General features: G+C 61.7%; 46 protein-coding genes and 2 tRNA genes (1 of these 48 running past the window's edge). 24 read left to right on the top strand and 24 right to left on the bottom strand.

The features are described 5' to 3' along the window. Window positions 1–219 precede the first annotated feature (219 nt). Entirely contained in the window at window positions 220–435 is a 216-nt protein-coding gene (locus IC608_RS11400) for a hypothetical protein (protein WP_191775373.1), read from the bottom strand. 228 nt (window positions 436–663) lie between these two features. Next, window positions 664–1,152, bottom strand: a complete 489-nt coding sequence (locus IC608_RS11395; protein ID WP_191775371.1) for a hypothetical protein — start codon at window positions 1,150–1,152, stop codon at window positions 664–666. An 821-nt stretch (window positions 1,153–1,973) separates the two neighbouring features. On the opposite strand from IC608_RS11395, the gene IC608_RS17950 reads away from it, so the two are divergent. Continuing rightward, window positions 1,974–2,792: a hypothetical protein gene (locus tag IC608_RS17950; RefSeq protein WP_210316300.1), complete on the top strand. Its 819-nt coding sequence runs from the start codon at window positions 1,974–1,976 to the stop codon at window positions 2,790–2,792. Window positions 2,793–3,082: 290 nt separating this feature from the next. Here the strand turns inward: IC608_RS17950 and IC608_RS11385 are convergent. Then, window positions 3,083–3,172, bottom strand: a tRNA-Ser gene (locus IC608_RS11385). A gap of 241 nt (window positions 3,173–3,413) precedes the next feature. On the opposite strand from IC608_RS11385, the gene IC608_RS11380 reads away from it, so the two are divergent. The 3 genes from IC608_RS11380 (at window position 3,414) to IC608_RS11370 (ending at window position 4,918) form a co-directional block, all read left to right on the top strand. Further along, a complete protein-coding gene (locus IC608_RS11380) occupies window positions 3,414–3,737 on the top strand; it encodes a hypothetical protein (RefSeq protein ID WP_191775370.1) in 324 nt (107 codons plus the stop codon). Window positions 3,738–3,794: 57 nt separating this feature from the next. Then, complete coding sequence (msrA, locus tag IC608_RS11375) at window positions 3,795–4,451, top strand: peptide-methionine (S)-S-oxide reductase MsrA (protein WP_191775369.1); 657 nt, start codon at window positions 3,795–3,797, stop codon at window positions 4,449–4,451. A gap of 71 nt (window positions 4,452–4,522) precedes the next feature. Continuing rightward, window positions 4,523–4,918 (top strand): MmcQ/YjbR family DNA-binding protein, encoded by a 396-nt coding sequence (locus tag IC608_RS11370; RefSeq protein ID WP_191775368.1) that lies wholly within the window; start codon window positions 4,523–4,525, stop codon window positions 4,916–4,918. Here the strand turns inward: IC608_RS11370 and IC608_RS11365 are convergent. Further along, on the bottom strand, window positions 4,893–6,683 hold the full coding sequence (locus IC608_RS11365) for a hypothetical protein (RefSeq protein ID WP_191775367.1): 1,791 nt from the start codon (window positions 6,681–6,683) through the stop codon (window positions 4,893–4,895). The genes IC608_RS11370 and IC608_RS11365 overlap by 26 nt on opposite strands. Before the next feature lie 154 nt (window positions 6,684–6,837). Further along, window positions 6,838–7,275, bottom strand: coding sequence for an FKBP-type peptidyl-prolyl cis-trans isomerase (locus IC608_RS11360; RefSeq protein ID WP_191775366.1), 438 nt, complete (start codon window positions 7,273–7,275; stop codon window positions 6,838–6,840). 330 nt (window positions 7,276–7,605) lie between these two features. Between IC608_RS11360 and IC608_RS18595 the strand changes: the two genes are divergently transcribed. Continuing rightward, the gene (locus IC608_RS18595) at window positions 7,606–8,169 is read left to right on the top strand and encodes a transglycosylase SLT domain-containing protein (protein ID WP_191775365.1); all 564 of its coding nucleotides are present in this window, start codon (window positions 7,606–7,608) and stop codon (window positions 8,167–8,169) included. A gap of 3 nt (window positions 8,170–8,172) precedes the next feature. Here IC608_RS18595 and IC608_RS11350 read toward each other — a convergent pair whose 3' ends face one another. Beyond that, entirely contained in the window at window positions 8,173–8,562 is a 390-nt protein-coding gene (locus IC608_RS11350) for a response regulator (RefSeq protein ID WP_210316299.1), read from the bottom strand. A 188-nt stretch (window positions 8,563–8,750) separates the two neighbouring features. Here IC608_RS11350 and polA point away from each other — a divergent pair, with 188 nt between their 5' ends. Further along, a complete protein-coding gene (gene polA / locus IC608_RS11345) occupies window positions 8,751–11,669 on the top strand; it encodes a DNA polymerase I (RefSeq protein WP_191775364.1) in 2,919 nt (972 codons plus the stop codon). Window positions 11,670–11,756: 87 nt separating this feature from the next. Here the strand turns inward: polA and IC608_RS11340 are convergent, their stop codons facing one another. Then, on the bottom strand, window positions 11,757–12,083 hold the full coding sequence (locus IC608_RS11340; protein WP_191775363.1) for a hypothetical protein: 327 nt from the start codon (window positions 12,081–12,083) through the stop codon (window positions 11,757–11,759). A 58-nt stretch (window positions 12,084–12,141) separates the two neighbouring features. After that, the gene (locus tag IC608_RS11335) at window positions 12,142–12,735 is read right to left on the bottom strand and encodes a hypothetical protein (RefSeq protein WP_191775362.1); all 594 of its coding nucleotides are present in this window, start codon (window positions 12,733–12,735) and stop codon (window positions 12,142–12,144) included. 138 nt (window positions 12,736–12,873) lie between these two features. Between IC608_RS11335 and IC608_RS11330 the strand changes: the two genes are divergently transcribed. Next, entirely contained in the window at window positions 12,874–13,119 is a 246-nt protein-coding gene (locus IC608_RS11330) for a hypothetical protein (RefSeq protein ID WP_191775360.1), read from the top strand. A 15-nt stretch (window positions 13,120–13,134) separates the two neighbouring features. Here IC608_RS11330 and IC608_RS11325 read toward each other — a convergent pair whose 3' ends face one another. Further along, complete coding sequence (locus tag IC608_RS11325; protein WP_191775359.1) at window positions 13,135–14,331, bottom strand: ROK family transcriptional regulator; 1,197 nt, start codon at window positions 14,329–14,331, stop codon at window positions 13,135–13,137. A 186-nt stretch (window positions 14,332–14,517) separates the two neighbouring features. Between IC608_RS11325 and IC608_RS11320 the strand changes: the two genes are divergently transcribed. The 3 genes from IC608_RS11320 to IC608_RS11310 all read left to right on the top strand — a co-directional run bounded on the left by IC608_RS11320 (window position 14,518) and on the right by IC608_RS11310 (window position 17,444). After that, window positions 14,518–15,534, top strand: coding sequence for a sugar ABC transporter substrate-binding protein (locus IC608_RS11320; protein WP_428055113.1), 1,017 nt, complete (start codon window positions 14,518–14,520; stop codon window positions 15,532–15,534). Window positions 15,535–15,609: 75 nt separating this feature from the next. Next, window positions 15,610–16,668: an ABC transporter permease gene (locus IC608_RS11315; RefSeq protein WP_191775357.1), complete on the top strand. Its 1,059-nt coding sequence runs from the start codon at window positions 15,610–15,612 to the stop codon at window positions 16,666–16,668. Further along, on the top strand, window positions 16,668–17,444 hold the full coding sequence (locus IC608_RS11310) for an ATP-binding cassette domain-containing protein (RefSeq protein ID WP_191775356.1): 777 nt from the start codon (window positions 16,668–16,670) through the stop codon (window positions 17,442–17,444). The genes IC608_RS11315 and IC608_RS11310 overlap by 1 nt, the downstream gene beginning before the upstream one ends. A gap of 2 nt (window positions 17,445–17,446) precedes the next feature. Here IC608_RS11310 and IC608_RS11305 read toward each other — a convergent pair whose 3' ends face one another. Then, entirely contained in the window at window positions 17,447–18,049 is a 603-nt protein-coding gene (locus tag IC608_RS11305) for a DNA-3-methyladenine glycosylase I (RefSeq protein ID WP_191775355.1), read from the bottom strand. Window positions 18,050–18,329: 280 nt separating this feature from the next. Here IC608_RS11305 and IC608_RS11300 point away from each other — a divergent pair. Continuing rightward, a tRNA-Arg gene (locus tag IC608_RS11300) sits at window positions 18,330–18,406 on the top strand. A 539-nt stretch (window positions 18,407–18,945) separates the two neighbouring features. On the opposite strand, the gene IC608_RS11295 is transcribed toward IC608_RS11300, so the two are convergent. Beyond that, a complete protein-coding gene (locus IC608_RS11295; RefSeq protein ID WP_191775354.1) occupies window positions 18,946–20,067 on the bottom strand; it encodes a winged helix-turn-helix domain-containing protein in 1,122 nt (373 codons plus the stop codon). A gap of 95 nt (window positions 20,068–20,162) precedes the next feature. Between IC608_RS11295 and IC608_RS11290 the strand changes: the two genes are divergently transcribed. After that, window positions 20,163–20,765 carry a hypothetical protein gene (locus IC608_RS11290; RefSeq protein ID WP_191775353.1) on the top strand — a complete coding sequence of 201 codons (603 nt, stop codon included), beginning with the start codon at window positions 20,163–20,165 and terminating at the stop codon, window positions 20,763–20,765. 764 nt (window positions 20,766–21,529) lie between these two features. Beyond that, window positions 21,530–22,813, top strand: a complete 1,284-nt coding sequence (locus tag IC608_RS11285; RefSeq protein WP_191775351.1) for a hypothetical protein — start codon at window positions 21,530–21,532, stop codon at window positions 22,811–22,813. A 10-nt stretch (window positions 22,814–22,823) separates the two neighbouring features. Here the strand turns inward: IC608_RS11285 and IC608_RS11280 are convergent, their stop codons facing one another. The 6 genes from IC608_RS11280 to IC608_RS11255 form a co-directional block, all read right to left on the bottom strand. Then, window positions 22,824–23,348, bottom strand: a complete 525-nt coding sequence (locus tag IC608_RS11280) for a hypothetical protein (protein WP_191775349.1) — start codon at window positions 23,346–23,348, stop codon at window positions 22,824–22,826. A gap of 15 nt (window positions 23,349–23,363) precedes the next feature. Beyond that, window positions 23,364–24,101 carry an HNH endonuclease gene (locus tag IC608_RS11275; protein ID WP_191775347.1) on the bottom strand — a complete coding sequence of 246 codons (738 nt, stop codon included), beginning with the start codon at window positions 24,099–24,101 and terminating at the stop codon, window positions 23,364–23,366. 13 nt (window positions 24,102–24,114) lie between these two features. Next, the gene (locus IC608_RS11270) at window positions 24,115–28,020 is read right to left on the bottom strand and encodes an Eco57I restriction-modification methylase domain-containing protein (protein WP_191775345.1); all 3,906 of its coding nucleotides are present in this window, start codon (window positions 28,018–28,020) and stop codon (window positions 24,115–24,117) included. Beyond that, entirely contained in the window at window positions 28,020–30,803 is a 2,784-nt protein-coding gene (locus tag IC608_RS11265) for a DEAD/DEAH box helicase (protein ID WP_191775343.1), read from the bottom strand. The genes IC608_RS11270 and IC608_RS11265 overlap by 1 nt, the downstream gene beginning before the upstream one ends. Beyond that, complete coding sequence (locus IC608_RS11260) at window positions 30,800–36,013, bottom strand: DEAD/DEAH box helicase (protein ID WP_191775341.1); 5,214 nt, start codon at window positions 36,011–36,013, stop codon at window positions 30,800–30,802. Before IC608_RS11260 ends, IC608_RS11265 begins: the two co-directional genes overlap by 4 nt. 80 nt (window positions 36,014–36,093) lie before the next feature. Then, window positions 36,094–36,276, bottom strand: a complete 183-nt coding sequence (locus tag IC608_RS11255; protein ID WP_191775339.1) for a hypothetical protein — start codon at window positions 36,274–36,276, stop codon at window positions 36,094–36,096. A 563-nt stretch (window positions 36,277–36,839) separates the two neighbouring features. On the opposite strand from IC608_RS11255, the gene IC608_RS11250 reads away from it, so the two are divergent. The 6 genes from IC608_RS11250 to IC608_RS11225 all read left to right on the top strand — a co-directional run bounded on the left by IC608_RS11250 (window position 36,840) and on the right by IC608_RS11225 (window position 45,410). After that, window positions 36,840–38,804 carry an AAA family ATPase gene (locus IC608_RS11250; RefSeq protein ID WP_191775337.1) on the top strand — a complete coding sequence of 655 codons (1,965 nt, stop codon included), beginning with the start codon at window positions 36,840–36,842 and terminating at the stop codon, window positions 38,802–38,804. Next, window positions 38,797–39,036, top strand: a complete 240-nt coding sequence (locus IC608_RS11245) for a hypothetical protein (protein WP_191775335.1) — start codon at window positions 38,797–38,799, stop codon at window positions 39,034–39,036. The genes IC608_RS11250 and IC608_RS11245 overlap by 8 nt, the downstream gene beginning before the upstream one ends. Window positions 39,037–39,221: 185 nt before the next feature. Beyond that, window positions 39,222–40,073, top strand: a complete 852-nt coding sequence (locus tag IC608_RS11240; protein ID WP_191775333.1) for a hypothetical protein — start codon at window positions 39,222–39,224, stop codon at window positions 40,071–40,073. Beyond that, window positions 40,067–42,460, top strand: a complete 2,394-nt coding sequence (locus IC608_RS11235; RefSeq protein ID WP_191775331.1) for an integrase catalytic domain-containing protein — start codon at window positions 40,067–40,069, stop codon at window positions 42,458–42,460. The genes IC608_RS11240 and IC608_RS11235 overlap by 7 nt, the downstream gene beginning before the upstream one ends. Then, window positions 42,457–43,500, top strand: coding sequence for an AAA family ATPase (locus IC608_RS11230; RefSeq protein WP_191775329.1), 1,044 nt, complete (start codon window positions 42,457–42,459; stop codon window positions 43,498–43,500). Before IC608_RS11235 ends, IC608_RS11230 begins: the two co-directional genes overlap by 4 nt. 23 nt (window positions 43,501–43,523) lie before the next feature. Further along, on the top strand, window positions 43,524–45,410 hold the full coding sequence (locus IC608_RS11225) for a hypothetical protein (RefSeq protein WP_191775327.1): 1,887 nt from the start codon (window positions 43,524–43,526) through the stop codon (window positions 45,408–45,410). Window positions 45,411–45,437: 27 nt separating this feature from the next. Here the strand turns inward: IC608_RS11225 and IC608_RS18670 are convergent, their stop codons facing one another. From IC608_RS18670 to IC608_RS11215, 3 genes are read right to left on the bottom strand one after another with little or no spacing between them, the layout of a single operon-like run. Next, window positions 45,438–45,782: a ubiquitination-like system serine protease family protein gene (locus IC608_RS18670; RefSeq protein ID WP_282567966.1), complete on the bottom strand. Its 345-nt coding sequence runs from the start codon at window positions 45,780–45,782 to the stop codon at window positions 45,438–45,440. Next, window positions 45,779–47,176, bottom strand: coding sequence for a ThiF family adenylyltransferase (locus IC608_RS11220; RefSeq protein ID WP_191775325.1), 1,398 nt, complete (start codon window positions 47,174–47,176; stop codon window positions 45,779–45,781). The genes IC608_RS18670 and IC608_RS11220 overlap by 4 nt, the downstream gene beginning before the upstream one ends. Beyond that, entirely contained in the window at window positions 47,173–48,279 is a 1,107-nt protein-coding gene (locus tag IC608_RS11215) for a multiubiquitin domain-containing protein (RefSeq protein WP_191775323.1), read from the bottom strand. The genes IC608_RS11220 and IC608_RS11215 overlap by 4 nt, the downstream gene beginning before the upstream one ends. 197 nt (window positions 48,280–48,476) lie before the next feature. Here IC608_RS11215 and IC608_RS11210 point away from each other — a divergent pair, with 197 nt between their 5' ends. Genes IC608_RS11210 through IC608_RS11200 form a run of 3 tightly spaced genes read left to right on the top strand, consistent with a single transcriptional unit; the run spans window position 48,477 to window position 50,221 of the window. Next, complete coding sequence (locus IC608_RS11210) at window positions 48,477–49,079, top strand: transposase (RefSeq protein ID WP_191775321.1); 603 nt, start codon at window positions 48,477–48,479, stop codon at window positions 49,077–49,079. After that, window positions 49,072–49,443 (top strand): hypothetical protein, encoded by a 372-nt coding sequence (locus tag IC608_RS11205; RefSeq protein WP_191775319.1) that lies wholly within the window; start codon window positions 49,072–49,074, stop codon window positions 49,441–49,443. Before IC608_RS11210 ends, IC608_RS11205 begins: the two co-directional genes overlap by 8 nt. Further along, window positions 49,430–50,221 carry an ImmA/IrrE family metallo-endopeptidase gene (locus IC608_RS11200; RefSeq protein WP_191775317.1) on the top strand — a complete coding sequence of 264 codons (792 nt, stop codon included), beginning with the start codon at window positions 49,430–49,432 and terminating at the stop codon, window positions 50,219–50,221. The genes IC608_RS11205 and IC608_RS11200 overlap by 14 nt, the downstream gene beginning before the upstream one ends. A gap of 40 nt (window positions 50,222–50,261) precedes the next feature. Here the strand turns inward: IC608_RS11200 and IC608_RS11195 are convergent, their stop codons facing one another. The 4 genes from IC608_RS11195 to IC608_RS11180 form a co-directional block, all read right to left on the bottom strand. After that, window positions 50,262–51,083 (bottom strand): hypothetical protein, encoded by an 822-nt coding sequence (locus IC608_RS11195; RefSeq protein WP_191775315.1) that lies wholly within the window; start codon window positions 51,081–51,083, stop codon window positions 50,262–50,264. Then, entirely contained in the window at window positions 51,064–52,629 is a 1,566-nt protein-coding gene (gene dgt, locus IC608_RS11190; protein WP_248306290.1) for a dGTP triphosphohydrolase, read from the bottom strand. The genes IC608_RS11195 and dgt overlap by 20 nt, the downstream gene beginning before the upstream one ends. Before the next feature lie 369 nt (window positions 52,630–52,998). After that, window positions 52,999–53,421, bottom strand: coding sequence for an HD domain-containing protein (locus IC608_RS11185; protein ID WP_191775312.1), 423 nt, complete (start codon window positions 53,419–53,421; stop codon window positions 52,999–53,001). Window positions 53,422–53,431: 10 nt separating this feature from the next. Continuing rightward, window positions 53,432–54,532, bottom strand: a complete 1,101-nt coding sequence (locus IC608_RS11180; protein ID WP_191775310.1) for a substrate-binding domain-containing protein — start codon at window positions 54,530–54,532, stop codon at window positions 53,432–53,434. 214 nt (window positions 54,533–54,746) lie between these two features. Here IC608_RS11180 and IC608_RS11175 point away from each other — a divergent pair, with 214 nt between their 5' ends. Together IC608_RS11175 and IC608_RS11170 are read left to right on the top strand one after the other, a co-directional pair. Beyond that, complete coding sequence (locus tag IC608_RS11175; protein ID WP_191775308.1) at window positions 54,747–56,198, top strand: ABC transporter substrate-binding protein; 1,452 nt, start codon at window positions 54,747–54,749, stop codon at window positions 56,196–56,198. Between the two features lie 32 nt (window positions 56,199–56,230). Further along, a protein-coding gene (locus IC608_RS11170) for a carbohydrate ABC transporter permease (protein WP_210316297.1) crosses the window boundary here: on the top strand, window positions 56,231–56,935 show its 5' portion. Its footprint extends 216 nt past the window's final position; 705 of the gene's 921 nt are visible here — the first part of the coding sequence; its start codon is at window positions 56,231–56,233; the stop codon falls past the right edge of the window.

Raw genomic sequence — 56,935 nt, 5'->3', positions numbered from 1 at the left:
AAAGCGCCTGATCCTGGCGCAGCAGCCCGCAGCAGAAGCGCCAAACTTGCCGAAAGCACTGATCCCACACTGGCATCATGCCGCCGCCGCTCTCATTGACCCAGTTTTTGCGGGTGTCCAGCTGCCCAATTGCCGAGGATGAGGCGCCGCATCTTTGATACGTATCGGCCCTTCCTGGAGACTTGATGCGGGGCTTTCGGTCGGCACCATCACGCCTCATCACCGCAGTTGCCCGCAGGCCGGCAGGAGGATCGCCGCAATGGAGAAGTAGATCATCGCGAGCACAGAGATTACCGCGAGCAGCCGCGTGATGCTCAGCAAGAAGGGCCACTGTTCCGGCCCCGGCGACGCGCCCGTCATGCCGCGGAAGACCGGGCGCGGTTTGACCAGTTCCAGAAGGACGAGCCCCATCAGGATCACGCAGGGGGCAAGCACCGGCCATCCGACTCAGCGCGATGTGCTGCAGCATATGGCCGGCCAAAGGTCCAAAGCTGTTCAGGATAGCGCCTCTCCGTTCCCCCGTTATGGGCTAACACAAGGAGCGCTGCGCAACTTTGCACATGAAATAATATGAGCGGGTGCTCTGGAGCCAAGGGCGACACACTCTCAGCCTTGATCAGGCAGCAGCGGCCGCCATGCTGCAGCGGCCGCCGTTGTGGGTGATTACTTCGAAAGCCAGTCCGGAATAACGAACAGGTCCAGCACGCCGCCTTGGCTCAATTGTGCTCCCACGACATCGGCGGGCAACACACCAGCCTCGTCCAGCTTTTCCTTCACGTCTGGTTGGAGCTCAAGGTTGTCCTGCAAAGACTGGATGTTGGCCTTGTTCGACTCTGCAGCCTGTTCGATTTGGCTGACATCCTCCGGTGTCAGTGCCTCAGTGACCACAACGATGTTGATTTCCTGCACAGACGAACCGCCAGAATTAGTCGTCTCTCCGGCTTTCAGCATCTGGTCGTATACCGACTGGCCCACAAGCACTGAGTATGCCCTGATCCGCTCGCTCTCGTCCTGGATGTCGGCAATACGCTCGGGGTTTTGCCAAGTCATCGTCTGGCCGTTCTGCTCTGTCGTTGCTTCCTGAGCAAGCAAGGGACCGGCGGGAATGGCCAAAGCTCCGGCCACGAGTGCTGCAAGTGCGATGGACTTCATTGGTACTCCTTTCTGTGTCGGTTGCTATGCCAGCGCGCCGACGTTTCGGGGCACGGTGACCAAGAGGCAATCGACCGCTTCCACCATGGTTCCTGCCACCTCAGCGACTTGTGACTGGGCGAATGCGTTTCGTCCTGACGAAGAACGCAGTATGTCAGCACAATTTGCCGTCCACTCTTTGGCGGAAAATCGAGCTTCTTAGCAGCGGCAAGGGGCCGGCTGCAGCGCTCCTGCTCAGGTTGCCGGTGCCGCACGGGGGGCAAAAGCAAAGTCGAAACCTGCGTACAGCCCTCCCGACCCAGCCGTTGGCCTCTGAAGGCGGCCTCGCCCGCGGGTGCCAGGTCACGAAAAACGTGCGGTCAAAGCAGAAAAAAGAATAACCCACTCCTAACCCATAATAAAAAGCGACGCACTATCGGAGACAGAAGGATAAAGAGAAATAGTAAATTGTGAATAAAGCACTCGTACCTTCATCAAACTACTAGAGAAATGGTCGCATTGTGGACGCAAATGCGACATGATCGCACCAGCAATCGGGGAAATTCAACTCGGGTAGGATCCTTACCGCCAAGTCCGGCCATGCCTTCACGGGCTTTCAGGAAAGGCTTGCCGCCGTCTGGGAAAGCTATAAGCCGCGCCTGCGCGACCATGCGCTCGGCCTGCTTCGCGCCAGCGAATGGTCGGAAGACCATATCGGCTCGGGCACGATCCTGAACGGCACGATCGAAGCAATCGAGATTCAGGACAGCCGGACCAACCTGACGAACAACCTAGTCTTCTGGCAGAACCGCTACGGGCACGCCAACCGCGATCATCGCACCTTGCTGGAGGCGACATCGGACCCAAAGCTGCGTCGCGAACTTGAGGCCCTGCTGTTCGGCCTTTTCAGCGGTGGGGCCGATGAGGGTGCGACGTTTGGCCGGCTCGGCGAGTTGACAGGCGGCAAGTACCCGCTCCTGGCGTACCTTTATTTTCTGAAGGACATGGATCGGTTTATGCCGATCCAGCCGACCGGCTTCGACCTTGCCTTCCGGGCGCTTGGCATCGACTTCTCAACTCTGCGCCAATGCAACTGGGAGAACTATTCGACCTACAACCAAACGCTTGTCGCGTTGCGCCCGATGATCGAGGCGACGACTGGCCTTAAGAATGTCCGTCTGGTCGATGCGCATTCGTTCTGCTGGATTTTCGCGACGCTGCTGAAGCTGGAGGCGGAAGGCTCAATCAGGAGGGCGCCGGGTAGCAAGGACGAAGGCCGCATCCTTAGCGGGCGTGAGAAATCCATCATCGCCATGCGCCTCTCGGTCGAGAACACCGTCAAGAACGCAAACGGGCAGATCGTTCAACGCGTTCTGAAGAACAAAGAATTGCGTATGACGTCGGGTGAGTTGGAAAAGCTGATCGCTTCCCTGCTCGATCTTCAGGACAACCGTTGCGCCCTGACCGGCATCCCCTTCCAGTTTCTCGGCCCCGAGGCCGATAAGAACCTCTTGCCCTCGCTCGATCGCATCGACAGTGCAGGGCACTACGAGGTCGGCAATCTTCAAGTGGTCTGCCAATTCATCAACTTCTGGAAAGGCGATAGCGACAACGCCGACTTCCAAAGGCTGTTGATGCTGGTTCGCGGAGTCGATCAATAGGTGATCCCCGCCTATGCTGAACGATCAAATGTAGCCTCCGGGAACTGACAGTGCCTTCTTGCACATCCAGAGTGGGACGCAACGCTGTCTCAAAATGGCGATGATACAATGTGCCTATTTCTCGCATTGAAGTGACCGCATCCACTTCAGAGCCCTAGAGAACACGCCCGCGCTTGAGAAAAGGACCGTTTACAGACGTAGGGCACTTCAAAGTTAACTAGCAAAACTCCAGCATTCCGCGGGCCTGAGCAGGGTGCGGACCGGCTCCAAGAACTGTTCTACTGGGGTGCTGGCGGAGAGAGAGGGATTCGAACCCTCGAGACGGTTCCCCGCCTACACACTTTCCAGGCGTGCGCCTTCGACCACTCGGCCATCTCTCCGCATCGCCGTACCTGGTGGAAGCCAGTGTGACCAGCCGCGAAGGGCCGGAGCGAGCGAGGCGCAATATACCCATGAACTTTTGTGGCGCAAGTGCGCGTCGGCAGGTTTGCGCGATTGTTTTCCGTCTCGTCCGTCGCCCTTGAGGAGGAGGGGCAGGGCGTGCGAAAATGCGTCAAGATCGCGAGGATGGGGAACGGATCGGGCGATGCCGCTTTTCCCCGTGCGACACAGGAACGATTGATGCGGCTTGTCTTGAGAATTGTCGGCACTTGGCTGATCGCGATGGCCGTCATCATGCTGGTCGTCGACGGCACCAAGTCCTTGGCCGCCAATATGGTGGAGTTTACCAGCCTGGCGGACGTCTGGATGCAGGTGAACGCTGCCAGCCTCGATACGGTGCGCGGATTTTTGAGCAGCCGCTTCTTTGCGGCGCTTCTGGACCAGGCTCTGAATGCGATCCTGACCTATCCGGCTTTCGCCGTCCTCGGCCTGCCCGGGATCATCCTGGCGCTGGCCGGGCGGCGGCCGCGGCGCATACGCTTCCTGCGGCAAGAGCAGATCTAGTCTGCTAGTGTAACCATCCGGCGCGGCCCCGCGAATTGAGGATGAAAGGAGAAGATCATGTTCTTCAGCTCCAAACCCACCACCATTCCCACTGCGGCCGAAGCACTCCCCGGGCGGCAGGAGGAAATGCCGGTGGCCGAGAACCACTTCGTCGGCGGCCAACCGCTGAAAGGACCATATCCGGAAGGGTCAGAAACCATCTATTTCGGGCTTGGCTGCTTCTGGGGCGCCGAGCGCCTGTTCTGGAAGATCCCGGGCGTTGTCGTGACGTCCGTGGGGTATCAGGGCGGGCATACACCGAACCCGACCTACGAGGAGGTCTGCTCCGGCCGCACCGGACACACCGAAATCGTCAAGGTGGTCTATGATCCTGCGAAGGTGAGCCTCGAGACGCTGCTCAAGACGTTCTGGGAGGAGCACGACCCGACGCAAGGCATGCGGCAGGGCAACGACGTCGGCACGCAGTACCGGTCCGCAATCTATACGACGACGCAGCAACAGGCCGAGATTGCAGAGAACAGCCGTGATGCCTATGAGGCGGCGCTAAAGGCGCGCGGGCTCGGACCGATCACCACGGAGATTACCGCGGCGGGCCCCTACTACTACGCCGAGACCTACCACCAGCAGTATCTGGCCAAGAACCCCAATGGCTATTGCGGTCTCAACGGGACCGGCGTGAGTTGCCCAGTCGGCGTTGGCGTTGCCGCCGAATAATCTGCGCAAGGGACCGTCATCAAGGCGCTGCGGTGAGCCCGCAGCGCCGTTGCTTGAGCGGACGAGCCCTATTGGCTGACACCTTCTTGGCCTTGAGGCACAGGCCGGCATTTGAAGCGTTCGTCCTCTCACTGCCGGGGGCCACCCTCGTCCGGCAGTGGCGCGACGACTCCGTGGCCAAAGTGGGAGGAAAGATTTTCTGCCTGCTCGATCGCGATCCGGGCGAGGTCTGGTTCAAGGCCTCGGACCTGTCATTCGACCTTCTGACTGAGCTCCCGGGCATCCGCCCGGCCCCCTATTTCGCCCGCGCCCGCTGGGTCGCGGTTTCAGCGCAAAGCCCGCTGCGTGAGGAAGAACTCGAGGCCTATCTGCGCGAAGCGCATCGTCTGGTGGCGAGCCGTCTGTCGCGGCGGCTTAAGCTCGAACTCGGACTGGCCGAGGTCACGGCGCGATCGCGTAGACCTTAAGGGGGCCGGGAGCGGTAACCGGTTGGAGCCAGCTTGGCGGGCGGTCTTGAGCGAGCAGCGTCACGATCGCGTCCGGGGGCGGGCCGCCGACGCCGCGCATTTCCGGCATGGCCGGGCAGGTGACAAGGAGGCTGAGCCCACGCTCGCGGGCAACCTTGTGGGCTGCGGCCTCCGGGCCGTTGAAGAACCTGAACGCGTCGAGCACGCCCTGCTGGTTCCGATGATAAGGCGCCGCCACCACCTCATGGTGTGTTTCAAGCAGCATGTGCGATCCCAAGTCGATGGGGGTCATGATACGGGCGGGCGGGAGGCCCTTGAGATCCGCGAACGCAGCGGGGGTCAGACAACTCTCTTTGGTCAGCCCTGTGTCCGCAGCGGTCAGGGTGCTGTGTTGTTGTCCGGGAAGCAGATTGACCACCAGTGTGGCGATGACCGCCAGCACCACGCCGGAAAACGCCAGCCAGCTCCCCACAAGGCCGAGGGCATCAAGGACGCGGCCCCGGCGGAGGTAATGGGTGCGCACGGTCACAATCAGCCAGCAGGCGGCGGGGACAGCTGGCATGAAGGCCAGCCGCGCGCCGCGCACTTGCGCCAGCATGACAGCCGTGGCGCAGAGGAGAAAAACCAAGAGTACCATCCACCCCAATCGCTTTTCCGGCTCGCGCCGAAACGCTAGGGCCCCCACGGCAAGAGCAAGCATGACCGGCAGGCTGACGGCGATCGTGTAGGGCGGCAGATCGACCAGCGACCGGTGCCAGGGTTTCGCTTCCACAATGGCTCCGAGCCAATAGGTCTGCAGCCACGGGTCCACGGCCGCGTAAGGCCCGCCGAGACATTGGGGGTAGACAATGACGACGAGTCCCGCAGCGAGGCCGCCGAAGACGGCAAGAAGGCTAAAGCGCTGCCAGGGGCGTGGCGCGGGCAGCCATGAGACGATGGTAAAGGCCGCTGCCACCAGAAGCCCCGCCAGCACATAAACCGGCGAGATCATATCGCAAGCCGCCTCCAGCCAGCGCGCTGGCGGGCGGATGAGTGCTAGATGCAGAGCGAGACCTCCGCCGAAGGCCAGGCCGAACCTCCGCATGGCCCCGGCACGGTTTCGATCCGCGACATAGGCGAGGCCAAAGGCGAGAATGGCGGCCAGAGCCATGGGGATGGCCTCGACGGCGATAGCGAGAGTGGTCGCACAGATCAATCCGGCGGCCCAACCCAGCTTCGGGCGCCGCAGGGCGACCAGGCTCAGCCAGAGCGCCATGACCGTGAGAAGGATCACCACGCTATGGTGATCGACCCTGCCGGGCGTGAATTCGGTGAGGATCGCCGGGCTCAAAACCGGCAGCACCAGGGCCGGAAGCAGGCCCTCAGACCCGACGAGCTCAAGGGCGATCTTTGCGCTTAGCCAGAGCAGCACGCCGAGGAGCACAAGAGGCCACACCGTTCCTGCAGCGACCATGGCGCTAGTCGGATCGAGCACAAGGCCGAAGCCACCGACCAGAACCGCAAGTGGCACGTCGACCAGTCGCGACCAGTGAATTTCGGCGCCGAACGGCGTGTTGAGCCGATGCTGCACCAGATCATACCAGGGCTGTCCGGCAAGAAAGTCGCGTACCACCACCATGCGCATGGCGTCATCGGTATCGCCGAAAAAGGGTGCATCGCCGCGTCCGACCATGCTGCGCACGACAAGGGTCGCGATGGCAATGGCCCAGATGGCGATGAACCAGCGCCAGTCAAGACGCGGGGGACGGGCAGGCGACAAGGACACGCAGCGGCTCCGAACGAACGTGCCGCCACCATGACGCCTTGCGGTTAAGGAGCGGTAGAGGGCGCCTTCTACTGGTTCGCGCTGAGACGCTGACAAAGAAAAGGCCCACCCGCGGCGCGGATGGGCCGAACTTGAGAGTGTTGGGCCTGGGGGTTCAGGCTGCCTTGACGACGTCGACCACTTCAACGTCAAAGACCAGATCCTGCCCGGCCAGCGGATGGTTGGCGTCGACGGTCACTGTCTGGTCATCCATGTCCACCACGGTGATGGGCAGCATCCCCCCATCGGCCGTGCGCGCCTGGAGTTGCGTGCCGACCTTGAGGTCGATACCCGCAGGGACCTTTTCGCGATCGAGGCGCTGGATGGCCTCATCGCGGCGCGGGCCGTAGGCAGAGGCGGCGGGAATGGTGACGGTGCTCTTCTCGCCGGTTTCCATGCCTTCGACATGCTCCTCGAGACCCTTGATCACCTGACCCTGACCGAGGGTAAACTCGAGCGGGGCGCGGCCCTCGGAGCTGTCGAACTGGGTGCCGTCGGTGAGACGGCCGGAATAGTTGATGCGGACGATATCGCCGGTGGTGGCCTTGGTCATGGCAGGTCCTTTCAGGGGATGTATCTGCGGCCCCAAGGCGGGGCCTTTGCAATTCGCCATGAGAGCTCGAGCCGGTGGCTCGACGGGCGCAGGAGCGAAGCCGGGATGCACGCTGGCATGCCGGCGACCCATGGCGGCGAGAGAGCTATAGTGTAGGGGAGGGATCCGGAATGTAAACCCGACCGGCTCAAACCCTTGAGTTTCCGGAAGTTATTGCCGATCACAATGCTCGCTCCTTGCGAGCCTGTCGCATTTTTGCCATCAAGAGGCCGCGATTGACAAGTATTCGGCCGCTCAGGGGCACAGGAGCACTCGGTCAAGGAGAAGCGCATGCGCGCCCGGGCTTTTGCCATTGTCACTGCTGCCGCGGGGCTCGCCGTTGCAGTTTCGGGCTGTTCCATGTCCGGGATCAAGCCGCTGTCCGGCGGGACCGCCTCGGCTGCCCTGGCGTCCTTCGCGCCCGTTACAGCCACTCCCGGCGCCATGCCGGACGCGCGAGCCATTCCCTCGGCCCCCACGCAGCTGGCCTATGCCAACAGCGCGCATGGTTCGATCGATGGTCTGGTGGCGCATTACGCGGCGGCCTACAAAGTTCCCGAGCACCTCGTGCACCGCGTGATCGTGCGCGAAAGCAAGTACAACTCTGCAGCCCGCAACGGCCCCTATTATGGCCTGATGCAGATCAGCGCCGCCACCGCCCGCGGGCAGGGTTACACCGGTGCGCCCTCGGGGTTGCTGGATCCCGAAACCAATCTCCGCTACGCCGTGCGCTACCTTGCCGGCGCCTATGTGACTGCAGGCGGTAATGACGACCGCGCAGTGCAGTTCTACGCGCGCGGATATTATTACGATGCCAAGCGGCAGGGGCTTCTCGACAAGAGCGGGTTGCGCTGAGGCTCAGCGCGCCGGAAGGCCCAGGATTTCATCAATCCGCTGCGCCAGATCTTCCTGGCGATAAGGCTTTTCCAGCCTCGGCAGGTCGATCTCGCCGCTATTGTCGGGCAGATCGGCATAGCCTGTCGCGAGAAGCACCGGCAGGCCAGGGCGCTGTTGCCTGGCCGCTTTGGCCAGGTCCGCGCCGCTCATGCCGGGCATGCCGTAATCGGTGATGATGAGCGATACCTCCGGGTGCGCGGCCAGGACATCCAGCGCCTCGCGGGCGGAAAAGGCCTCGAGCGCCACATGACCGAGATCGGTGACGATATCGACGGTGTTGAGCGTGATGAGCGCGTCGTCGTCCACCACCAGAATGGTGGCAGCGCCCGCCGCGGACGCTTGTGAACTCACGGTCCTGACCTTTCGGCCGCACCCGGCCGGTTCGTGATTTGCCCCGCCACGTATTTCCTAGCTTAGGAAAGTCGCGGACTTGGGTCTAGCCCTAATCGGCCCTGCTGACACCATGGGGCAAAAGGGAGTGCCACAACGGCGATTGAGGCGATAAGGTCGCCGCAACGCCAAGAATGGGAATCGTCTTCATGCATCTCTTGCTCGTCGATGGCTCGGGCTACATCTTCCGCGCCTTCCACGCCCTGCCGCCCCTCAACCGCAAGTCCGACGGGCTGCCGGTGGGCTGTGTGCAGGGGTTCTGCAACATGCTCTACAAACTCACCACCGACATGGACGAGGGGGAACCGCCCACGCATATGGCGGTGATCTTCGACCATTCGGGCAAGACGTTTCGCGACACCATCTACTCCGAATACAAGGCGCACCGGCCACCGGCGCCCGAAGAGCTGGTGCCGCAGTTTCCGCTGACCCGCTCGGCCACCCGCGCCTTTTCCATCCCCGCCATCGAAATGGAGGGCTGGGAAGCCGATGACATCATGGCGACCTACGCCTGCATGGCGCGCGACGCCGGCTGGAAAGTCACCATCGCCTCCTCTGACAAGGACCTGATGCAACTCGTCGAGCCCGATGGCTCCATCCGCCTGCTCGACACCATTCCGCGCCCCGGTCAACCGCCGCTGCGCTGGATCGGCCCGAACGAGGTGCTGACCAAGTTCGGCGTGACGCCAGACAAGGTGATCGACGTGCAAGCCCTTTGTGGCGACAGCGTCGACAACGTTCCTGGGGTGCCGGGCATCGGGGTGAAGACCGCGGCGGAACTGATCAACACCTATGGCGATCTTGAGACGCTGCTGTCGCGCGCCGAGGAGATCAAGCAGCCGGCCCGACGGCAGAAGCTGATCGACAATGCCGAACTGGCGCGCATTTCCAAGCAATTGGTGACGCTGGAGCGCAAGGTGCCGGTCGACATCGACCTCGACGGGCTCCTGCGCCAGCCGATCGATCCCTCGACGCTGTTCCCGTTCCTCAAGGCGATGGAATTTGCCACCATTACCAAGCGCCTGGGCAATCTGCTCGAGGCCGACCCGGACCTGTTCGAGCCCGATCCGGAATTGAGGGCCGGCGGCACCAGGGATATCGGCGCGCCCAAGAAATCAGCCGATCTTTCCGTGGCCAAGGCCAAGCTCGCCGCCAATGTGGTGCCGGGCACCGGTCCGGCGCGCTTTGCTGCCGAGGAGCACGCGCGCATCAAGGCCATCCCGGTCAATTATGATGCCTACGAGATCATCTCCACGCCCGAGCAACTTGCGGCGTGCATCGCCAGGATCGTCGATCGCGGTCATTTCGCCATCGACACCGAAACCACGAGTCTGGACGCGCAGCAGGCCGAACTGGTGGGCGTCTGCCTCTCCACCGCCATCGGCGAGGGTTGCTACATCCCTATCGGACACAGCAAGGCGGGCGACCTGCTCGAAGGCGGCGGGCTGGTGGACGGCCAGTTGCCGGCGCGCGACGTACTGGCGGCGCTAAAGCCTGTGCTTGAGGACCCGTCCATCCTCAAGATCGGGCAGAACGTCAAATACGACATGGAAGTGTTCGTGCGCCACGGCATCACCATGGCGCCGATCGATGACACCATGCTGATTTCCTACGCGCTGGACGGCCCGCAATATAACGGGCTCGATATCCTCGCCAACCACTGGCTGGACCACAAGACCATCACCTTCGGTGAGCTGGCGGGGACCGGCAAGGCGCGCAAGACTTTTGACCAGCTCGAGATTGCCCCGGCCGCGCGCTATGCCGCCGAGGACGTCGATGTGACGCTGCGGCTCTGGCATGTGCTGAAACCGCGACTGGCGGCCGAGAACGCCACGGCGCTCTACGAGACACTGGAGCGGCCACTGGCCCCGGTGCTGGCGCGCATGGAAACGCGTGGCATCACCGTAGACCGGCAGATCCTGGCGCGGCTATCGGGCGATTTCGCGCAGCGCGCCGCGGCCTTCGAGGCGGAGGCGCACGAGCTGGCGGGGGAAAAGTTCAACCTGGGCTCGCCCAAGCAGCTGGGTGAAATCCTCTTCGGCAAGATGGGCCTGGAGGGCGGCACGAAGACCAAGACCGGCGCCTGGGCGACCGGTGCCGATGTGCTGGAGGATCTGGCGGCCAAGGGCGTGCCGCTGGCGCGCACCATCGTCGACTGGCGGCAGCTCACCAAGCTCATGGGCACCTATACCGATGCGCTGCCCGGCTATATCCACCCCGAAACCGGGCGCGTGCACACCTCCTATTCGCAGGCCAGCGTGCTTACAGGGCGGCTCTCCTCCAACGATCCTAATCTGCAGAACATTCCGGTGCGCACAGAGGACGGGCGCAAGATCCGCTCCGCTTTCGTGGCGCCGCAGGGAAAGGTGCTTGTCTCGGCGGACTATTCCCAGATCGAGCTGCGGGTGCTCGCACATATCGCCGACATCCAGGCACTCAAGGATGCGTTCGAGGAGGGGCTCGACATTCACGCCATGACGGCCTCGGAAATGTTTGGTGTGCCGGTGGAGGGCATGCCGTCCGAGGTGCGCCGGCGCGCCAAGGCCATCAATTTCGGCATCATCTACGGCATTTCCGCGTTCGGCCTCTCTAACCAGCTCGGCATCGAGCGCTCGGTGGCGGGCGAATACATCAAGACCTATTTCGAACGCTTCCCGGGCATCAAGGACTACATGGACAGCCAGCGCGCGCGGGTGAAGGTGGACGGGTTCGTCACGACCTTGTTCGGGCGGAAAATCCAGTTCCCCAACGCCAATTCGGGCAACCCGTCCGAACGCGCCTTCGTGGAACGAGCGTCCATCAACGCCCCCATCCAGGGCACCGCCGCCGACATCATCCGGCGCGCCATGATCCGCATGGAGGGCGAACTCAAGAAGGCCGGCGTCGAAGCCGACATGCTGCTCCAGGTGCACGACGAACTGATCTTTGAAGTGCCCGAGGGCACGGAGGATCAGGCGATCCCGGTGATCAAGCGGGTTATGGAAACCGCGGCGGAGCCGGCGGTGCGGTTGTCAGTGCCGATCCAGGTGGACGCGCATGCGGCGCGGAATTGGGATGAGGCGCATTAGGAACTGTGGCCGCAAAGACAGTAGAGCCGACCGCTCCGGGGCGTCTGGGGTGGGTATCCACCGAAACGAAGAGTATCCCTCTGCGTCTTACTCACCCAGCTTCACCCACTTCCACGTCTGCACCTGCTTCACCGCGCCCGGCCTTCGGATGACCATGACGCCAAAATCCCACGACGTGGGGTAGGTCAGCGTCACGCGGACCCAGTTGGCGTTTCCGCAGCGGGAGCAGGCGAAGGGCGGCTCGAGGGCGTCGCGGTCGGGGTGGAGGAAGGGCAGGAGATCGGCGGCGAGGTAGCGGACCTCGCGCTTGCAGAGATTGCATTTGCAGATGACGATCTGCCCGTCCTCGGCCGCGTGCCGCAGCGTCCATTCTTTGCCCGGATAGGGCATCTCTCCACGATAGGGTGAGGGCATGAATCAGTCTCCGTCGCGGAGACTGTACAAGAACAAAGAAGGAACAAAACGCTTTCCGTCAGCCCCAGAGACGCAACGCGAAGGGCAGCGCGAGGAAGATCACCCAGGTGATGAGGAAGATGAGCGGCGCACGCTGGGAAAAGAGCCCGCCCGCGTGCTGGCGCAACTCCATGCGGCGCCGGCTCTCCTCGTCGGTGGCGAGGGTGAAGGGCCGGAGGGCCGGGCAGTGCTCGATGAGGGCATTTTCCCGCCGCCGCCAGTGGCCGATGGCTTCATGGGTCGCCAGAATGCCTGGCCGCGCCTCGAGTGCCAGCACGAAACCAAGCACGGCCAGGAGCGGCGGGAAGAGCAGCGTGAAGAGGCCGCCCCAATCCCCATAGCCGGCGCTGAGGGAGGTGCCGTAGGCAATCACCAGAAAAGCCTGCGAGGAAATCAGTGCGTTGAGCCTGTTGTTGAGGAGGTTGATCTCGGCCCGGATTTCCTGCCGCAGGTGATCGAGCTCACTGGTCTCGGCCGCGCAGGAGGTGTCGTTGTCCTGGCTCTGCCGGTTGCCCACGGCCTGGCAGGCCTGAGGTGCTTCCGGGCTGGCGGACGCACCGCTGAAGTTCGAATCAACAGAAGCCAGCCGGCTGGGCGAGTGGGCCTGGGTCATGGACCTTTTCCTTTCCAGTACCCCCCGGCCCGCTAATGGCGCAACTGCTCTGCGGTTGCGCTTCTGCATCCCGATCACAATCGGGAACTGAGCGATCGCGAGATCGTTCATTGAAGTTCACCAGACATGGAGAGATCGATGGCCCAGCACCGTCAGGGTCCGCGTACCCACGAACAGCAGCAGGCGATCTTGCAGAAGCGCGTCGAGACCAAAGGCGCGCCGGTCGATCCGCACGAGGAGTCGATCACCGAAGCGCGGGAACACACCACACCACCGCGCAAGATGTACGACAACTCCACCGGCGACCGCTCGATCAAGCGCGGCGCTCATCAGGAGGGCGAACATCATAAGCGCCGGGTCGACGAAGATCAGATCGACCACTAGGGCGCCTAGCGGGCGTTAGCTCGCCAGCCGCAGATTGCCGTTGAGGAAATAGCGATCGAACAGCGGACTGGCCGCGGCGCCGATGGCGCGCGCATTGCCACCCACCGCACCCGCTTCCACCTGGGGGGCGATGAGCCCGCGCATGTCCTGGTTGGAGAGGTAGCGTCGGGTCCGCTCCACCAGCGCGTGCTTGACCGGCGCCGGGAAGGCGCCGTCGATGACGATCGCCTCGAAATCGATGACGGCGCAGACCGAGAGGCTGGCCTTGGCTAGTTCCTGCGCCGTCTGGCCGATCCAGGGATCGACGAACCGCCCCAGATTCGACCAATCCTGCGGCTGCTGCCAGAGTACCTGCGGATCAAGCCCGGCATTGATAAGCCGGGTTTCGAGCAGGTGAATGGAGGCGGTGTCGATGAGCTGCTGGCTTTCTCCCTGCGGACCGACGCTGCGAAGGGACCCAAGCGCACCCGCATTCCCGCGATGGCCCGGATAGACAGAGTGGTTGAGCACGATGCCGCCACCGACAAAGGCGCCGATGAAGAAATAGGCGTAATCGCGGAATTCCTTGCCCCGGCCGTAGATGTGCTCGGCCTGGCAGCCGGCCGTGGCATCGTTGACGACGCTGACGGGCAGGTCGGAGAAGGCCCCGATAGTGGCCGCAAAGTCCACGTCGCGCCACGCTACGAACTGCTCCGCCGGGGCGCCGACGAGGTCGCTCCATTTCCACAGCTCGAACGGGGTGGCGATGCCCAGCCCGCAGATGCGCCCCCGCTCCTCGGCGCTACACTGCGCCAGCATCTCGTTGAGCCCCTTGCGGAGAAACGCGAAAATCGGGCCGGGCAGGGGGTAGGCATAGGTCATCTGCCGCTGCTGGCGCACCGTGCCGCAAAAATCGGTCAGCACGAGAACGACGCTGCGCCGCCCGATCTTGGCGCCGAGCGAAAGGACGCCACCGGGCGCCAGGTGCATGGGCACGGAGGGCTTGCCCACCTTGCCCTTGACCGGTGCCCCGCGCGCCAGAAGGCCTTCCGCCTCCATCTCGCGCAGAATGATCGACACCGTCTGTGGGGACAGGTTCGCCAGGCGCGCCAGATCGCTCCCTGCTGTGGGGCCGTTGCGTTGCAGCAAGGTCAAGAGCAGACGCTCGTTGTGGTCGCGAACCCCGGACTGGTTCACGCCCCCACTGAGCGATCGGATGATCGGTGTACCCATGGCGCGCACCATAGTCAGACACGATGAGCGGCGGAAGCCGTCAGGACAGGAATAAATAAATAAAATAGATTTATATATTGACGCCGCAACCGTAAGCCGCCACCATACCCTCGTCGAACACGACCAGTCGGTCCGGCTGCGGGGGAGGAGCCCCGTCCGGATCGGGCCACATCAGGGAGAGAGATGTTGAACAAGCTGCTTCTGGGCACAGCCTTTTGCCTTGCCGCCATGTCCACGGGGACTTTTGCGCAAGATGCCGTGACTGCCTGCCTCATCACCAAGACCGACACGAATCCCTTCTTCGTCAAAATGAAGGAAGGCGCCGAGGCCAAGGCCAAGGAACTGGGCGTCAATCTCAAGTCCTACGCCGGCAAGATCGACGGCGACCACGAAACCCAGGTTGCCGCCATCGAGACCTGCATTGCCGACGGCGCCAAGGGTATCCTGATCACCGCCTCAGATACTTCGGCCATCGTCCAGTCGGTACAGAAGGCGCGCGATGCAGGCCTGCTCGTCATCGCGCTCGATACGCCGCTCAACCCGATCGATGCTGCCGATGCCACCTTCGCGACCGACAATTTCCTTGCCGGTGAGCTGATCGGCAAATGGGCCGCCGGCAAGCTGGGCGCCGAGGCCGAGAATGCCAAGATCGCCATGCTCGATCTTGCTGTCAGCCAGCCCAGCGTGGACGTGTTGCGCGACCAGGGGTTCCTGACCGGCTTCGGCATTGACGTGGCCGACCCGAACAAGTGGGGGGATGAGACCGATCCGCGCATCGTCGGCCACGACGTCACCGCCGGCAACGAGGAAGGCGGGCGCAAGGCGATGGAAAACCTGCTCGCCAAGGATCCGTCCATCAACGTCGTCTATACCATCAACGAACCCTCGGCGGCCGGAGCCTATCAAGCTCTCAAGTCCATCGGGCGCGAAAATGACGTGACCATCGTCTCGATCGATGGCGGTTGCCCGGGTGTCGCGAACGTCAAGGACGGCGTCATCGGTGCAACTTCGCAGCAATATCCGCTGCAGATGGCGGCGCTCGGGGTGGAGGCGATCAAGCAATGGGCCGATGACGGCACCAAGCCCACGCCCACCGAAGGCAAGGACTTCTTCGACACCGGGGTGAAGCTGGTGACCGACGAGCCGGTGGACGGCGTCGAGAGCATCGACACGACCGAAGGCGCCGACCTCTGCTGGGGCTGATCGGCTCCTATTGATCCGGTGCGGAGCGGCGCGTTCGCTCCGCACCGAACGTGCATTGAGGGGCAGGAGGAACCCATGACCAATTCGTCGGAGGCCGAACCGGGTCTGGCCGGGCGCGCCGAGACCGTCGCCAGTTTCGCCCATGAGGTGACGCTGCTCTCGCGCCTGCAGCACGCCCTGCACAGCAACCCCGCGCTCGTGCCGCTGATCGTGCTGGTGATCTCCATTCTCGTCTTCGGAGCGCTGCTGGGCGGCAAGTTCTTTTCCTCCTTCGCCCTCACGCTTATCCTGCAGCAGGTGGCGATCGTCGGTATCGTCGGCGCCGCGCAATCGCTGGTGATCCTCACGGCCGGTATCGACCTCTCGGTCGGCGCCATCATGGTGCTCAGCTCCGTGGTGATGGGCCAGTTCACCTTCCGTCTCGGCTTGCCGCCCTTTGTCGCGATCGCCTGCGGGCTGGCGCTGGGCACCTTCATCGGCTTCGTCAACGGCTGGCTCGTGGCGCGCGTCAAGCTGCCGCCCTTCATCGTGACGCTCGGCACCTGGCAAATCGCGCTCGCCGCCAACTTCCTCTATTCGGGCAATGAAACCATCCGCGCACAGGAAATCGAGACGCAGGCGCCGATCCTGCAACTCTTCGGCCAGTCCTTCTCGGTCGGTGGCGCCGTCTTTACCTATGGCGTCATCGCCTTCATCGGCATCGTGCTGATCCTTGCCTACGTGCTGCGCCACACGGCCTGGGGACGACATGTGTATGCCGTGGGTGACGACGCGGAGGCGGCTCAACTCGCCGGGGTCAACACCCGTAAGGTGCTGATCTCGGTCTACATGCTCTCGGGCCTGATCTGCGCCTTTGCCGGCTGGGTTCTCATCGGCCGTATCGGCTCGGTCTCCCCCACGTCAGGCCAGACCGCGAACATCGAATCCATCACCGCTGTGGTGATCGGTGGCATCTCCCTCTTTGGCGGACGCGGCTCGGTATTGGGCATGCTCTTCGGCGCCCTGATCGTCGGCGTCTTCTCGCTTGGCCTGAGGCTGCTCGGCGCCGACGCGCAGTGGACCTACCTCCTCATCGGCGTTCTCATCATCGCCGCTGTCGCGGTCGACCAGTGGATCAGAAAGGTCTCTGCCTGATGGAACCGGTTCTTTACGCACGCAATCTCAACAAGCGCTATGGCCGCGTCACGGCCCTCGACAATTGCGACTTCGACCTGATGCCCGGCGAAATCCTCGCCGTGATCGGCGACAACGGTGCCGGCAAGTCTTCGCTGATCAAGGCTCTTTCCGGGGCCATCCAGCCCGACAGCGGGGACATCTACCTTGAAGGGCAGAAGATCCACTTCGCTTCGCCTATCGAGGCGCGCCACGCCGGGGTGGAAACTGTCTACCAGACGCTCGCCATGTCTCCGGCGCTCTCCATCGCCGACAACATGTTCATGGGCCGCGAAATCCGGAAAACCGGCTTCATGGGCAAGGTGCTGCGGCAGCTCGACCGGCCGGCCATGGAGCGCATTGCGCGCCAGAAGCTGTCCGACCTCGGGCTGATGACCATCCAGAACATCAACCAGGCGGTGGAGACGCTCTCCGGTGGGCAGCGTCAGGGCGTGGCGGTGGCGCGTGCCGCTGCCTTCGGCTCCAAGGTCATCATCCTCGATGAGCCGACGGCCGCCCTCGGCGTCAAGGAATCGCGTCGCGTGCTCGATCTTATCCAGGACGTACGGGCGCGCGGCATCCCAATCATTCTCATCAGTCACAACATGCCGCACGTCTTCGAAGTGGCAGACCGTATCCATGTGCACCGCCTGGGACGACGCCTCTGCGTCATCGACCCCAAGGACTTTACCATGAGCGACGCCGTCGCCTTCATGACAGGAGCCAAGGCACCACCCGCACCGCCGATCGCGGCCTAGGCTTACCGCCCGGGCACTGCAAAACGCGCCCGGGCTTCGACGGCCGCGCTGCGGCTTATGCAGCCCTCGACGTGATCATTGACGAGGCCCATGGCCTGCATGAAGGCAAAGCAGGTGGTGGGCCCGACGAACCTCCACCCCCGCTTCTTGAGTGCCTTGGAGAGCGCGACAGATTCCGGCGACGTGGTCTGGCTTTGTGGCGGCGCCGGGGCTTTGGCCTCATAGCGCCAGACGAAGGCGGCAATGGAGCCGGCCTCCTCGATCAACTCCAGGGCCCGCCCCGCATTGTTGATCGCCGCTTCGATCTTGCCCCGGTGCCGCACAATGCCGGCGTTGCCCATAAGCCGCTCCACGTCGCCGCCGGTGAACGCCGCAACGGCGGGGATATCGAAACCCACAAACGCCTCGCGAAAGGCGGGGCGCTTATTGAGAATGGTCCGCCAGCTGAGACCCGACTGAAAACCTTCGAGGCAAATCTTTTCGAAAAGACGTGTGTCGTCGCCGACCGGGAAACCCCACTCCCGGTCATGGTATGGCACGAACTCCGGGGCGCCGGCGCACCAACGGCACCGGGGCCGTCCGTCCGGTCCGTCTATCGTCTCCATGCGATTTTCTCCAACTCCCTCAATCTCCCCACGCCGCATCTTGATCTGCGCCAAGGTCATGCAGTGGCAGCAGCTGTGAGTGGCGCACCGGCTGATGCCGAGGGTTGACCTGCCACGGGCAAGAAAGCAACGGAGGAGTATGGCTTGGGGTGGGCAGGCTTGAAGAAGGGAGACTGCAAATCTTCAGAAAGCCGCTACGGGACCCGATTTCACCGGTTGCGAAAATCGGCATGTTCGACTAGGGTCGCGCCGTTTCCCGGGCCTCGCGTCCGGCCGGCCTGCACCCGTAGCTCAGCTGGATAGAGCGCTGCCCTCCGAAGGCAGAGGCCACAAGTTCGAATCTTGTCGGGTGCGCCAATTCTCCCGGTGGTTGTCGGGCCAAATCGTGTGTGGGTCGATTCCAAAGATTCTTGGGTCGATTTCTGTTTCGGCTCGATTGGCTCTCCAAGCTCTTAGGGTGGGGATTAGTCATTCGCCGCTAAAGCAGAACCGGTTGCCCGTGTGGGCGTTGTCGAAACAAGCGGCATACCCCTCAAGATACTTACGTTGAGCAGCATCATCGTTGATGCGGTAGTTGATTCCAAAAGAGCGTATCTGGGTCCGGCTTCCGCTCGGCCATGTAAAGGTCTGCACGGCTGTTGGCTGTTGTCGGGCCAAATCGACCCTGAGTCGATTCCAAAGAGTCGTGAGTCGATCCCAAGGAAACCCGAGTCGATTTGCACGCGATTGTCGGGCCAACGAAGCTTGCTCCCTCCATGGCGCCCATCCCAGTAGAAAGCATGGGCCAGACCGTTGCGGCCAGCATTAACCCCATAATGATATCGATCTGTATAGCTGAACATAGGTGATAGCGCGGTCCCTTCGCGGCGCTCAGGACAGTTCAGCCTGGGTGCGCTTTAGGAGCTGTGGCGAGTTGCGCTCAGATCAGTGGATGTGGAGCGATGCTTTGGCTTCGGGTCAACGCGCTCACGTGCCAATGACATCGCTGCGACCGTGCTGCCGCCGAACAAGATACCTTCCAGCGCTCCCGTGACCACCCGGCTGACCGGCCCTAGACCGCTCTCACCAAACAACAGTCCGATTTCACCAAACTGAAGCCGTGAGTTGGGAAAACTGAGCGTCAGGAGCTCGAGGCTACCCCCGAGCATGTGGCCTCCCACCATGGGGATAAGCGCGCCGGCCACCCCCGCAGTTGTGCATCCGAAAAGGGCCGCCCGCCTGACCGGGAGGTTGCCTGGGCCAAACGAAACGGCAGCAGCCAGGCCTATGGCGGCACCAAGCAACAGCCCCTCGAAAGCGCCGGTCATGTCCTGCGGTGCTGTGCCGAACAGAAGGAGGAAGGCGTCGATGCCGATAAGCTTCACCACGGCACCGATGACCAACCCACCTGCTGCTCCCCCCAGAACCATCATCAGTGGACGCCCTGGTTGTACTCGCAACGCTGTCACAATGCCAAAGGCGACACCGGCTGCGCCCAGGAATGCGATCACCGTCGTCATGCAGACATATACCAGCACCACGGAAATGCCCGCCGCACCGCCGGTGATCGGACCCGATGCTTCGGCGAGACCATAGATCAAGCCACCAAGAACCCCGGCAGCGGTGCCGCCCAGCGTTCCCGCCTGCCACAGTCGTAGGTAGGGGCCAGGTTGAGAGTCGCGGCGATCGCGTTCCGATGACGCTTCAGCCGCACCCGCTGCTTTGACCTCGACCTGAGCGATGAAGCGATAACCGTGCTTGGGAATGGTTTCGATGAACGTGGGTCTGGTTGCATCGTCGCCGAGGTGTTTCCGGATGGTGCGGATCGCTTGGGTGAGCGCCTCATCGGTAACAGGAACCCCGCTCCAGGCACCATCGATGAAGCGCTGCTTTGGCACAAGGCTTCCCCGTTGCTGCACAAGCAGGATCAGAACGTCGAGATAGCGGGAGTTGAGTTCGACAACGGTACCCTGCCTTTCCAGTCGGCGGTTCGTGACATCGAGGTGGAAGCCACCGAAATCGTACAGCTCTGCACTCATTTCAGGGAAACCTCATCGCTGGCTCATAGGTCGCTCATGTCAATCAGACCGGCTGTCGGCATGGTCGCAGGCTCCTGAGCTTCGGAGATCTTCACATGATTGAACACCAAGGATACGACCTCAAGCGGAGGGGTCAATGGCGAGCTGCGCTATGGGCGGGAGCGGTAGGCATTTACCTGATCCCAGTCGCCCTGAAGGTTACCACGGGTGACCTAGACTGGAGCTTGGTTGATCTCCTGTTCGTGGCGGTGCTGATCTTCCTGCCGGTTCTGATCTACGATGCCGCCACCCGCCAAGTAGCGAGTTGGTCTTACCACGCCGGGATGGCAGTTGCACTGGCTGGGGCCAGCTTCCTGGTCTTCAGCACAGCAAGCGTCGGCATCATCGGGAGTGAATCCGATGCCGCCAATGCTCTTTATTTCGCAGTGGTCGCTGCGGGCTTAGTAGGCGGATTCTCTGTCCGGCTCTCTGCTGACGGCATGGCCAGGACGCTGACTGGAGTGGCTGCAGTCCAAATGCTGATCACGATCATCGCCCTTTTTCTTCAGCTGGGCTACCCGGACAGCGGCCCATTAGAGCTGCTCGCAATCAATGGCCTCTTCGTTGCGATGTGGTTGTTCGCAGCTTTCCTGTTCAGCAAGGCCGCTCGGGAACCCTCCGCAATCACTTCCCAGTCTGAGGTCCCACGACATGCTTAAGTTGAAAGCCGTAGTGGTTGCGAAGCTCTTTTTCGGCGTGCCCGCCGAGGCCGGGACCTATCCGACGGAACTGAATGAGATCTTCACCTGGACGCAGCAGGGAGGCACCGCGTGCCCTCCCGACACCACAGCTGATCCTCCTCGGCGGGAGGTTTTGGACCGAAGATGACTTGATCCTGATCATCGGCGTAAATGCGGGCTTACGGCTGATGGAAGCAGGTAAGCAGGAAAGCGAAGCGCTGTAGGCTTCATGTCGGGCCAAATCATGTGCGGGTCGATTCCAAAAATTCTTGGGTCGATCTCCGGTTGGCTTGCCCCTTACTTCCCCACTAACCCGTTCTTCGGCCGTTCCAGCCCCGCGGCCTCACCGGGGTAGAGACCACCTCGTCTGGGGTCATCCCCTTCTTCAGCCGCGAATAGAACAAGGCCTCGCTCACACCTCTGGCCTGAGCAACTGGCCAGGCGGGCTGGCCGTCGGCCAATAGGGTCGATAACTTCAGGGATGGCCGTTGAGGTGGCGACCTCCTTTTCGCTGGTGGGGCGGGATGGGTCGCCGCTTTCTCCCCAGACCAGCCCAAGTTCAACCGATAGCAGAAGACACCAAGACTGACCCCGTTGGCCTCAGCCACCGGCCAGGCCAACTCACCATTGGCCATTCTTGCCGAGAATTGGGCCGGAGGTTGATCGTTGTGCAAGACCATTCGCTTCAGTTCGCTGACGACTCGTACAGTATAGGTGGACTGCGACTCGGTTACGATCTCTACATGGTCACCCGCGAACAACTCTATGATCAGGTCTGGTCCGAGCCGATGATCAAGGTTGCCGAGCGCTACGGCGTTTCCGGAACCTATCTGGCGAGGGTCTGTGATGTCCTGAACGTCCCTCGGCCGCCGCGAGGCTACTGGCAGAAGTTAGCAGTCGGGAAGGCGGCCCCTGCCGAGACTCTGCCGGAAGCCCTTTCAGGTGATCAGACCTCCTGGGACGAAAAAGGTGGTCCGTTGCCGCGCCAGGCGCCGCCGAGGCCAGTCCGGCAGTCAGCTCTTGGTCCCGGCCGGCCGAAGAAGCGTGGCAAACCCTCAGAGGGAGTTCATCCGCTGATCCGAGGTGCGCTGGCGGAATTCCGTCGATCGCGACCCGTCGACAACGGCGGTTACCTGAAACCCTACAAGAAGCTCTTGCCGTACGTGGTGGCCTCGGACGACCAGATCGAGCGCGCCTTGGATGTCGCGAACCGACTCTACCAGGAGCTCGAGGCTGTGGGCGCGCGGGTGATGATTGGAACCGGGGGTCACGGGTGGTACGGCATCACGTTGGACGAACGGGAACACCCGAAGGAAGACCGTCAGCGCGCCTACTACGGGAGCGGAGTTTGGTCGCCCATGAGGCCAACCATTGCCCACTTCCCGGATGTCGCGCTCGGCGTCACCGTGATGGAAATGTCGGGTGAGGTGCTGCTGCGGTATGTCGGTGGCAATTACATCCGGGAGACCGAATACCAGGCCAATCTGCGGATGTACCGCCACCAGCACACCTGGACCACTACCAGGGAGTTGCCCATCGGGCGATTCCGGGTGACTGCCTTCTCCACCGATGGGGTGCAGTGGTCCAAGACCTGGCAGGAAAAAGGCAGCACAACCATAGATGGCATGCTGGGTCGCATTGCTGGCGAGATCCGCAGGGCCGTGCCAGAGGTACAGGCCCTGGTTGAGGAGGCCCGGCGACAGGCAGAGATCCGGCGTCAGGAATGGATTGCCGCGGAGGAGCGGCGAAAACGGGAGGACGACCGCAGACGGGTGGCGGAATCGGTCAAGCAGAGCCAGGAGGGCCTCGGAGGCGTTATCACCCGCTGGGCTGACCGCATGGCTGTTGAGCGGTTCTTCGAGGAGTTGTCTCGGTCGATCGACAAACTGCCGGAGGAGCAACGCTCCGACATGCTGGAGCGGCTCCAAATGGCACGTGAGTTCATGGGAACCGTGGATCCGCTCGACTTTTTCCGAGCCTGGAAGACGCCGAAGGAGATCTACCAGCCAGTGTACTCGGTGGAGTGATCATCCACGCCTAGAACGGCAGTGACCAGACTTCCACGCCGTCTCGCTCCAGCCTCACCTGTCGGCCGGCGTCCGGATAAAGAGGCGACATGAAGAAAACGTACCGGTGACGTTCGGTTCGTGCGGCCATCTTCTGGAGATCCAGAAAGAGCTTGCGGTTGTTCCGGGGGTCGACGGCCGCGAAGGTCTCAGCGCCGACTACTCCGGGGGCATCGCTCATGATGTCGAGCTCCCGGGAGGCGTGGGCGCCCGGTGCCAAGTGGAAGCCGCCGACATCGGGGTGGAGTTCCAGCAACTGCTTGGCGGCTGTGGCTGCCACGTAATAGGTCCAGGTCTGGTTGATCTGCTCGACCACGTTCAGCGCCCTGTCTTCCACCGGGTGGAAGCCGACCGGCTGGAACTTCATGCTTTTCAGCATGTCGAGAGGGTCGCCAGATTGCGCTGCTATCCAGTCGTGGGCGCGTTTTGCGGACAGTTGGATCCGATGAAGCAGTTGGTCAGCATCCGCCGTTGACCCGACGAGAATCTGTGACATGGCCGAGCTCTCCGTCTACACCATGGCCCGCAAGAACGTCTCTCGATGTTCTGCCAGATACCTTTGGTGGCTCGGAGCAACCGCGACTACCAAGGGACCTCCGCCCGGATTCAACACGCCTAACGCCTCTTGGCTGAGCCTTGGGGAAAACTGCACTAACCCGTCAGAACTGATTGTCATCAAGTGCTTGTCGAATGCGGCGTCCAGATGAGCGGCGAGGAGAATGCCGTTGAATACGTCCAGGCGCTCTTCGTCTGACGCGCACTGAGCCCAAGGCTTGATGTGGCTGGCCCGCAGTAGCTCGCGGTCACCCACATTGGTAATCGCGCACCTATTGCCCCAGTACTGCTCTAGCGCTCCCCGAAAGATGTCTTGGCCAACGCGCTGAAGCGTTAGCAGGTGCCTTTCGGTGCTAGGGAGATTGCCGATCGCTTGATGAAAACGTCGAAGCGGTTCGCTTGGCAGTGCCGCCGAGAGCTCGAATGCCCGCCCAAGTATCGTGTAAAGTCCAGTCTCCCTAGTGACGAGCTCGTTCTCCATTAGGTGCTCCGTGAATTCGCGCCGGATCTCCTTATCTACGGCAGGGAGGTTGAAACACAGACGGAACCGTTCGTTGCCGGCGCTGGACACCCGCACCTCTCCAGGCACGAGTGAGCTTCTTAGCAAGAGTTCGCCAGCCTCACTCTGCTGAGCGAGGTCGTATCCGCGCTGGTTGGCGATGTGCTCAACGAGGTTGCGTTCGGAACGGAGCATCCAGTCTAAATTCTCAAACGAGTTCTACTGCCCGATTTTCCGCTCCCACCGGAAGTATCGGACTGTTCCAAGCGCTCAGGATCAGGTCGCGTGTGAGGAAGTGACCGAATTGTCTGGCCTCTGCCCGCTTAAGAGCACCGAAAGTCTCAAACTCGCACCCTGACCCAAGCACGTCTGCGGGATCCAGGATGAAAGCCATTTCATCCCTAGACAGACCGTAGAGGTCCCGAGCCACTAGAACGTCGAGTTCGGTGCGCAGATGGTGCCGTTTTTCGGGGGCCTCTTCAGGACTATGGACAGCTGGGTCTAGGCCGACCAAAGGGGCAGATTGGCGCCAGAATCTGTCCATTTCAGGTCCGGTTGCGGCAAGCAGCAGAGATCGTTGAACTATTGCCCGTTCTGTCGGCGTGGCCAGGTATTCCCTGGGCAGGGGCAGGCTATCAACGACATTGAAAGCCATCTTGAGTGCCACCTTCTTACGGGCCACGAAATCAAGGCAGAATGAATTCATAACGGCGAGAAGCAGCAAATGTAGCTCTGGCAATCCATTGCCGACTTCGAGAGTCGGGACTTTGTCACCGCATATTACATCAGGCGGGATTAGTGCTGCGACTAGCGCACGCTGATTGGTGGGGCTGGCCACATCGCAGAAGCCAATACGATACCGCTGCCACCGAGTTCCTATCTTCTGCGGGATAACTTCCTCACTGATCCGCCATTGGGGAGCGATCGCCTTGTCGCCGGACCCGAACGGCAATTCACGCCAGACGGCGGCTCTACCGCGACCGGAGACATAGGCCTTGGCACGGTGGTCGAATGCTTCAACCATCCTCCCCTCGTAGAGCGGAATTCCACCCTGCTCAGCGGAGAAATCCTCGCGATCGTTCCCCATGTCGATTTCTCGGGAATACTCTCGACGAGGCAGCCCTTCGATGTCTTCTCCGAACTTGGGAAATCTGGCGTACAGCTTGCGCGCAATGACGATGTCGGACTTGTGTACGATCTCCGCGACCGCCATTGCATCAGGACTGAATTCCCGCACCAGTTCGACCGGGATCTCAAAGGGGAGACCTTCCTTCAGGTCGGCGAGCTTTTCCCGGCTGTTGATGCCGAATGCTGCGGGGAATTCGGCAGTGCGTCCTGCAGGCGAAGCGACATAGAGGCAGAACTTGGCTCTGGTATCTATGTCAAACCAGACCCGCTTAGTGTTCTCAAACCCTACAAGGGCGTCCAGGGTGAAATGGTCGAAAAGGTGCTTTCTGATCGCAGCCGCGTTTGCACCATTGTAGAGGTTTTCGGGCACGAATTGAGCTACCCGCCCGCCTGGCTTAACCAGATTGAGGGCGAGTTCCACAAACATGCGGTAGATGTTGAAGTCTCCTTTGCCGAGGTTGCCCTCGGCAAAGAGCTTGTATCGCCCGCTCTTCTTGAAGAAGGCCGCACTTGCATATAGATGCCGGCAGTAGGCGTTCCACCCTGCCTCAACACCGGGAACTGCCTTCAGCTCCGCGACACGCTGGTCCTGATCCTGAGGCGACATGAAGCGAATGCCCGAGTCGTAAATGGAGAAGAACTCCTTTGCGTCCGGGCTCATCGTGTCCCAAGGCGGGTTGCCGACGACGACATCAAAGCCGCCGCGGTCAAACACATGGGGGAATGCCAGATACCAGTGGAAAGCCTTGGCTTTCGCAGCAGTGTTCTGGAAGTCCGCCTCATCGTCTCTGATCGCGCGCCAGACAGTATCCGTGGTGGGGATGCCGTGGGTGTCAGCAACAGACACTGATCCAGTCTTCGGGGTGAAGAAGGCGGATACGAACGCATCCGACGCCCTGTCGTACCTTCTCCAGGGATCGGACTCGACAAGCGTCCGAAATGCTTCCTCTTGGGCCTGGATATCCTCCAGCGTTCCGTCCGGCATTCGGATGAGGTCGTTCGCAGCTTCCACCAACTGCGGTGGGATGACGTATTCTTGGTACATTCCCGTGGCGAACTTGCCTTCTCGGAACTCTCTGTTCCAGCGTTTCAAGTCGCGGCAAACGTCTTTGTCGTCGCCCTCAAGGGCGTCATAGGCTTCGTTCGGAACACCGACTCTCATCAGTTCCGGACTGAGTAGCCCAACAAGAGCGTCGCCAAGGACAATCCGGTTGTTGAGGAAGCCCAGAGGCCTGCCTGGATCCACCGACTCCAGCCACATCGCGACCCGGCATAGTTCCACAGCGAATTCGTTTCGATCTACGCCGTAGATGCAGTTGGTGATGACGTCCCGCATAGCATGCCGGTAATCGGACTCAGTGGCCGACCCCTCTGTCCTGAGTTCAGCCAGCTTGTTCGCGACACGGCGTGCGGCACCGAGCAAGAAGTGACCCGACCCACATGAAGGATCAATGATGTCGAGCTTTAGCAGCGCTTCCGGCTCACCCGGGTTTTCTGCGACAGTTCGATCGATCACCGGATCCAGAGTGCGGTCCAGAAGAAACTGAACCAGGGTGTCCGGAGTGTAGTAGCTGCTAGTCGTCTTCCGGGAGTTGCCCTTGAGGCTGACACCCTGGCGCTCGGCCGTCTCGTCGCCTTCCCCGTTGACGAAATAGAAGCGGCCCGCGTTCTCGCTGATCGCCGGGGTCAATTCGAGGAGGCTCTCGTAAACGGAGCCCAATTCCTCCGTCTCCATATCACGCCAGTTCACCCGGACGAGCGCCTTGTCGTGTTCCATCCAGCTCAGATGGAAAAGGCCCTGCAGGAATCGCTCGTTGAGGATCGGTAGCTCCTCGATATTGGGGCACTGCTCCGGTGCGAAGATGCCCCCCAAGGCCGGAATGCCCAAGCGCGGCTCGCCGGATGCAGCTGCGCGAACCAGCACGCGGATGCCGTGGTAGGCGTCCTGATGGCGGTCCCAGGCGGCACGAAGCCGGCTCCGCTCCCGCAACAGATCCGTGCTGTACCCGCGGCGGAAGAGGTCTTGGGCTTCCGCAGCCGCCTTGCCGTCGAGGAGCACGCCGCGGTCCTCCGCGGTCATCAGGAAGATGAGCCGGTAGACGAAGCGGAGCAGCTCCTTGTGGAAGTCCTGGACGGCAAGCATCTCGGCCGTTTCGCCACCATTACCGAGAAGTCGCTGACGCAGAAGATGATTACCTGGATGTTCCAGAAGTCCGGTGCCGAAATGGAAGAGGGCTCTCTCTACCCCGTCGCGCAAACGGTCGCGAGCTGTGACACCTTCGGTCCGGCCCTGGTTGCGCCAGTGCTCTAGCGGACAATCCTCGGGATTGCCGTCGCCGCGGCCGAACCGGGTATGGTGGCACAAGAGCCAGAACACGTTGAACTCGTCATGCAAGCCCTCGCGAAAGATCTTGTCGAGATCAACCTCGATCATTGCCGGCCTGGTGAGGCTTTCGTTGTCGCGAAGGAGGCGAAGCCGCATCCCGTCGACCGCGATGCCCCACAATGCCTTGTCGGTACTGTTCAACTGTTGCTGCAGCCAAGCCGTTGGAGTCTTGCGGATCGGCTTTCCGGAAGAGGCGGTGATGGACCGGACCTCGTCGACCCCGCCATCCCCGGAGATGACCAGCAGAACGCTACCGTTCTTGGCAGCAGCGGACTGAAACCCGCTCTTGGATCGATCGCCACCATCGTCAAACTCGAAGCCGAGAACCTTGGTCAATACGTCGCGGGCGAAAGCCATCCGCACTGCCACCGGATTGGCTCCCGCACGACCGTCCTCCAAGCGGGCCCATAGGGTACGCGCAACCTGCCAGAAACGGGCAATGTCCGCTCGCAGCTGCAGGCCCGGCAAGATCTCGTAGCTGCTGTCGCTCTGCTCCGGCGCAGTGCCGGCAGCGACCTTGGCAACGACATCTGGCAGCAGCAGGCTGCCCTCGACACGGATACTGGCAAAAGAGATTCTGGACTCAGCACGCGCCGCCATCAGTCCAACTCCGGCATGAGAACAAACAGGCCGATGATGTCCACCGGCAGCACCGGGAATACGTCGATGCGGCCCCGTCCCTTGACCGCGTCTCGGATGCGGCGGTGATCTTCGACCAATGCCCGGGAGCGATCGAGCGCCCGTTCCTCGATGGCCCCGCGCCAAACATCGATCCTGGACAGGGCCGTCCTGACCTCGCGTACCTTGGCGGCCATCGAGGTTTCCTGGGTCGCAATGCCGCTCAGCAGGACGTTAGCCTCCACGCCCAACAGGCTGGGGAAGTCATTGGCCCCTTCGAAAGCGATCGCATCGGTTTCCTCGGCCAGCAGCAGCCCGCTCTCGGATTGGGTCGCGATCTGGTGCCGGATGCGGAGCAGCAGCACGGTGGTGATGCGTTTCACCACCGAGGTGGTCCAGGCGCCCGAGCGCGGAAGGATCGACGGATCGTCCGGATCCGCCATGGTGTCGAGCGAACGCTCAATGAGCAGGTCCGCGAGAGCCGATACCAGGGGGTGGGTCCGGTGCAGGTGGTCGGTGGTGCCCCCTGCGGGGATCAGCCGGACGGTACCGGTGACCGGGATGTCCATGCGATCGACGATCGTCGACGGCAGCCTGGCGCCATCCAAGCGGATGCCACCTCCATCGAGCTGGACGTGAGGGATGTTGAGGCGGGCCAGTCCGCGCCGGACGAAGGTCTCAATCTCTTCTGGACGGCCGAGGATGCCCCTGGTGCGCTCCCATTCCGGACGGACGTCCTCTGGCCGGAGGCTGCGCTGGGCAAAGACCGTGCGGTTGGCACGTTCACGCTCTGCGGCGTCGAGCCACTTCTGCTCCATCTCCTTGACCAGCGGCACGTCGTCGAAATCAAGCGACATTTGCCGACCACGCCCATCCCTGACGTTCTTCCGACGCAGCAGCAGGGCCTTGAGCACAGCTTGGGTAACCTTTCGGTCGTCGTCCGGAAGGGGAACCGGCACGCCCGTTGCCTTCTGGATCTTCTCGGCCTTGCGGAGGATCACCTCGAGCACCGCTCCATCGACAGGATTGTTCTCGCCATAGACGAGTAGCGAACGCACGATCTTGCTGAGCTGGCCGAAGCGATCGACGCGGCCGTTCCGCTGCTGATGGCGCGTCGGGTTCCACGACAGGTCGTAATGGACGACGGCGTCGAAGAGTTCTTGCAGGTCGATGCCTTCTGAAAGGCAATCGGTCGCCACGAGGATGCGCGCCTCGTCGCTGGCCATGTCATCCACGATCGCCCTGCGATCGTCGCTGGCGAGTTCGCCGGTAACGACCTCCACCCGGTGCTTCTTGAACTCCTTGGCGAGGGCGTCCCGAACCCACTTGGCGGTCGAGATGTATCGGCAGAAGATGATTGGCTTGAACCCTTCGGCGATCATCGGTCGTAGCCGCTTGATGAGCGCCATCACCTTGGGATCCTTACCTGGCTGGGCGACAAGTGTCTGGGCCAGTGAAATCAGCGCGGCGAGGTCTGTATCGTCGGTGATGAGGGACGGTTCGACGTCGTTGTTCTCCCCGTCCGCGTCGAAATTGTCGAGAACCGATGAGGAGTCCGGCTCGTCACCCATGTTGGCGCTACGGGTCGTCAGGGCGTGCAGTGCCGCGGCGGGGCTGGAGCCCACGCACCGCATGAGCGCGAGAGTGCCCCAAAAGGCAAGGCGCTGATGCTTCTCGTCGCTACCGGCCCGCTCGACCGTTGCCGTGCAGTAGTCGAGTGCCAGCTCGAGGAAGGCCTCATGATCGCCCGCCAACTTGTAGGTGGCATCGGGCACCGCAACTTCGTGCTTGGGAAAGGCGCCGGCCTCGTTCCAGGCCTCGATGTCGACGCGCCGGCGCTGGACGTATCGTTCGGCCAGCCTGTCGCGTAGTTCCGGGTTCCAGCGTTCGGCATCGCCGATCAAATTGCGGAAGGAAGGGTCGATCAGACCGAGGAGCTTGCTGTATGCCACGTCATCGCCGCTATGGGGGGTGGCGGTGAGCAGCAGCAGATGCCGGTCAACCTTGGCGGCGATGCGCTCCACCAGGCGATAGCGTTGATGGCTGTCCTCGGAGGCGACGCAAGTGTGCGCTTCATCGACGATGCAGAGTTCAGGGCAGTACTCGGCGTAGTGATCTCTCCGGGCATCCGACTTCACATAGTCGAGGCTTACTACCGTAATGGAGTGGGCCCGGAAAATGCTGTCGTTGATAGGCAGGCCGCGCTCGAGGCGACTGGCCGAGGAGGGGGTCACCGCAACCGCTGGAAGGTGGAACTTGGTCCTGAGCTGGTCGACCCACTGCTTCACGAGATGGGGCGGGCAAAGGACTGAGAGGCGTTCGATCTCGCCCCGATCATAGAGTTCGCGGGCAATCAGCCCGGCCTCGATGGTCTTTCCGATACCGACGTCGTCTGCGATCAGCAGCCGGACCACATCGAGCTTCAGCCCCATCATCATCGGTACGAGCTGGTAAGACCGAGGCTCGAAACTGATGCGGCCTGCGCTGCGGAAAGGGCCGGCACCCCGCCGCAGCGACATCTGGAAGGCGTCACGCAGCAGCAGGGCCTCGTCCTGCGGTCCGACCCGATCGGCGGTCGGAAGCTTAAAGGTGGCGCTGGTGATGCCGTCGATCTCGAGCGATCGGGAGAGCACCTGCAGCTCGCGTTCGCTGCCGGCCAGCGGCCGCAGGCTCATGATGTCGTCCGAGCTGCCGGGGAGGACCACCCACTCACGACCGCGCGCCCGGACAAGTTCACCGGGAGCAAAGTTGATGTCCGTCGTCATGCCACCGGCTCCTGCAGGGCTTCTGCGATTTTGAAAAGGATGTCCTGGCTCGTTTCAGCTCCAGATGCCGCAACCACGTAGGAGATGCCGCGGTCGGCCAACTCAGCGGCGACTGAGTTCTCGATCTCTTCGGAGACCACGGCAAACCTATGATCGCGCCAGATATATGGAATCTCATGGCCGTCGACAGACATAGCCCTGAGGTCGTGCTGCGGCAGACCGTGTGCGGCGAGTGCCGCCGAGAAGCTCAAGGCTCCGTCGCCGACGATCACTGCGGCCGGGCCGGTCAGTGAGGCTTCCACCTTGCCGCGGGCCAGACGGGCCAGAAGGTTCCTGAACTGGTCGGAGCGCCGATCGATGTGATCGTGGTCGGTCTGGTTGTAGTAAGAGAGCAGGCATTTGTAGCAGCCCGCCACGCAGCCCGGATCGCCCAAATCCCGCAACTCTTCCGCAGACTGGCCGTGGTGGTTGAAGTGATCAAGGTCGAAATGGCAGATCTCAATCGCGCTACGGACCATCTGCTGCAGGGCGTCGTCGCCCTCGTCGACCAGCCGAGTCAGCACGCCGGCACCGCCCTCGGTTGCCTCGTAGATGAGGATTGCGTTGCGCTGGTCACGCGAGGGCAGAGGTTCGCCGAGAACCTCGCCCTCCTCGAGCTGGAAGGTCATCTCGATGCCGCGGAGCAATGCATGTTGAAGTGTCGCCATCACCTCCACCGGCAGCTTGTCGCCCCGGAACCGAAGCAACAGGGCATTCTTGCGGTCCTCAACGAAGGGGACCACGGTCTGGGGGCGGACCTTGCTGGGATTAGGGACGGCATCAGCCTCCTCGTCATCGGCCGCTGCGACCCAGTAGCCGTTGGCGGGATTGATCTGGTAGCCAAGACCGTCTTCCTTGGCCCGTCGCCGGAGACCGACGTTGAAGCGCCGGATGAGCGTCGCAGGGCCAAAAGTGAGATCGGCGAACGGTTCGCCCGCTTCAACGAGCTGCGCGTGACGCACGTCGAGGCGTCCGGCGTCCCGGACAGGCCACTCGAACACCGTACGGATTTCGAAGCCCTGTCGCTGACGGTCCTCGTCGTTAGCGGTGATGCGGTCAGTGGGGATCGTCTCCACGTTTTCGATGCGGAAGCCCTCACGGATTTCCGACGCGTCGGCCAAGGTCGTCCCACAGTTCCGGCAGAAGTCCGGCTTGGGGACGTCGTGAGCGCATCCGCATTCCCTGCAGATGACGAAGGCCTGCGTAGAGAGCTCGCCGTTGGGCTGCTGGGAGCCGGCCCGGATGATCACCCGGTTGACACGATGAGCCCGCCCCTCGTGGTAGATGAGGCTGCGTGGCCCGAACTCGGATATGCCTACAAAGCGTGAGCGCTGAATGGGAGATCGGCTCCGGCTGGAACCACGCTGCGAAGTGACGAACGCCGTCAGCGGCAGGCGCGGGAAGTTGTACCCGGGGAGAAAGCCTTCAGTCGCCAGATAGCGGTAGGTGAAATAGTCCGAGCTCTGGTTGTCTTCGCCGGCCAGGAGGAGATCGAGCTGGTTCTGGGCCTGTGCCATCAACCGCTTGGCGAGCTTGCGCTCATCTGGGGTCGAGGCATAGCGGCGGAACATCTTGTCGGCGTCGTTGTACTGGCGCTCGGCGGAATCAAAGAGCGAACGCCAGCGGCCGAACGCCTTGTTGAAGCGATCGGGCGCCTCTCGCATGACGCGATCAGCATAGGCATCGACCTTCCCCAGCCAGGGCAGGTCCGCTTCGTTCTCTCCGAACTCGGCGTGGAGGATCGACTTGGCAGTCGAGGCCGCCCGCTTCTGGGCGTCGCTCGACGAAATTGCCCTGGCGACCTCAGGATGGAGAGCGCCCCGATCGTGTTCGAGGTCGAGAACCTGCGAGATCTTGGCGCTGAGCACAGCCTGCGTTTCGGCAAGCCAGATCGCCTGCAGGTGGCTTTCGATAAGGTCCTGGTTCTCCAGTTCGATGGTCGGTGCCCTGACGCGGCCGGCGACGATACCGTCCTGGTTCTTGAAGTAATACTGGTCGTGGGGCGACTGCGCAGCGCAGTAGGTGACGATCAAAGCAGCCTGGCCGTTTCGTCCGGCCCGGCCGCTGCGCTGGGCATAATTGGCAGGTGTCGGCGGTACGTTGCGCAGGAACACCGCATCCAGGTCGGCGATGTCCACCCCGAGTTCCATGGTGGGAGAACAGAACATCACCGGCAGGAAGGTTGGTGTGTCCGCCAGCTCCTTAAGCTTGTCGGTGAACTTGGGCAGACCGGTGAGGCGATCCTCGTCCGCCTTCCTGAAGCGGAAACGGGCCTCGCGGACTTCGCGCGTTACCTGCTCCACCTGGGCTGTGTGTTCACGCGCCTCCAGGCCGAACAATGCCGGCTCACGATTGCGCAGCATCTGCGCCAAGGCCTGGTAAAGCTCGGTAAAGTAGGCGTTCCCCTTGTTAGCGTCGCGGGGGCCTCCACCCAGCTTGAAAACAAAGGCGCTCGGCAGGATGACCCAGTTTGGGCTGGCTTCACCAGCGAAAGTGCTGTTTCGCTCGAGGATGTTGTTCTCGAGGGCGCCGATCAGTCCACGCAGGACGGAGTCGTACTCCTCGACCGTGAGCCGGTGGCCCCAAAGCTTGCCGGAGCGCAGGATGCGCCCCAGAGTGGAGGTCGGACCGGAACGGACGCGAAGTGCCTCGTCTCGCGCTGCAACGGCTCTTCTCGGTGGATTGAGGAAGAGCGCAGCGCCCTGGCGAGAATGTTCAGGCGGCAGGATCCAGGGCGCCCGAAGCAGCTGCTGGGAGCGGTCCTGGAGCGCCTGAACACGGGCCGCGTCCAAGGCGTCCGTCTTGATCGCCAAGTTCCTGCGCATGTGCTCGAGCAACTCCCGCATCGCTTTCTCGCGGAGTGCGGGAGTGGCATTGGCCAGGAGATGGTGGGCGTCGGCGAACTTTCGTTCATTCCCCGCAATGTCGGCGAGCCCCTTGTACTCGACCTTCATCAGCTCGAGCCGGTTCAGGTTCGGGTTCGTTATGCGCCAGATGCGCAGCTGGTCGACCCAGAATCGGTGCAGCAGCACGTCCCTGAGGGTTTTCTCCGCATCGAGCAGGGCCGAGCCTTCGAGATCCGGGTTCGACAACCACTCGACCCGGAGGCCGAGGTGATGGGAGTCGAAGCCGAGGCTCCTCTGCAGAACCTCCCCGATTTGGGCGTCTTCGAGCCCACTGTCGCCGGCTGCCTGCAGGGCCATCAGCGTGGCCGCGCGCAGGAGCGAGACGAAGACGAAGTCGTTGAAGTGCCCGGACTGCAACGCAGCGTCCTGACGATTGTCGATGAATCCCAAGATCTTGCGGTTGTGCTCTTCGAGGCCTGACTCGGGCCGGTTCATCCAGTTGAGGATGGCAGCCACGATGATGGTGCTGGCCGAGCCACGGCCCTCTGCTGTGAGACCAGCCAGCCGCGAGCGGTCTGTGCCGCGCGAAGTGGTGGTTTCGCCGCAGGCCGGGCAGAAGCGGAAGCGGCCGGGCTGGAACCACCCCTCGGTGCCGCCGGCGTCCACAACCTGTCCGTTTGCCAGCACCATCATGTGGCGGTGCCGCCGCTTGGCGTATTCCGACTTCAGCTTCTGAACCCCGGCCTTGGTTGTCTCGACCCAGGTCTCGGCGTAGTCCGAAACCTGATCGCTGAACTCGAGGCCGCCTGCCGGCACCGGCATGAAAAAGCCGGCCTCCGAGCCGTCATCAGCCGGGGCATCTGCCATTTCGTCGATGTCGCGTTCGACCAGGGTCTGACCGGACGGAGAATGGACGAGCGTGACCGGAAGGTGTTCCTGCCCGCAGTTCGAGCAGAAGCGCAGCTGGTAGAGGAGCTTGTCGGCGGATTCGTCGGGAAGGTACTTCTGACCGTCGAAGACGACGCGCCGTTCTCCTTCGGGTTGCAGGGTCATGTACACCTGCCCCGCGCCGGAGATGAATTGGTGCAGACGAACGCCGAGGAAGGCCTTGTCACTCCCCACACCAGTGCGCAGCGCCTCGCTTTGGCCCAGCAGCAGGAGAAAGCGCTCCAGGTAAGCCTTGCAGATTTCCGCGGGAACTCCACTGTCGGCGGCGAGAAGCGCCGCGGCGTCGGTCAACGAGCGGGGGATCGCACGCACCCAAGTTCCGTCCGGAACGCCGTCCTTCTTGCCGGGTGCAACACCGAGGACAGTCTCGATCCAGATAGCGACGGGATGTGAGGCGAGTTCAGCGTTCGAAGCATGCTCGTCGATCGGCGCGTTGATTGCATCCGCGAGGCGCCCACTCACGGACAGGGCCGTCAGCGTGGGGTTGGTACGGCGCTCGAGGCGCTCGGTGATCACCCGGCTCGCCGGGATTTCGCAGGCAAACAGCTTTGAGGCGACCTTGGATACGGTCTTTTCTGGGCGGTCGTCGCTGGTCATGGTAGCGGACGTGCCAATGCACTGCAGTCCTGTGGGTGCCAGGCGCCGGCGAAGACGTCGAACCAGCATGGCGACATCAGCGCCTTGTCGACCTCGGTAAGTGTGAAGTTCGTCCAGTACCAGCGTGGACAGACCTTCGCAGTTCTCGATAACCTTCCGGTCAACCTCATCCTGCCGCGTCATCAGCAGCTCGAGCATCACGAAGTTCGTGAGCAGGATGTCGGGCGGGTTGTCTGCGATGTAGCGGCGGTCCTGTTCAGATTCCTGACCCGTGAATCTGGCGTAGCTGACCTGCAGGTGCTCAGGCTGCCCCGCAAAGTACTTGGCCAGCTCCTCCTGCTGGGAGTTCGCCAAGGCATTCATGGGATAGACGATGATCGCCCGCGTCTTGCGCTTCCCCCCGGATCGGGCACTCAGCGCAGCGCTGATTATCGGGATGAAAAAACACAGCGACTTGCCCGAGCCCGTCCCGGTGGTGACGATGAAGTCCTTGCCCTCAGCACCGAACTGGGCAGCGAGCTGCTGATGGTGCCGGAGGGTCCAACCCCTAAAAATGTCTCCGCACCCAGGGTGCAGTATGCCGTCGTCGACGAGTTCGTCTACGCTCGCGCCAGACTTGTACTCAGGGTTGATCTGAATGACGGGCTCAGGCCAGAACCTGCGAGAGGCATATTCGGAATCGATCTGTGCCTTGATGTCAGCCGAGCGGATAGTAGCGAACGACCGGCTGAAGCCCTCGTATTGGTCAACCAATGACCGTGCGAGATCGAAAACGTCCATTTTGGCCCCCAAGTATCAATAAAGGCTCTGGGCAGACGGGCTCTTTGTCAATGCTCAACGTCTCAAATCGAGGTTCGAGGTCACTCGGATTTCTTGCGACCTAGCCATTCTTTGGTTGCCTGTTCCACGATCTCATAGGCGTTGCAGTCTTCGTCGAGCGCCGCCTTCTTCAACTTCTTTATGAGCGCTGCGTCCATGTAGACCAGCAACGCTCTTCGTCCATCCCGCCGTCGGCGCTCAGCCGTTGCCTCGCGCTCCACCATTAGCGTAGTACCCCGCATTTCCAAACATCTAGATAGCTAGATCTTTAAACGTTTACACGTCTAGCGACTTAGCTATCTATCATCCTACTTCGAGAGGGTGGTGTCGTCTAGAGGAACGACGCTGCTGCAAGGAACCCTGTTGACACCACTTTTCAGGTTCTCTATCTGTTCCCGTCATGAACCCGCAGAAGACGATATCCAAACGCGAGAACCTACAGGCGGCGCCCACCGGCAGCCGCTCGGATCGCGTTGTCCTCCAGCGTTCCGGACTGCACCTCTAGCTGCAGTTTTCGGGAGGGCCTCACCGGGTACCCTCCCATGTTCAATCCAATCACCAACGACGGCGAAGCTGATCTGGAGACGCGAAAGCGGCTCTCGACTGCTTGCGTTTCCGTGCGTCTGGCCCGTGGCCGGATAGACCACCGACTATGGGGCAAACGTCCCCTTTTCTGAGCACCCCATGAACATCTTTAATCCCGGGCGCAGACCGCGCCCATGCAACCGGCCAGGTTTGGCGGGCGCGTAGTCGCTCGGCCATTTGCCTGCCGGAGAACGAGGCAGCAATGGCTGACAATGACGACTACGACGACATCTCCGTGGAAGAGATGGACGCGATCGATGCCGAGGTGATGCGGAGCAAGTCCTCGCATCGTCCACCCACACAGACGCTCCCCGAGCTCATGATCCGCCTCGCGTTGATGCCGGGACATCTCGCCCGCCTGCGCCGCGACCGCACCACCAGCATGATCATCGAGGCACCGAGCGCCGAGTGGGTGCAACCGCTCATGCGTGCGGCCAAGCGTCTGGGCGAGTGGACGTTCGCCCATGCGGTGAGCGAACCGCCCCGCAAGTCCATGAATGGCATGACCATCTCGGACCAGGCCATCCTCGCGATGGCCAATGGGGGCCGTATCATCGGGGTCACGCAGAACCTGGATTACCTGCCCAAGGCCATGACCGCCTCGGCCGACATCCGCCTCAAGATCGATCACCCGGATGACGAACTCCTGCGGCAGGCCATCAAGATGGCCACCGGTCGGTATCCGCGCTCCATGACCGCGGGCATCTCCCATGGGTTGGATTACTCGGACATCTGCAGTGCCATCCGCACCGGCAGCACGGCCAAGGCATGTGTCGAGCGTCTGGTGGCCGCTTCCAAGGCGAAGTCGGAGGCCTCGCCCGGGCTCGAGGACGTACCTCCTGTCGAGGAGCTCTTCGGTTATGGCGAGGAACTGGAGGGATGGGCCAAGGCCCTGATCTCGGATATTGACGCCTGGCGTGCTGGCAAGCTGGACTTTTCGGCCATCCAGCGCACCGCGGTGTTGGCCTCTGAACCCGGCCTGGGCAAGACCACTTTTGCCCGCAGCCTGGCCAAGTCTGCCGGCATCCCGTTCTTCCCCACCTCGGTCAGCCAGTGGTTTTCCAATAGCGCCGGGTATCTCGACAGCATCATCAAGCAGATCGATGAGGTCTTTGCTGCAGCCGCAGCGGTAGCACCGGCCATGATTTTCTTGGACGAGTGCGAGGGGATTCCGAGCCGTGCGAATGCTGATCGGCATTCATCGTGGTGGATCCCGGTTGTCGGGCACATGCTGCTCAAGCTCGACAGCGCCACCTCGGGTGACAGCTCGAAGCTGATCGTCGTCGGTGCCACCAACCATCCCGAGAAGCTCGACGCGGCTCTGGTTCGCCCGGGCCGGTTGTCGAAGATCATCCATATCCGGAAGCCGGATGCGACGGCGCTGGCAGGCATCATCCGCCAGCATCTCGGCAAGGACCTGCCTGATGCCGACCTGGAGGTCGTCGCCAAGCTGGGCGTGGGCGCCAGCGGTGCCGACGTGCATGACTGGGTGAAGTCGGCTCGTCTCGCCGCGCGCCAGCAGAACCGCTCGGTCACCCTGCAGGACCTGTTCAACCAGGTGGCGCCGCCGGATAACCGCCCGCCAGGTTTGGTGCGGCGGATCGCCGTCCATGAAGCCGCCCATGCCGTGGTCAGTCATGTCCTCATGCCAGGTTCCGTCGACTGTGTGACCACGATCAGCCGCAAGCCCTCGGAGGGTGGCAGCACCACGATGTCGCTGGTTGCCGAGGACGCCATCGCACGGCGCGACATCGAACACCGTGCCATGGTTCTCCTGGCCGGGCGGTGCGGTGAAGAGGTTCTGCTCAACTCGGTGAGCAGCGGCGCCGGCGGCGGTGAAACCAGCGACCTGGCGCAGGCCACCTACATGCTGGCCCTGGTGCACACCTCGCTTGGTCTCGGTGATCGGCTCCTGCACCGCTCCTCACCGCAGGAGGTCAAGCAGCTGCTGACCCTTGATCCGGTGCTGGCGAAGACCGTCGAAGAGGACCTGCAGCGGCTTTATGCCAACACCCTCGAGATCGTGCGTGACAATGCCACCGTCGTGGAACGGGTCGCCGAGGCGCTGCTCAAGCAGCGGCATCTCACCGGCGATCAGTTCGTGGCGATCTGCCGCCGCGCCGAGCGGACGGGCACGGTCAAGCTCCTGGGAGGCAGCAATGGATGAGTTGCTGATCCGCGTGCTGACCCGTCTCCTCCGGGTTCACGACGAACTCGGCGAGGAGAGCTTCGAGGAGGCCGCCCATCGCGCCCTGCTCGCCATCGCGCTGACCGTGCAATGCGATGCCGAGCGGAAGGTCGGCATTCCGGAAGAGGAACGCACCGGCCAACAGGTGGTGCGGTTCCCGCTGGCCAGGCGCCGTCGCGACAGACCCGCCGAGACGCCGGACGGGTCCTGACCAACTGCAGAAAAGCTATGGCGCGACAGCGCCATAGCAAGCACTCGTTAGCCTTGCTGGCTCAGCATTTCCAAAGAATTCGCCCTCTAGAACTGACACACGGGGGAGTTTTATGCCGCATTCCGAATTCCAATCCTTGTTCAGCTTCGCGCTTCTTCACAGCGCCGCTTCCGAGGCTCTTTGAAATGGCCGCCGGATACGAGCGCGTAAAGCGCCAGCTCGAGGTGGATCAACTCAGAACCTTCGCTCGCATTGAGTACATGAAGAATGGCACCCCGATCGTAGATCTCATCACCGGGCGCGAACCGCACGTTGTCGGCACGAAGGTCTGCATCAAGGCCGGGATGCGCTCCATGCCTTGGGAATCGGTCAAGGCCGAGCGTCCGATGATCAATCTCTGCGAGGTGGCGTCTCCTGTACTGCGTCTCCTCGCCCAGCCACATGAATTGTTCATGAAGGTAACCGGGTACTCCAAGGAGTGGATGTATCGGCCGGATCTCTTGTTGACCGTCGATGCCCATATTGTGCGGCAGGTGCAGGCCGGTGTTCCGTTCTCCGAGGCCGTCACGCAATGGAAGCCATCCGACCGCACTCACGATGTACGGCTTGTGGTGGAGGTGAAGGACGACAACGATCCTCGCATCGATGATCCACTGTACGAACGCAAGCTCCAGCTCGCCCGTCAGGTGTACGAATTCATCAACTGGCACTTCGTCACCGTAGTGCGCTCGCATGACCTCGATAACGACCGGATCGCGTCATCGGTCCGACAGCTCTGCCTGGACCATGACGTAGCCATCTCACCCGGGGACATTGATCGGGTGCGGACGGTGTTCGGGCGCAACCCAACTCCAATGCTCATGGAGCTGCTGCTTGAGCTTGGCGGTGGCGCTTCCAGTTTGGGCAAGTGTGCTGCCCTGCATGTCCGCCGTATCATCAGCATCGATCTCCGCCATCAGCTTCTGCCCGAGTCGCCGATCATGAAGATGCCTGACGACATGGCGATCTTCGAACTGCCGGGTGCGCACCCATGGTGACGCAGATCGATGTCACAGTTGGCGAACTGTATTCGCTGCAAATCCCGGAATTCGACGGTCCGGTGCTCGCCGAATTCGCCAAGGAGATGCGGGACGGTCGCCTCAAGTTCAAGCGAGAGGGGACAGACCTGGAGATTTATGTCGACGCTGACGTCTTCGACCAGATGCGTTCAGATGGCAGGGCCAATCGTATCCGCCTCGATGCAGACCGGCAGATCATTGAAGATCACGACATCGATCCGCGGACAATCCTCGACCCTGACGACCCGAACATCACTCTGAAGGAACGCAGGGCGCGCCTCCAGCAGCAGGAACACCTCGAACGTCGTCGCACGCTCCGCTTCTACGTGATGAAGTACGACGACTCCCCGGACGTAGGACGGGGACGGCTGGGCATCGAGAAGTTCATTAAGGACCATCTGCCGGAGGCGATGGAGAAGGGGTTCACATGGAAGCCCTCTCCCAGCAGCCTGCTCCGGGCCGTGGATGAATGCGGCACGCCCGGTGCACGGCACCTCACCCACTTCATCAAGCGCCGAGACACCCTCGACAGAGAACGGCGGTGGCCGAAGGATGTCGTTGAAGCTGCGAACCGGGCCATCGAGGCATATTGGGACGATCAGTCTTTCGCCATCGGCGACGCCCTGGCGCAGTTCGCCGCCGAGGCAGAAAGCATTGACGAAGAGCACTACCTTCCACTCAAGGAGATCGAAGGCGCTGCGGTCGACGTGCACGTGGACAATCGCGATGCGAACGGCCGACTTAAGCGGACGAAGAAGCCCCGGAAGTCGAACCACCCCATCCCCTGCGGCGAGACGATCCGGCTGTGGATCCACCAGAATGCCGACTGGTGGCACTGGGCCCAGCGATATGGAGTAAAGAACGCCAACCGTCGCTTCCGCGGCCGCGGCAAGGCGATCGAAGCCACCCGCCCGCTGGAATACGTCATGTTCGACCACACCCAGGTGGATGTGTGGGCGGTGGTCCACGACGAGCACGGAGAGCCGGCCTTCGTTGTGCGGCCGTACCTCACGCTGGCACTCGACGTGTATTCCCGGATGATCCTCGGCGCCGTGCTTGGCTTCGATCCACCCAGTGTCAGCACCGTCGCACGGTGCCTGAGGCAGGTCGTCCGCAAGAAGGAATTCCTCTGGGAGACGTACGGCTACGACAAGGGAGCGGCCGACGGTTGGGGCAAGCCCTTCACCATCATTGTCGACAACGGCAAGGAATTCGTCAGCCCCTCGTTCCAGTCAGCCTGCGAAGCGGCCGGTATCGACGTCGAATGGGCGCCGGTGAAGATGCCGACATACAAGGCCTATGTGGAACGTGCCTTCGGCACCCTCAACTCCGTCATCTGGCACAAGCTCCCCGGCGGGTTGCCGCTCACGCCGCAGGAGCGCCAGGCCCTGGAGCTGAAGCCGGAAGTCGAAGCTGTCTTCCCCCTGTACCTGCTTGAGAAGGCGATGTGGAACGCCATCGTCAACCTCTATCACCTGGAGGTTCATACCGGCGAGGGAATGGGCATCGCCCCGGCCCTCAAGTGGCGTCGCGGTATCGAGCAGCACAAGAGGGCGACGGTCGATGCAGTCGGACTGCTCGACAGGATTTTCGGCAAGGGGAAGAACTGCCAGCTCAGCGCTGAGGGGGTGTTCGTTTGGGGACATCGCTTCCACGATCCTGAGCTGACCACGAGGCTGATGAACCGGCTCGCTCGCTTCGGCAAGGAAAGGGCACAGCGTCACAGCAAGACCTCAACCCGCACAGTCATGGTTCGAGTGTCGTGGGATCCGGGTGACGTCTCCAAGGTGCACGTATGGGATCCGACTGAACGGGAGTACGTAACATTGCCGAACGTCCGCCAGGCCTATTCCAAGAATCTCTCTTGGTATGGTGCGGACCTCATCAAGGCGTTTGCAACGAAGCGGAACCTCGACTTCCATTCCGATGCGGATATGGCCAAGGCCCGTGTCGAGTACCGGAAGTTCCTTAAGGACCTCCTGCCGACCATGAAGGGACCCGCTAAGCGAACCTACGCTCGCGTCGAACCAGAGCCCGAACTGATGCCCGGCGACAACGTGGACATGGTCGCCCGCGATGATCAACACGGCGTGGTTTACGACACCGCCGCAAGACGTGCGCCAGAGGCGATCGAGGTGAAGAAGGGTAAGCCCTTCGGAGGCAAGGCCGGGCAAAGGAAGGCTGCGGCCAATCGTGAACGGAACCGCCAAGCCAAGGAACAATCCGCAGAGGCGAAGTCGGCCCCACCCAGACCCCCCGGCTTGCCGGGTACCGCGTTGGAGGTGGTGGTCGACGCCGAGGCAATCGCCGCCAGGGTGAGAGCAAGGCTCGCCGCCAAGAAGAGTAACAAGGGAGATCAGACATGAGCTACATCAAGCCGCGACGCAGCGCCGTAGAAGCCGCGTTCGAGATGATGCGCATCTACCATCCGCGCATCCCGGAGGTTCACGACAAGCTTGATGAGGCGCGGGAGTTCGGCCGGCTGGTCCCCAACAGGCCCAAGCGCTACATCGAGTTCTTTGCGCCTACGCATTCAGGCAAGTCGACGGCCATCACCACCTATATTGAGGACAAGGTTGTCCCCGAGGCCATCGAGCGTGGCCTGTTCCCGGCGGACATGGATCGCGAAGAGATCGCCAGGCAACAGAGGATCGTGCTCCACGTGACCCTCTCGCCCAACGCGTCGAAGCGATCTCTGGCGGTCGACATCCTGACCCAGCTTGGCGATCCTCGCGCCGACAGTGGAAGCGGGCCGGTGCTCATGCGCCGCGTGTACGAATATCTCTCGGGGACGTTCAAGGATCCGGTGACCGGCCAGCCATTCGGTCGACAGACGGAACTCGTCATCCTCGACGAGCTGCAGCACCTTGCAACTAGCGAGGTGAAGCAAGGGAAGAGGGAGAAGTCCAACATCATCCGGAGCACGGAGGTTAGTGACACGCTGAAGACCATGCTGATCCGTGGCCTTGTGCCGATGGTCTTCGTGGGCATCCCGGCTGCTCGGGACCACATCACCATTGATCGGCAGTTGACCAACCGGGAGATGGGAAAGATCGACTTCTCGCCACTCAAGTGGAGTTCGGCGAAGGATCAGGAAATCTTCCTCGAGTATTGCATCGAGGCGTCGGCGCTCCTCCAAGAGCACGAGCTCCTTCCCGAGGAGACCAAGCTCATCGAGAACGACATCCCTCACCGGTTGTGGGCGGCGTCGGGCGGCTGCCTGGGTATCGTCTCCCGCATCCTTGAACAAGCGGTGTTTCACGCCCTTGATCGGGATGGCACCCGCGTCGAATACGACGATCTTGCACTCGCAGTAGATACCCGGGCGATTCCCAACAACATGTGCACCTACAACCCCTTCCGCGAAGGCGTTGCGGGCGGCACCGTCAACGGGCAGGCCGCGTGATGCTCGTTCGGCCCGTGACCCCGATGCCCGACGAAAATCTGGCGGGCCTGGTGGCGCGGGCCGCCAGTGTCAACGTCTACCCGCACGCTCGCGATGTGCTCGCATTGGCCGATGTCGGCAGTTTTCGGCCGGAGTCAATCGCCATGCAGTCCGCCGGAACTGCCAGTGGCTTGGCGCAGGTGCTTGGCACCAACCCGGACCTCCTTCAGCCGTTGTACTACCCTGCTCGCGGCGACCGTCACATCGACTTCTTCGGAACCAACTTGCGAGCGAAGCACCGGGAACCATTGAGGCGCCGGCTCTCGCCCCGGGCACTGTGCGCCTCACCATATATCAAGGCTGTCTGGAGCCTGCGCCCGCTTACCTTTGATCCGTCGACCAAGGAGATTCTGCTCTCGGCCTGCCCCGTCTGCGGCAATGATCTCGGGTTCACCCGGACATGGGGGGTGGAGTTCTGCGAGCACTGTGTCGGGGAGGACGAATACGGGCTGCCTGTCTCGAAGGTAGACTTGCGGGATTTCCCGCAAGAGCTCGTAGAGGTGGCAGACGAAGCGGCGCTGGATTTCGTTACGGCTCTCATCGATCCCGATCCGGAGCGGCGGCGCGGAACCATGCCGTCGCTGCACGACAGCCTCAGCGTACTGGATCGCGGGCAGTTGTTTGAGCTCGCCGTGGCGATCGGCGCGGCGCTGATGCTTAACCACGATACGCAGCGGCCGCTGGATCCTACGAATATCAATCGCGGTCGTATCCGAGGGATTGAGCCATCCGCCTTGGCTGCAGCCGGGAGAGCCATCATCACTTGGCCCCGAGGCTTTCTGAAGCTCTGTGAAGCCCAGGCTGCCAGTGTCGACCGACGTGGCAACAAGTGGGGCATTCACAAAGAACTGGGTGCTCTCGGAAATCTGCGCAGAGACCCTCACCTCGATCTGGACACCAAGGACATCATCGCTTCTGCCACGGCGAGCTACTTCCGAGCCAGTGCTTCCCGCCAGGGTGTCCCACGCAACGCTGCATATCGATCCGAGGCATATGTCGGTGCAAAGGAGCTCTGTGCCAAGTTCAATGTGGACTATGGCCTGATGCTCAAGGTCACCCGGCACCCTGATGTTTTCACCATGCGGGGGGAGGAGGCCGAGTTCTCGCCGCTGAACCTGATGAAGTGGCAGGGCGAGGCCATCCTGCGCAACTACAAGCAGCTGGTGTCCGAGTCGACCTTGGGGTGGCGCCTGGGGCTCCCCGTGGACGCGATCCAGGATTTCGCAAGCAGCCTGTGGTTGAAGCCGGCGCAAGGGGTGGAAGCGACCCTTACCCTGGAGGGAAGACACTACCACGGCAGCGATATCACCGACCTCTTCGACTACTACGTGGAGATCTTCCCGCGGGTGAAGAAGCAGCCAGGCTACGTGACCTTCGGTGAGGCCATGCTCATGTTCCCGGCGGGCCGGCGGCCATGGTTCCCGTTGTGGGAGGACATCTTCTACAATCGGGTGAACTCCTTTCTGCACAAGGAGCCCACAAGGGGAGTGACCGAGGCGGTGTCCGTCAGGGCGAGCGACATCGATCGAGAGCGCCTGCTCAAGCGCCTGTACGAGCTTCCGGCACCTGACCTCGATCGCGTCACCATCGGCAATGCCAACCTGATGCTGGGGATCTACGTTTATCCGGTGTTCACCGCCTGCGTTGAAGCCGGCCTGCTGTCGGTCGACGCCGACAAGATGGTGCCCTACGCCCAAGTGATGGAATTCGCCGGCAAGTACGTGCTGACCAACGAGATCGGCATTCGCAGCGGGCGATCACGCCTCCAACTCCGGAACTGGCTCGCTGTGAATGGTGTGCAGCCGGCGATCGACCTCGAGGTCAAGGGCGGGCTGCTCTATGACCGCGCCAAGGTAGAGCCGCTGCTGTGATGAGATCCGCCGAGCTCATAGCGCTCCCTAGTCACACCACTGTATTCGTCCTTCACGCACCCAGAAGTGGGACTTGCAACCGGTTTTCCGCCAAACCGAAGGATGAAGCGTCGGCCGACGTTGCGCATCGGTGGTAATCGACCACCGGGGCCTTGCTTCAGGTATGACCATGAGTTCGATGGTGGCACCGCATCCACATGGGCAACGCATCCCGATGCTCCAGTTCTCTCCGTCCTCGCGCAGCAGAACGAGGTCCCGGCGAGGCAATCCCTCTGGCAACGTGTCGCCTTCAACAACGATCAGCCCTCGGGCCGGACCGTAACGATCCCAAAGCCTGCGGAGCCGCCTGACCCAGAACTCCAGAAATTTCATGCTGCATCCCTCCGCTGGGCTGCAAGCGAAGGAAGCCCGAGAAGAGGTTCCGATGCACCACGCCCAAGCAGGTCGTCGCGTTCAGAGGGGAAGGCGTCTTCCGACCAATACGTTTCCTCGCAATCGGCGAGACTGAACTTCGTCCTGGCATAGTGCCTGTTGGGCTCCTGGCGAAAAGCATAGACCCGCGCCAGGAACTCAGTGGCGACTGCCGCGGCGGCCCGCATGTTGAGAGTGATCACCGACGGAGCTTCTTCCACGATGCCCTTGATGTACCCGTCCGCGAGTTCTGCCTCGAATGCTTCGGAGTTGGTCTGGCGAAGGAACTCCGCCCGTATGCCCTCCTGGGTGTAGACGTCGCGATCGGCCAGCGATGCACCCCCGGGCTGCACGTAATCCACGCGCCCGCAAACGTCGATAATCTCCACCGCCCCGTTGCCTTCATGAGTCGGGATGGTCACGCCCACGTCGAAAAGCGGCATGACAAACGCCGAACACACCAGGTCCAGTATCTGCCGCCCTTCCTGGCTGTCCACGCAGCTAAAAAGAAGGTCGCATTGGGCGGCCGCGAGGACGCCATCGCGACTGTTGATCGTTTGGTCGATTGGTAGGGCGACTCCCGGGCCACGGTAGGTCTCGATGGCGTCGGCGAACATCTCAACCTTGGGGCGACGGGCAGCAGCATCTGCGGTCGTCGAGTTCAGGATGCGGTTGAGGTTCTTCTTTTCCACCAGATCATAATCGATCAGGACAATCTGGCCGAAGCCGAGCCGCGCCAACTGCTCTGCCACGATGGACCCGGTGCCGGATACTCCGATGACTGCCGCTGAAAGCCTCGACAACTCCTTTGTCATCGGCCCAGTAAATGCCAGCGGCCGCGGAGCCAATAGTCCATCAGCGATGGCGTCGTTCCAGAAGTAGAGGATGTCGTCTCCCGACACGGTGACAAGGTCCACAGGCATGCAATTCATGTCACGGTTGTAAAGCCTGGCTCGGACCGCGCCATCGGGCGTCATGATAGCCGAGCCGTGACGATCTCCCAGTGCCTCGAGGAGCCCGGGAATAACCCGTGCGTCGCTGTCGTCATCGATGCTCGAAAAGTCCAGCCATCCGCCTGGGTGAGAGTGCAGCAGCACGATCGTCAAGCCATCGGCTTCCGCTGAATCAATGGCATCTTCGATATAGCTACCCGGCCAGGTGATGTAGTCGGGCCAGCGTTTGCAGTCAGCGTGCGGAACCATGATCACCTCGCGGACGATCAACCGGTCGCGTGGACCCGGCGAAGCAGAGCACAGAAGGACGGCGGCAGCTTCATTGCCGTCACCAGGGAACAAGTGACGCTTAAGGGCTGTATGGGTAACGCCGGCGAAGGCAAGCGTGATGTTCGGCGTCATTGCCCCACCTCTTTGGCGATGGCGGACTCCACGATGGCGAGGTGGGTGATCACGTTGTCAGTCTTGGGGTTCCACTTGGAGCCAGCCCCGCGGTGGCGCGACCAACGCTGGAAGGAGAGACCCCGAATGGTCGCCGTGGTCTGGGTGGCGGGAATCGCGCCGCCGGTCCGACGCACCAGTGCCGGATACACGTAGAACATGTCGATCTGGGTCTGCGGGTAAGTCGGCAGAACCTGGATGGCCAGCGTCACCTTAGTAACCGTGTACCCGGGCGACACCGGGTAGTCGTGAATGATGAGCCAGCGGCCGGTGGCGTCGGTTTCCCAGCGGAAACCCAACGCGTCGAGGTACTGTTCGTCTACCGACTGGAGGGCGAAGTCACGGCGGGGCGCAGGAGGCGCCTCGCCGTTGTTGACGTCCTTGGCAGTGAGCCGGATCTTCTCAATGCCCGGTGTAGTGAGATCAATCACGTCGCTGGGCTGCAGCTGACGCTTCGGCTGCCCCTGCACCTTCAGGATCATGATCCAGGCATTGGGATCGAAGTTCGCCTCGGCCATCGCATCGGCTGCGGAGATCGTCGACGACTTCGAGACGATCACCTTGCCCTGCACATTGAGCTTCCAGACGTCCGGCTTGCGGCTCTTGAACTCCTCGACACCCTCTGCCTTGATCTTGATGAGGTCCTGGTCCCGGACAAGAAGGTCCGGCTCATCATCGCGCTCCAGGTAGATGTCGTCCGCCGGGTCGATCTTGCCCAGCTTGCGCACCACTGCGCCAGAGATCACGTCTGCGGGCCAGTCGAGGGTTTCGTCGTTGATCGTGATGCGGTGGGAGCTGCTGTTCTCGGCGACGATGAACTTGATGCTCTTGCTCAAGTCGGCTTCTTCCTGGACGCGGATGTCCTCGAGGTCACCGTCCGGCAGCCACTGCATCACATGGGGGTGCTGGTCGGAGTTGAAGCCGGCCACCTTGGCGATCTTGCCGCCGGTAGGAGTGGCGGTATCGATCTCGACGGGGTGGAAGGCAAGGTCCGTTCTGGCGATCTCAACGGTGACAGTGCGGTTGCCGCGGCCAAGCGCGACGGTGTTTTCATTGCTGGTCATCTTCAAGCCCTCATAGCTTGTGGTTACGACGGCGAGCCGTCCCTATGAGGGATGCGTTCGAGCCAGCAGATTCCGACAAAGAAAAATCTCGTGTCGGAATTCGCCGCCTCGAGCGCAAGATAAGTACAGATGGAGAGGTAGAAAAAATAGAGTGGCGCGGGCAAGATACAAGACTGCCAAATTCCACGGAGAGCTCGGTGGACCAAGCTGACATATCTGATGACGAACATTACGAGGCGGAGAAAGCTCGTGAGGCCTTCCAGACGCTATGCGACACTGACCGAGTAAGTTTGGGTCGGATTGCCCGGATCCTGGCGGCTCGGGAAAATCTCGCGTCCGCAGACGAGCTCATCAGCGAGGCCTATGTCAGAACGGTAAGCGGCACGAGGCGCTGGAAGCGAAGCCAGAGCTTCGTCCAGTTCTTTGCGGGGGTAATGAAAAGCCTGGCTTCCGACGCGTCCTTCCTCCCCGACTCCCGGAAGGTGGAGAAAATCGCCGGCGGATATTCGGCGTTGGCGGGTGACCAGGTGCTGGATGTTGAGGCGGCCGACAACACCCTGGAGCTCCAGCAGAAGGCCCTTGTGGAAGAGATGTATGACCACCTGGATCGGCATTTTGAAGGCGACGAAGAAATGCAGATGCTCCTGATGGGCCTTCAGGAAGGTCTCCGCGGTGAAGAGCTTGAAGGCACCATTGGTGTTGACACCAAGAGGCTGGCTGCACTGCGGACCCGGTTCAAGCGTCAGGTGGACAAGTTTATCGCCGCGTATCGCGCGAGGGAGGGACAGTCTCATGGCTGACCACAAGAAAGATCAAATGGATAGCTTGATAGATTTTATTCTGTCCGGCGAAGAACATGTAAATCCTGATGATCAGGACAATCTCAACATGTTCAACGATGCGATAGCAGCTGGTGAGAAAAAGCTGGCACGAGCCCGTTTGGAGCGAGCGAAGGCAGGTTCGTCACTTAAACAAGGGGCGTCGGCAACTGTTCTCGACCTAGAAAATGCTAGGCGGCTTCTGGCTCGTGCAAAAGCCGGTGATACATCGGCCCAAGTGACGTTGGCGGCGCGTTTCGGAGACGGCACTATGGACGCCGATTTGGATGCAATAGCAGAAGATATAGCGGAGCTGGAGGCGGAAGTCCGTGATGAAGAGGATTGATCCACTCCCTACGAATCTTCGACCGGATGCCTTGCTGAGCTCGTTAGGAATCGAGCGTGCTGAAGACATCGATATTGAAGCTATTGCCTACTACGCTGGTTTGAAGATCAAGCGTCGCCGTCTGAAGAGCTGCGAAGCGATGATCACCGGTCTGGGCGACCGTGGCATCATCTCGGTGTTACCGGACTCTATGCCCTCCCGTGTGCGATTTTCTATCGCCCACGAGTTGGGTCACTGGGCGCAGCATCGCGGACAGACGGTAGCTTGCCGCTCAACCGACATAGGAAAGTACTCCAAGAATAACCAGGTGGAGCGGATCGCGGACCAGTACGCTGCCGACCTCCTTATGCCGTGGCCGCTTTTCAAGGAAGCATGCAAGCAGCACCCGAAGATGGACCTTAAGGCGCTGAAGGCGATTGCAGAACGGTTTCAGTGCAGCCTTACAGCTACGTTGATCCGGGTAATCGACAGCGATCGGTATCCCAATCTGATGATGATCCACCACCATGCCAGCGCCGGCAGAAAATGGTTCAGGGCGGCAAAGAAAATCCCTGGGTACTGGTTCCCCCGCGACGAGCTGGACGCCGAGAGCTTTGCATTCGAGTTGCTTCACAATCCCGATGCGCGCGACGAGGGTTTTCCGCGAAAGATTGGTGCCGACGCCTGGTTCAACACGAACGGCGCCGATCGATACGAGATCACCGAGCAGTCGTTTCGCGTCCCAGGCGAAGGCGTGGTCACTATGCTGAAGCTGCATGAGGCCATGGTCGACGCCTAGAGCTAATTGGCTCCTCCGAGTCGTTGCGCCCGCAGAAAACTCAGTGCCGTTCGCTCTCCGGTGATGAAGACAGGGCTCCCAGAGCCAGCGTCAACTGAGCGGGGTCCCCGAACAATTGATGGCTTTGCTCATCCGCTTCGATGAACTTATCGATCGCAGACTGGATGGATTCGCCATCGAGAAACGCCAAAATCGGTTGGGGGAATGACTGCCTCTCATACTTGGCAAGCTGGTCCCAGCCGACGTCTTTAACTTGTTGAGCTATGTGGATGGCCAATTGTTTCCCAATAGCGGCACGCCATTTGTGAGCGTACCTGATTGCCCGTACCGCATTGCCGACGGGATTGGGATTCGGACGAAGGTTAACGTCTAGGAGGCGTTTACCGACGTTATCGAAGTAATCCTCGGTAGTGATGATCCTGCCGTGTGACACGGAGTACAGAACCGAATCCCAAGTGAAAAACGTTACCTTGAGTAGATCGCTGATGGATCGAACATCTACATACTTCTCGACCGAAGCCCACGTTAACGCGAGAGGCCACACCTCTACCTTCCAGCGCGATTGCTGAATCGCGTAGCCGCCAAATCTGTTTCGAACTGCATCCATCGAGCGCATCATCCGCTCGAAGTCGGTCAAAGAGTGGGGGTTGACGACGAAGTCAACGTCCGACGAGAAATGGCGATTGCCATTCAGGTGAAGATCACGAAGAAAGCCGCCGATGGCGACGGTCTCTCCCAACTTCTCGAGGTCGGCAGCAAAGGCCGCGACTTCCGACCTGCGCTTCCTGGCAGTTGAGAAGAAGTAGTGCGCCCGTTTGCGCAGCAGAGTGCGGGCGTCGGATCTATGCGGAAGCGCCGACATGGAAGCCCTTCAGTTCGTTGTAGAGGTCGATCGCGTACTGGTCAGTCATACCTGCGACCATATCTGTCAGCAGCTGCAGTTCACGGTAACGGATCGGCAGGGCGTCATCGCTTGCCCGCTTGGCAGTGTCTCGCCCTTCGAAGACGCGCCGATAATTTTCGCTGATGCGGCTGTAGGCGTAGCGAGTGAATGGCGTGGTTCGGGGTGATTTTGGATCGGCAAAGCTCTCTCGTTCGCTGATGCCACGCCACAACATGTCCATCAGACCATGGATGGTGTTGAAACCGTTGAGCTCAATCTTCAGCACTTCGCGATGCTTGTAGGCATTGTTGAAGGCAAATTTCTTCATGGACTTTGCAAGAGGTGCTGCAAGGCTCACGTCTAGCAGGGACTTCTCAAGGCCCGTTGTCATAATGGCATCGTAATGCGCAGTGAAGCACTTGATCGTGGCTGCTACAAACGCGGTTATGGCTGAAGCCCGGAAAATCTGCATCGAGACGTCGTTAAATTCCGCAGAAGATAGCTTCGCCCGGCGGGCAGAGTTGGCTCCAGCCTCAGCTTGCGCGAGGACCCACTGGGCAAGCTCGTCTTCCTTCAGCGTTTCGTCATTCTTCAACCAGTCAATCAGGTCGGCAAAAGAGACGATCTGTTTCTTAACGGCATCCTCAATGTCGACTATGGAGTAAGCGGTATCGTCACACGCTTCCATCAGGTAGGTTAGCGGATGTCGCATCTCGCCATGCGATAGCCCCGTTGCTGTCCGTACTGTCGCTACGAGATCTGCTTCGGCCGCAAAGTAGCCGACCTTTTTCCCGTGCGCGGGCGCCTCGGAAATCACATGATCAGACGCCACGGTGTATTTCATCGTTGCGGCGAGAGTTCCAAAGGTCAGGTTGAGCCCACGGTTATCTTTGACCACCTGCAGGCGCGTCAGGGTCCGTAGGGTTTGTGCGTTTCCCTCGAACTGCCGGAAGTCTTCGCGGTGCTGCTTAGTAAGCCGGTCTACGTCAGCCTTGATTAGATCTCCAGCCGAGTATCCGGCAGTATCCTCGCGCACCTGAAAGAGGGTCGGCTCCCTCGAAGTTACCCAGTCTCGAATGGCGGCTTCACCCTGATGGCCGAAGGGAGGGTTTCCCATATCGTGTGCCAACCCTACGGCCGCCAAAATGGCCGGTACGGCACGCTTAACCTCATCCTCCTTCCATTCACCGCCGCTGATCGCGTCCTCTATGATCAGATTTCCGAGTTCGCTATGGACCAGATGGGTGCCGATGGAGCGGGCCAAGTTCGCTACTTCGTGACTATGAGTAAGTCGGTTCCGGACGCTTTCATTCTTCTCCAGCGGGAACACCTGCGTCTTATCTCCTAAGCGCCGTGTTGGGGTGGCGAAGAGAATGCGATCGTAGTCACGCTCTGTCTCGGTGCGGCTGACGGTCATCCAGTCTGGCCGCGTGGTGTCGCCTTCCTCCTCCGGGGTCTCCCGCGGCCAGCGCTCTTTGGAGAGCAATTTCGACCACTGCAATTTTTGCGGTGAGTTATCGGTCATTTGCGCCCCTCTATCTGCACGCCACCCTACACCAGCCTCATGCAAGCGACATGAGCGCGCAGATGCCCGCTGTGACGTTCGTCCGGATGCCGGATTCGTTCAAGAAGCTAAATGCGTTCTCTGGAAAACCAATTAGAGGCGCCGGTTGGAGAGTGGACTTTTGTGGAAAGCGACCCAAAAACCTTTGGCAATCTGCACACATCGACCCAAAAGTCTTTGGTAAATCGACCCATAAGAATTTGGTGCTTCAAGCAATTTCAGAGGCTTAGGCGACCCGCATACATTTGGTATCGACAGTGGTTTTGCGCCGGGGTATTTCCTCGCAAACGCTGCGTTATAATGGCTGCTTTGGTCAGAATGGCGGGTCGCTCAGGCTTCGAGGAACATTCTGGCGAGCCGATATTTTTCCAGCCGCACCCTGTCCTTGTCGTCGAGCGCGCGCCCCAGGCGCATGATGTCGCTGTTGTCCTTGATGTCCGCCAACTTCACCTTAGTGGCGATGGCGTCGCTTTTGACTCGCCCGAGATAGGTCTGGTAGGGCTCGTTCTCGCGCTTGGTGATGGCCTCGACGGCGGATGCAATTCTGCCGCCGAACTTCGCTTCGACCTGGGCGAGATCAAACTCGTCGCCGTCTTCAACGCTGTCATGCAACAGCGCCACTACGCGCTCCGGTTCGGTCTCCATCTGCATCATCACCCGGATGGGGTGGAGAATGTAGGGCGAGCCGCCCTTGTCGAGCTGACCTTCGTGCACGTCCAGCGCGGTCCGCAGTGCGCATTCAAGCTGGTTCATTGGTGTTCCTTCATGCGCTTGAGCTTGTGTCGTGGTCGGTGCGCTGTGCCGCGGGGGCACGTGATGCTCGCGGCGGCGCGACGGATTTTCTCTCAACCAGCGGGCATTCGATCTGCAGGCGCCCGCTGATGATGCCGCTGCGGTCCTGGCCTTCGCGCTTGGCATAGATGTGGGTTATGGCGCGCCGCCCCATGTCTTCGTGCGGAACCAGGATCGTGGTCAGCGGCGGCTCGAGATGGCGCGAGGATGGGGCATCGTCAAAACCCACGACTGAAATGTCGTGCGGAATGGACAGGCCCGCTTCCTTGATGGCCTCGTAGCAGCCGATGGCCATCTCGTCGCTCGCGCAGAAGATCGCCGTCGGCGGCTCGGGCAGGGCGAGAAGTTCGCGCGTGCAGTCGTGGCCACCCGAAAGCGTCCAGTTTCCGGTGCGGACCAGTCCCGGGTCGAAGGCGATGCCGGCCGCCTTGAGGCCGCGCTTGTAGCCGCGCAACCGGTCCTTGCTTGCTTCCATCCAGCTCTCGCCGCTGATGAAGGCGATGCGCCGGTGCCGCTGGGCCGTGAGGTGGCGCACCGCGGTTTCGGCGCCCAGGGCGTGGGCGGGCAGGATGGCAGGGGCCTGGTCCCCCTTGGTGTGGCAGTTGATGAGGACGACGGGCACCGAGCTCAGTTTCTGCGGCAGGGTGTATTCGCGCGTGAAGAAGGCGGCGAAGACGACCCCCACGACCCGGTGGGCAAAGAGCAGCTCCAGCGCCGCCGCCCGGAGACGCTCGTCGTTCTGGGTGGGAAGCACCACCAGCACTGCCTCGTTCTCCCAGGCCAACTGGCGCGCCGCGTCGATGGCCCGGTTGACGATGGGATTGGAGGTGCTGTCGTCGATGACGAAGCCGATGGCCTGCAGGCCGCCGCTGCCGACCGGCGCGCGCATCCACACGCGATAGCCGAGCGCCTCGGCCGCGTCGCGCACCAGTGCCCGCGTCTTTTCGGTCACCCGCGTGCCGCCGGTTTCGTTGAGCACCATGGAGACGGTGGCCTGGCTGACTCCAGCCAACTTTGCCACGTCAACCATGGTCGGGCGGGCGCTGGCCTTTTCCGTCTTGCGTCTGTTCACTTGCCCCTCCCGACCGAGGAATATCGCAGCTTTCGCCAAAAGGAAATCGCACGATACCCGCAGGGCCTGTCCTGTTATAAAACACTAACCCGTGTTGACAACAGTTATAAATAACTACTAGCATCCTGGCGTGCTGGAGGAGCGCAGGGTCGGCCCGGCACGGGCTCGATCCGATGTCGATGCCATCCAAGGGGTGGCCGGGAGGAGAATGGAAATGACCATTTCACGGGATGGCGCTGCGCCATCTGCCGGGCTGAGCCGGCGTACGCTGCTGCAGGGCATGGCGATGCTTGGTGCGGCCGGCTTGCTGCCGGGCAGGGCGTTCGCCCAGGATACCGCCACCATCAAGTGGTGGGACATCTTCCAGCCGCTGATCCCGCTGCACGAGAAGGTCTGGACCGATTTCGCGGCCGCCAACCCGGCCAAGGTGGAGTACACCCCGGGCAATCCCGCCGACATGATGCAGTCGCTGCAGCTGGCGTTCCGCAGCAACCAGCTGCCGGATGTGTTCAGTGTGCCGAATGGCAATGCCGCAACCATCAATTCCCTGCAGGCCGCGGGCTGGTTCCAGCCCCTCGCCGACAGCTTTGTCTTCGACAAGCCGTTCCAGAAGGAAGCGCTGGCCGAGGGGTTCACCAACTTCGACGGCAAGCCCTACAGCTTCCCCATCTTCGCCATAAGGCAGACCTCGACGTCGCTGTGGTTTTTCAAGGACGATCTCGCCGCAGCCGGCATGGATGCCGAAACCGGGCCGGAAAGCTGGGACGACGCGCGCAAGGCCGCGCTGGGCGCCACCAAGGACGGCAAGTACGGATTGATCCTGCCGCTGCAGTTCGGCGACCGCATGAAGGCCCATCTCATCGATCTGGCCCAGGCCGCCGGCGCCGCTGGCGAGGTCGACTGGAAGACCGGCGACTACGCGCATGCGTCCCAGCCCTTCCTCGACGCGCTGGAGTTCCTGATGTCCTTCCAGAAGGATGGGTCGCTCCACCCTGCATCGTCGTCGGTCGACGCCCGGCAGGGGCGATCCCGCTGGGTCGCCGGCGAGGCCGCGATGTTCTTTGACGGACCCTGGAACAGCGGCGTGCTCAACGGCAGCTTCAAGGAGCAGATCGACCTGATCAGCGTCACCGGCCAGGTGCCCTATCCCAAGGACAAGGCCAGCGCCTTCAACTATCGCGCCCCGAGCACCGGCACCTTCTACATGTCGGCGCAGTCCCAGCACCCCGACCTCGTGACGCAGGTGCTGCAGATGCTCACCACGGACGAGTATTATGTGGCGCTGGCCGAGCGCATGGACCAGCCGCCGCTCGACCCGACTGCCGTCGAGCGCGCCAACGTCCACCCTGCCTATAAAAAGGTCGTCACCGGCTACCAGGAGTATGTGCGCATCGCCCCCGATCCCTTGGTGCGCAACACCGCTGTTGGCCAGGTCTATGCGGAAATGCGCGACGTCACTCCGGGCCTTGGGGAAATCCTGCAGGGCGCCTTTAGCGGGGCCTTCAGCGATCCAAAACCGATCCTGCAGCAATATGCCGACCAGATGAACCGCGAACGCGACCGCGCCATAGAGGCGGCCAAGGGCAAGGGTGCCGAAGTGTCGCGCGACGACTGGGTGTTCGAAGCCTGGCAGCCCGGCGAAGATTTCACCGCCGACAAGTACTAGGCTTCGCCTTAGCCGGCTCGGAACCGCGACCTATGCAGCAAAACTCCAAGCCGGTGATGGCACGCATCTGGGCCGACAGGTGGATCTACGTCTTCCTGTTGCCCACCCTGACGCTGGTCGGGGCTTTCACCATCTATCCCGTGGTCGCCAGCATCTGGTTCTCGTTCCTCGACTGGAACGGGTTCGAGCGCGCCGGCAGCTTCATCGGGCTGGCCAACTACAATGAACTTCTGGCCGATCCGCTGTTCTGGAATGCTTTCAAGAACACCGTGGTGTTCCTGGTTCTGGCGGTGCCCCTGCGCGTCGGGCTGGCGCTGCTGCTGGCCATCATCCTCAACGCGCATTTTCCGCTGGTGCGGGTGTTCCGCACGGCGATCTTCCTGCCCGTGGTCACCACGGCCGCGATCGTCGGGGTGGTGATGCGCTATGTGCTCGATCCGACGGGTGGCCCGCTCAACATCGCGCTGCTCAATTCGCATATCCTCGGGCAGCCGCTCAACTTTCTCGGCAGCGCGGCGCTGGCGCTCTACAGCGCCGTCGGCATCTGGGTGTGGAAGTGGCTGGGCATCACGCTGATCTATTGGCTGGCGGCGCTCCAGACCATTCCGCGCGATCTTTACGAAGCGGCCGAACTCGATGGCGCGGGACCCTGGCGGCAGTTCCGCTGCATCACCCTGCCGCTCCTGACCCCGTTCACGCTCATCATCACGCTGATCACGGTGATCGACGCAACCAAC

The organism is Devosia oryzisoli, assembly GCF_014837245.1.
Lineage (GTDB): Bacteria > Pseudomonadota > Alphaproteobacteria > Rhizobiales > Devosiaceae > Devosia > Devosia oryzisoli.
Note: the sequence above shows the minus strand (reverse complement) of the source record. Positions and strands in the feature narration are given on the sequence as shown.

Excerpts from the sequence above, each read along its gene's own strand:
- IC608_RS11395 (WP_191775371.1), bottom strand. The coding sequence starts at position 1,152 with ATGAAGTCCATCGCACTTGCAGCACTCGTGGCCGGAGCTTTGGCCATT.
- IC608_RS11380 (WP_191775370.1), top strand. The coding sequence starts at position 3,414 with ATGCGGCTTGTCTTGAGAATTGTCGGCACTTGGCTGATCGCGATGGCC.
- msrA (WP_191775369.1), top strand. The coding sequence starts at position 3,795 with ATGTTCTTCAGCTCCAAACCCACCACCATTCCCACTGCGGCCGAAGCA.
- IC608_RS11360 (WP_191775366.1), bottom strand. The coding sequence starts at position 7,275 with ATGACCAAGGCCACCACCGGCGATATCGTCCGCATCAACTATTCCGGC.
- IC608_RS18595 (WP_191775365.1), top strand. The coding sequence starts at position 7,606 with ATGCGCGCCCGGGCTTTTGCCATTGTCACTGCTGCCGCGGGGCTCGCC.
- polA (WP_191775364.1), top strand. The coding sequence starts at position 8,751 with ATGCATCTCTTGCTCGTCGATGGCTCGGGCTACATCTTCCGCGCCTTC.
- IC608_RS11340 (WP_191775363.1), bottom strand. The coding sequence starts at position 12,083 with ATGCCCTCACCCTATCGTGGAGAGATGCCCTATCCGGGCAAAGAATGG.
- IC608_RS11335 (WP_191775362.1), bottom strand. The coding sequence starts at position 12,735 with ATGACCCAGGCCCACTCGCCCAGCCGGCTGGCTTCTGTTGATTCGAAC.
- IC608_RS11330 (WP_191775360.1), top strand. The coding sequence starts at position 12,874 with ATGGCCCAGCACCGTCAGGGTCCGCGTACCCACGAACAGCAGCAGGCG.
- IC608_RS11325 (WP_191775359.1), bottom strand. The coding sequence starts at position 14,331 with ATGGGTACACCGATCATCCGATCGCTCAGTGGGGGCGTGAACCAGTCC.
- IC608_RS11315 (WP_191775357.1), top strand. The coding sequence starts at position 15,610 with ATGACCAATTCGTCGGAGGCCGAACCGGGTCTGGCCGGGCGCGCCGAG.
- IC608_RS11310 (WP_191775356.1), top strand. The coding sequence starts at position 16,668 with ATGGAACCGGTTCTTTACGCACGCAATCTCAACAAGCGCTATGGCCGC.
- IC608_RS11305 (WP_191775355.1), bottom strand. The coding sequence starts at position 18,049 with ATGGAGACGATAGACGGACCGGACGGACGGCCCCGGTGCCGTTGGTGC.
- IC608_RS11295 (WP_191775354.1), bottom strand. The coding sequence starts at position 20,067 with ATGAGTGCAGAGCTGTACGATTTCGGTGGCTTCCACCTCGATGTCACG.
- IC608_RS11290 (WP_191775353.1), top strand. The coding sequence starts at position 20,163 with ATGATTGAACACCAAGGATACGACCTCAAGCGGAGGGGTCAATGGCGA.
- IC608_RS11285 (WP_191775351.1), top strand. The coding sequence starts at position 21,530 with ATGGTCACCCGCGAACAACTCTATGATCAGGTCTGGTCCGAGCCGATG.
- IC608_RS11280 (WP_191775349.1), bottom strand. The coding sequence starts at position 23,348 with ATGTCACAGATTCTCGTCGGGTCAACGGCGGATGCTGACCAACTGCTT.
- IC608_RS11275 (WP_191775347.1), bottom strand. The coding sequence starts at position 24,101 with ATGCTCCGTTCCGAACGCAACCTCGTTGAGCACATCGCCAACCAGCGC.
- IC608_RS11270 (WP_191775345.1), bottom strand. The coding sequence starts at position 28,020 with ATGGCGGCGCGTGCTGAGTCCAGAATCTCTTTTGCCAGTATCCGTGTC.
- IC608_RS11265 (WP_191775343.1), bottom strand. The coding sequence starts at position 30,803 with ATGACGACGGACATCAACTTTGCTCCCGGTGAACTTGTCCGGGCGCGC.
- IC608_RS11260 (WP_191775341.1), bottom strand. The coding sequence starts at position 36,013 with ATGGACGTTTTCGATCTCGCACGGTCATTGGTTGACCAATACGAGGGC.
- IC608_RS11255 (WP_191775339.1), bottom strand. The coding sequence starts at position 36,276 with ATGGTGGAGCGCGAGGCAACGGCTGAGCGCCGACGGCGGGATGGACGA.
- IC608_RS11250 (WP_191775337.1), top strand. The coding sequence starts at position 36,840 with ATGGCTGACAATGACGACTACGACGACATCTCCGTGGAAGAGATGGAC.
- IC608_RS11245 (WP_191775335.1), top strand. The coding sequence starts at position 38,797 with ATGGATGAGTTGCTGATCCGCGTGCTGACCCGTCTCCTCCGGGTTCAC.
- IC608_RS11240 (WP_191775333.1), top strand. The coding sequence starts at position 39,222 with ATGGCCGCCGGATACGAGCGCGTAAAGCGCCAGCTCGAGGTGGATCAA.
- IC608_RS11235 (WP_191775331.1), top strand. The coding sequence starts at position 40,067 with ATGGTGACGCAGATCGATGTCACAGTTGGCGAACTGTATTCGCTGCAA.
- IC608_RS11230 (WP_191775329.1), top strand. The coding sequence starts at position 42,457 with ATGAGCTACATCAAGCCGCGACGCAGCGCCGTAGAAGCCGCGTTCGAG.
- IC608_RS11225 (WP_191775327.1), top strand. The coding sequence starts at position 43,524 with ATGCCCGACGAAAATCTGGCGGGCCTGGTGGCGCGGGCCGCCAGTGTC.
- IC608_RS18670 (WP_282567966.1), bottom strand. The coding sequence starts at position 45,782 with ATGAAATTTCTGGAGTTCTGGGTCAGGCGGCTCCGCAGGCTTTGGGAT.
- IC608_RS11220 (WP_191775325.1), bottom strand. The coding sequence starts at position 47,176 with ATGACGCCGAACATCACGCTTGCCTTCGCCGGCGTTACCCATACAGCC.
- IC608_RS11215 (WP_191775323.1), bottom strand. The coding sequence starts at position 48,279 with ATGACCAGCAATGAAAACACCGTCGCGCTTGGCCGCGGCAACCGCACT.
- IC608_RS11205 (WP_191775319.1), top strand. The coding sequence starts at position 49,072 with ATGGCTGACCACAAGAAAGATCAAATGGATAGCTTGATAGATTTTATT.
- IC608_RS11200 (WP_191775317.1), top strand. The coding sequence starts at position 49,430 with ATGAAGAGGATTGATCCACTCCCTACGAATCTTCGACCGGATGCCTTG.
- IC608_RS11195 (WP_191775315.1), bottom strand. The coding sequence starts at position 51,083 with ATGTCGGCGCTTCCGCATAGATCCGACGCCCGCACTCTGCTGCGCAAA.
- dgt (WP_248306290.1), bottom strand. The coding sequence starts at position 52,629 with ATGACCGATAACTCACCGCAAAAATTGCAGTGGTCGAAATTGCTCTCC.
- IC608_RS11185 (WP_191775312.1), bottom strand. The coding sequence starts at position 53,421 with ATGAACCAGCTTGAATGCGCACTGCGGACCGCGCTGGACGTGCACGAA.
- IC608_RS11175 (WP_191775308.1), top strand. The coding sequence starts at position 54,747 with ATGACCATTTCACGGGATGGCGCTGCGCCATCTGCCGGGCTGAGCCGG.